Annotated in this window: 51 protein-coding genes; 31 read left to right on the plus strand and 20 right to left on the minus strand. The window is 44.9% G+C overall.

The window, feature by feature from the left end; genetic code table 11:
- On the plus strand, positions 1-227 hold a 227-nt coding region (locus tag ABL924_RS05620; protein ID WP_349026092.1), incomplete at its 5' end, for a hypothetical protein.
- 240 nt (positions 228-467) lie between these two features.
- Here the strand turns inward: ABL924_RS05620 and ABL924_RS05625 are convergent.
- The gene (locus tag ABL924_RS05625; protein ID WP_349026093.1) at positions 468-944 is read right to left on the minus strand and encodes a hypothetical protein; all 477 of its coding nucleotides are present in this window, start codon (positions 942-944) and stop codon (positions 468-470) included.
- 269 nt (positions 945-1,213) lie between these two features.
- On the opposite strand from ABL924_RS05625, the gene ABL924_RS05630 reads away from it, so the two are divergent.
- On the plus strand, positions 1,214-1,339 hold the full coding sequence (locus tag ABL924_RS05630) for a hypothetical protein (RefSeq protein WP_349026094.1): 126 nt from the start codon (positions 1,214-1,216) through the stop codon (positions 1,337-1,339).
- Between the two features lie 17 nt (positions 1,340-1,356).
- On the opposite strand, the gene ABL924_RS05635 is transcribed toward ABL924_RS05630, so the two are convergent.
- Complete coding sequence (locus tag ABL924_RS05635; RefSeq protein WP_349026095.1) at positions 1,357-2,178, minus strand: hypothetical protein; 822 nt, start codon at positions 2,176-2,178, stop codon at positions 1,357-1,359.
- A 98-nt stretch (positions 2,179-2,276) separates the two neighbouring features.
- On the minus strand, positions 2,277-3,452 hold the full coding sequence (locus tag ABL924_RS05640; RefSeq protein ID WP_349026096.1) for a M12 family metallopeptidase: 1,176 nt from the start codon (positions 3,450-3,452) through the stop codon (positions 2,277-2,279).
- Positions 3,453-3,691: 239 nt separating this feature from the next.
- Between ABL924_RS05640 and ampD the strand changes: the two genes are divergently transcribed.
- From ampD to ABL924_RS05670, 6 genes are all read left to right on the plus strand, one after another.
- On the plus strand, positions 3,692-4,234 hold the full coding sequence (ampD, locus tag ABL924_RS05645; protein ID WP_349026097.1) for a 1,6-anhydro-N-acetylmuramyl-L-alanine amidase AmpD: 543 nt from the start codon (positions 3,692-3,694) through the stop codon (positions 4,232-4,234).
- A gap of 111 nt (positions 4,235-4,345) precedes the next feature.
- The gene (gene nhaD / locus ABL924_RS05650) at positions 4,346-5,887 is read left to right on the plus strand and encodes a sodium:proton antiporter NhaD (protein WP_349026142.1); all 1,542 of its coding nucleotides are present in this window, start codon (positions 4,346-4,348) and stop codon (positions 5,885-5,887) included.
- Positions 5,888-5,968: 81 nt separating this feature from the next.
- Complete coding sequence (locus ABL924_RS05655) at positions 5,969-6,373, plus strand: hypothetical protein (protein WP_349026098.1); 405 nt, start codon at positions 5,969-5,971, stop codon at positions 6,371-6,373.
- Between the two features lie 304 nt (positions 6,374-6,677).
- Positions 6,678-7,985, plus strand: a complete 1,308-nt coding sequence (locus ABL924_RS05660; protein ID WP_349026099.1) for a hypothetical protein — start codon at positions 6,678-6,680, stop codon at positions 7,983-7,985.
- Between the two features lie 3 nt (positions 7,986-7,988).
- The gene (locus ABL924_RS05665; RefSeq protein WP_349026100.1) at positions 7,989-9,398 is read left to right on the plus strand and encodes a hypothetical protein; all 1,410 of its coding nucleotides are present in this window, start codon (positions 7,989-7,991) and stop codon (positions 9,396-9,398) included.
- A gap of 536 nt (positions 9,399-9,934) precedes the next feature.
- Positions 9,935-10,471, plus strand: coding sequence for a hypothetical protein (locus ABL924_RS05670; protein ID WP_349026101.1), 537 nt, complete (start codon positions 9,935-9,937; stop codon positions 10,469-10,471).
- Between the two features lie 174 nt (positions 10,472-10,645).
- Here the strand turns inward: ABL924_RS05670 and ABL924_RS05675 are convergent, their stop codons facing one another.
- A complete protein-coding gene (locus tag ABL924_RS05675; RefSeq protein WP_349026102.1) occupies positions 10,646-11,431 on the minus strand; it encodes a response regulator transcription factor in 786 nt (261 codons plus the stop codon).
- Entirely contained in the window at positions 11,425-12,744 is a 1,320-nt protein-coding gene (locus ABL924_RS05680; protein ID WP_349026103.1) for a LytS/YhcK type 5TM receptor domain-containing protein, read from the minus strand. The genes ABL924_RS05675 and ABL924_RS05680 overlap by 7 nt, the downstream gene beginning before the upstream one ends.
- 406 nt (positions 12,745-13,150) lie before the next feature.
- Here ABL924_RS05680 and ABL924_RS05685 point away from each other — a divergent pair, with 406 nt between their 5' ends.
- The 4 genes from ABL924_RS05685 (at position 13,151) to ABL924_RS05700 (ending at position 17,039) form a co-directional block, all read left to right on the plus strand.
- On the plus strand, positions 13,151-14,149 hold the full coding sequence (locus ABL924_RS05685; protein WP_349026104.1) for a hypothetical protein: 999 nt from the start codon (positions 13,151-13,153) through the stop codon (positions 14,147-14,149).
- Positions 14,150-14,162: 13 nt separating this feature from the next.
- Positions 14,163-14,678 carry a hypothetical protein gene (locus tag ABL924_RS05690; protein ID WP_349026105.1) on the plus strand — a complete coding sequence of 172 codons (516 nt, stop codon included), beginning with the start codon at positions 14,163-14,165 and terminating at the stop codon, positions 14,676-14,678.
- Positions 14,679-14,890: 212 nt separating this feature from the next.
- Positions 14,891-15,898, plus strand: a complete 1,008-nt coding sequence (locus ABL924_RS05695; RefSeq protein ID WP_349026106.1) for a DUF1566 domain-containing protein — start codon at positions 14,891-14,893, stop codon at positions 15,896-15,898.
- Between the two features lie 130 nt (positions 15,899-16,028).
- The gene (locus tag ABL924_RS05700) at positions 16,029-17,039 is read left to right on the plus strand and encodes an FAD:protein FMN transferase (RefSeq protein WP_349026107.1); all 1,011 of its coding nucleotides are present in this window, start codon (positions 16,029-16,031) and stop codon (positions 17,037-17,039) included.
- A gap of 108 nt (positions 17,040-17,147) precedes the next feature.
- On the opposite strand, the gene ABL924_RS05705 is transcribed toward ABL924_RS05700, so the two are convergent.
- From ABL924_RS05705 to ABL924_RS05715, 3 genes are all read right to left on the minus strand, one after another.
- Positions 17,148-18,359 carry a hypothetical protein gene (locus ABL924_RS05705; RefSeq protein ID WP_349026108.1) on the minus strand — a complete coding sequence of 404 codons (1,212 nt, stop codon included), beginning with the start codon at positions 18,357-18,359 and terminating at the stop codon, positions 17,148-17,150.
- Positions 18,360-18,444: 85 nt separating this feature from the next.
- On the minus strand, positions 18,445-19,398 hold the full coding sequence (gene corA, locus ABL924_RS05710) for a magnesium/cobalt transporter CorA (RefSeq protein WP_349026109.1): 954 nt from the start codon (positions 19,396-19,398) through the stop codon (positions 18,445-18,447).
- A 503-nt stretch (positions 19,399-19,901) separates the two neighbouring features.
- On the minus strand, positions 19,902-21,788 hold the full coding sequence (locus tag ABL924_RS05715) for a potassium transporter Kup (protein WP_349026110.1): 1,887 nt from the start codon (positions 21,786-21,788) through the stop codon (positions 19,902-19,904).
- 519 nt (positions 21,789-22,307) lie between these two features.
- On the opposite strand from ABL924_RS05715, the gene ABL924_RS05720 reads away from it, so the two are divergent.
- The 5 genes from ABL924_RS05720 (at position 22,308) to ABL924_RS05740 (ending at position 25,779) form a co-directional block, all read left to right on the plus strand.
- Positions 22,308-23,390, plus strand: a complete 1,083-nt coding sequence (locus tag ABL924_RS05720) for a sterol desaturase family protein (protein WP_349026111.1) — start codon at positions 22,308-22,310, stop codon at positions 23,388-23,390.
- Positions 23,391-23,566: 176 nt separating this feature from the next.
- Positions 23,567-23,905 carry a DUF2782 domain-containing protein gene (locus tag ABL924_RS05725; RefSeq protein ID WP_349026112.1) on the plus strand — a complete coding sequence of 113 codons (339 nt, stop codon included), beginning with the start codon at positions 23,567-23,569 and terminating at the stop codon, positions 23,903-23,905.
- A gap of 512 nt (positions 23,906-24,417) precedes the next feature.
- Positions 24,418-24,858, plus strand: a complete 441-nt coding sequence (locus tag ABL924_RS05730) for a YidB family protein (protein WP_349026113.1) — start codon at positions 24,418-24,420, stop codon at positions 24,856-24,858.
- 98 nt (positions 24,859-24,956) lie between these two features.
- Positions 24,957-25,193, plus strand: coding sequence for a CDGSH iron-sulfur domain-containing protein (locus tag ABL924_RS05735; RefSeq protein WP_349026114.1), 237 nt, complete (start codon positions 24,957-24,959; stop codon positions 25,191-25,193).
- 85 nt (positions 25,194-25,278) lie between these two features.
- The gene (locus ABL924_RS05740; protein ID WP_349026115.1) at positions 25,279-25,779 is read left to right on the plus strand and encodes an RNA-binding protein; all 501 of its coding nucleotides are present in this window, start codon (positions 25,279-25,281) and stop codon (positions 25,777-25,779) included.
- A gap of 331 nt (positions 25,780-26,110) precedes the next feature.
- On the opposite strand, the gene ABL924_RS05745 is transcribed toward ABL924_RS05740, so the two are convergent.
- Positions 26,111-26,875, minus strand: a complete 765-nt coding sequence (locus tag ABL924_RS05745) for an AraC family transcriptional regulator (protein WP_349026116.1) — start codon at positions 26,873-26,875, stop codon at positions 26,111-26,113.
- Positions 26,876-27,043: 168 nt separating this feature from the next.
- On the opposite strand from ABL924_RS05745, the gene ABL924_RS05750 reads away from it, so the two are divergent.
- Complete coding sequence (locus ABL924_RS05750; protein ID WP_349026117.1) at positions 27,044-28,126, plus strand: DUF3047 domain-containing protein; 1,083 nt, start codon at positions 27,044-27,046, stop codon at positions 28,124-28,126.
- Between the two features lie 70 nt (positions 28,127-28,196).
- Here ABL924_RS05750 and ABL924_RS05755 read toward each other — a convergent pair whose 3' ends face one another.
- From ABL924_RS05755 to ABL924_RS05790, 8 genes are all read right to left on the minus strand, one after another.
- Positions 28,197-28,367 carry a hypothetical protein gene (locus ABL924_RS05755; protein WP_349026118.1) on the minus strand — a complete coding sequence of 57 codons (171 nt, stop codon included), beginning with the start codon at positions 28,365-28,367 and terminating at the stop codon, positions 28,197-28,199.
- A gap of 278 nt (positions 28,368-28,645) precedes the next feature.
- Positions 28,646-29,830 carry an acetate/propionate family kinase gene (locus ABL924_RS05760; RefSeq protein WP_349026119.1) on the minus strand — a complete coding sequence of 395 codons (1,185 nt, stop codon included), beginning with the start codon at positions 29,828-29,830 and terminating at the stop codon, positions 28,646-28,648.
- 27 nt (positions 29,831-29,857) lie between these two features.
- Positions 29,858-30,496: a histidine phosphatase family protein gene (locus ABL924_RS05765; RefSeq protein ID WP_349026120.1), complete on the minus strand. Its 639-nt coding sequence runs from the start codon at positions 30,494-30,496 to the stop codon at positions 29,858-29,860.
- A gap of 24 nt (positions 30,497-30,520) precedes the next feature.
- Positions 30,521-32,920 (minus strand): phosphoketolase family protein, encoded by a 2,400-nt coding sequence (locus ABL924_RS05770; RefSeq protein WP_349026121.1) that lies wholly within the window; start codon positions 32,918-32,920, stop codon positions 30,521-30,523.
- Positions 32,921-33,065: 145 nt separating this feature from the next.
- Positions 33,066-34,520, minus strand: coding sequence for a sorbosone dehydrogenase family protein (locus tag ABL924_RS05775; RefSeq protein ID WP_349026122.1), 1,455 nt, complete (start codon positions 34,518-34,520; stop codon positions 33,066-33,068).
- A complete protein-coding gene (locus tag ABL924_RS05780) occupies positions 34,450-34,803 on the minus strand; it encodes a four-helix bundle copper-binding protein (protein ID WP_349026123.1) in 354 nt (117 codons plus the stop codon). Before ABL924_RS05780 ends, ABL924_RS05775 begins: the two co-directional genes overlap by 71 nt.
- Positions 34,804-34,878: 75 nt before the next feature.
- Positions 34,879-35,370 carry a septal ring lytic transglycosylase RlpA family protein gene (locus tag ABL924_RS05785; protein ID WP_349026124.1) on the minus strand — a complete coding sequence of 164 codons (492 nt, stop codon included), beginning with the start codon at positions 35,368-35,370 and terminating at the stop codon, positions 34,879-34,881.
- 270 nt (positions 35,371-35,640) lie between these two features.
- Positions 35,641-36,348 carry a Crp/Fnr family transcriptional regulator gene (locus tag ABL924_RS05790; RefSeq protein ID WP_349026125.1) on the minus strand — a complete coding sequence of 236 codons (708 nt, stop codon included), beginning with the start codon at positions 36,346-36,348 and terminating at the stop codon, positions 35,641-35,643.
- Between the two features lie 369 nt (positions 36,349-36,717).
- On the opposite strand from ABL924_RS05790, the gene ABL924_RS05795 reads away from it, so the two are divergent.
- From ABL924_RS05795 to ABL924_RS05825, 7 genes are all read left to right on the plus strand, one after another.
- Entirely contained in the window at positions 36,718-36,933 is a 216-nt protein-coding gene (locus ABL924_RS05795; protein WP_349026126.1) for a hypothetical protein, read from the plus strand.
- Positions 36,934-37,108: 175 nt separating this feature from the next.
- Positions 37,109-37,834, plus strand: a complete 726-nt coding sequence (locus ABL924_RS05800) for a superoxide dismutase (protein WP_349026127.1) — start codon at positions 37,109-37,111, stop codon at positions 37,832-37,834.
- Positions 37,835-37,979: 145 nt separating this feature from the next.
- A complete protein-coding gene (locus ABL924_RS05805; RefSeq protein WP_349026128.1) occupies positions 37,980-38,561 on the plus strand; it encodes a hypothetical protein in 582 nt (193 codons plus the stop codon).
- Positions 38,562-38,694: 133 nt separating this feature from the next.
- Positions 38,695-39,255, plus strand: a complete 561-nt coding sequence (locus tag ABL924_RS05810; protein ID WP_349026129.1) for a ferritin-like domain-containing protein — start codon at positions 38,695-38,697, stop codon at positions 39,253-39,255.
- A 421-nt stretch (positions 39,256-39,676) separates the two neighbouring features.
- Positions 39,677-41,641 (plus strand): squalene--hopene cyclase, encoded by a 1,965-nt coding sequence (shc, locus tag ABL924_RS05815; RefSeq protein WP_349026130.1) that lies wholly within the window; start codon positions 39,677-39,679, stop codon positions 41,639-41,641.
- Between the two features lie 768 nt (positions 41,642-42,409).
- The gene (locus ABL924_RS05820; RefSeq protein WP_349026131.1) at positions 42,410-42,892 is read left to right on the plus strand and encodes a hypothetical protein; all 483 of its coding nucleotides are present in this window, start codon (positions 42,410-42,412) and stop codon (positions 42,890-42,892) included.
- 48 nt (positions 42,893-42,940) lie between these two features.
- The gene (locus tag ABL924_RS05825) at positions 42,941-43,993 is read left to right on the plus strand and encodes a polymorphic toxin type 44 domain-containing protein (RefSeq protein WP_349026132.1); all 1,053 of its coding nucleotides are present in this window, start codon (positions 42,941-42,943) and stop codon (positions 43,991-43,993) included.
- On the opposite strand, the gene ABL924_RS05830 is transcribed toward ABL924_RS05825, so the two are convergent.
- The 3 genes from ABL924_RS05830 to ABL924_RS05840 all read right to left on the minus strand — a co-directional run bounded on the left by ABL924_RS05830 (position 43,902) and on the right by ABL924_RS05840 (position 45,268).
- A complete protein-coding gene (locus tag ABL924_RS05830) occupies positions 43,902-44,420 on the minus strand; it encodes a hypothetical protein (protein WP_349026133.1) in 519 nt (172 codons plus the stop codon). The genes ABL924_RS05825 and ABL924_RS05830 overlap by 92 nt on opposite strands.
- 17 nt (positions 44,421-44,437) lie before the next feature.
- Positions 44,438-44,845: a BON domain-containing protein gene (locus tag ABL924_RS05835; RefSeq protein ID WP_349026134.1), complete on the minus strand. Its 408-nt coding sequence runs from the start codon at positions 44,843-44,845 to the stop codon at positions 44,438-44,440.
- A gap of 162 nt (positions 44,846-45,007) precedes the next feature.
- A complete protein-coding gene (locus ABL924_RS05840) occupies positions 45,008-45,268 on the minus strand; it encodes a DUF883 domain-containing protein (protein ID WP_349026135.1) in 261 nt (86 codons plus the stop codon).
- Between the two features lie 614 nt (positions 45,269-45,882).
- Here ABL924_RS05840 and ABL924_RS05845 point away from each other — a divergent pair.
- From ABL924_RS05845 to ABL924_RS05870, 6 genes are all read left to right on the plus strand, one after another.
- Positions 45,883-46,275 (plus strand): DUF4398 domain-containing protein, encoded by a 393-nt coding sequence (locus ABL924_RS05845; protein WP_349026136.1) that lies wholly within the window; start codon positions 45,883-45,885, stop codon positions 46,273-46,275.
- Between the two features lie 19 nt (positions 46,276-46,294).
- On the plus strand, positions 46,295-47,086 hold the full coding sequence (locus tag ABL924_RS05850; protein WP_349026137.1) for an OmpA family protein: 792 nt from the start codon (positions 46,295-46,297) through the stop codon (positions 47,084-47,086).
- A gap of 225 nt (positions 47,087-47,311) precedes the next feature.
- Positions 47,312-47,596, plus strand: coding sequence for a hypothetical protein (locus tag ABL924_RS05855; protein WP_349026138.1), 285 nt, complete (start codon positions 47,312-47,314; stop codon positions 47,594-47,596).
- A gap of 139 nt (positions 47,597-47,735) precedes the next feature.
- The gene (locus ABL924_RS05860) at positions 47,736-48,788 is read left to right on the plus strand and encodes an NAD(P)-dependent alcohol dehydrogenase (protein WP_349026139.1); all 1,053 of its coding nucleotides are present in this window, start codon (positions 47,736-47,738) and stop codon (positions 48,786-48,788) included.
- A 67-nt stretch (positions 48,789-48,855) separates the two neighbouring features.
- Positions 48,856-49,623: a DUF3313 domain-containing protein gene (locus ABL924_RS05865; protein ID WP_349026140.1), complete on the plus strand. Its 768-nt coding sequence runs from the start codon at positions 48,856-48,858 to the stop codon at positions 49,621-49,623.
- 187 nt (positions 49,624-49,810) lie between these two features.
- Positions 49,811-50,079, plus strand: a 269-nt coding sequence (locus ABL924_RS05870) for a cytochrome b/b6 domain-containing protein (protein WP_349026141.1), incomplete at its 3' end; no start/stop codon positions are given.

A 50,079-nucleotide genomic window follows, 5' to 3' on the forward strand; every position in this document is an offset into this window, starting at 1 on the left:
ATTTCAGCCGAATACCGCCCATTAAGGTGAATGCCAATTCAAAAAAATCGGCTTTTGACCAGTCAGCCGGAGTTTCTGCTGTTTGTGCAAAGGTCTCGTCTTATAGATTCACAACGAAAAAATACTCACATGAGAGCAATTTTTGCTGCCCCAAGCCGGACTGGGCATGTTGCCCCGTTCGTAGCGTTTCCGTGTGGTTCAAAAATGTCACCGTCGGCAAAGCGTGAGTAATGGGGTAACATACCCCGTCACGCGTTAACGCCGCGTCCAATGTTTTTTGAGGGTAGCTCAGGGCATGCTCCATTGTTTTTTTGTTGGCAATGCCAAAATCACTTGGTTTAGGCTAAAATAGCGGCTTCGAATTCTTTCGTTACTTATGCACATAGGACAGTATCAGACAGCGTCAGGGATTTTGGGCGTTAGTGTAACGCACTCCATCACGCATCGGATTTCAACCCCCGTCCTTGCTAACTATATAGGCTATGTAGTGCCCCGATAAATAATAACGGGGCGATTACGGTCAACCCAACCGCAAAGTAAAATAGCAGGTCTTTGATGGCTCGCTTCAACGGCTTTAAGTAACCTAAGGCTAGTGTTACCAAAAAGGCGAACAAGGTAACGGCTACAGCGTAAGCCAATAACAGAGCTGCATCGTCTGTCGGTAAACTGAGATAAAACAGGATGTAAAGTAAGCCACAACAGTCCGCCAAAAACAGCGCTATTCCGTCCAAGCCCACTTCAGAACGGTTTTGACGGATAGCCGGGCCAAACGTGGCGGTCAATATCAACAGCACCCATAACGCCGTTTTATGCCAAAAGGCTTTATAAGAGGGTGCTATACGATGAATTTCGCCGGAATCATCATAAACTTCATAACCAATATAATCATTCTTATCTTCGTAAAAGAACGTGATATCCGAGCCACAACATAAACGCGTGAGCATTAACAACACCGGTTGAAAAGCAATAAACAACCAGAAGAGGCGATAGCATAAATAAAAAGTGTCATCCTTCTCAAACCAGCCTTTTTTGTAACAATAAAAAGCTATGGCTGTTGCGATTCCAATAAGTAAACAGAAAAAAAACCATATATATAATTCAGCCAGAAGTCCTTCTGTATATTCGCCGCCCATAGTCAAAAAATATTGGTTGAAATTTTCGGGAAATGGAGTCGAATCGAAGCTTCTAAAAATGCTGCCCCGATCCCACTCGAATGAGCAATACCAACTTTGCCTTGCGTAATCAACAATTAAACCTTGCTAAAGCAGAGCCATGCGTTTTATGCCACTTGCCTGCCGGTACTGTAGAGATTAACCTGACCTTATTGTTCGAGCGATAACATTTAAAATTAGTATTCTAAAAAAAAACGAAAACCAGCACCAAGCTAATGAAATTTAACCAGAAGGCAAGTTCAAATAACATATTTCTGGCAAGTTGTTTTACGCGCTGAAAAGAAGATAATTTTACCAAAATCATTATGGCAATTACGGTAAAACTGATTGCGCCAATAAACAAAATGACCGGACTGACTGCTGGTAAGGTGAAATAGAAAAACAAATAGACCAAGCCGCAACCATCCGCCATAAGCAACAAGACACCGCTAATACCGGCATCCGAACGATGTTGGTGAATCGCAGGTGCACATGTTGCCGTCAGGATAAACAGGACCCACATCGCCGTTTTGTGCCAATAGCCTATTTTGAAAGGGAATTCATCAAAGTAGTCTATATCTTCGCCTTCAAAAAAACCGTATTCATATAAATTTTCAACATGCCCGTAACTGTCTAAATTTCCGAAAATAGTTAACAAAACGAAATTGGTTTGCACAACTACTAAAGGGAGTAAAGCGATAAACAACCAGAAGCACCGCTGCCGAGAATAACCCCTATCTTCTACAAATTGGCTGCGCTTGTATTGGTAACGTGTAGCTATGACAGCGACGACATAAACAAGAATAGTACTGATTTTTTGTTCATATCCTGAAGAATAAACCACATACTCCATGCCAAATTCGCGTGGGCAAAACAAAGCGCAATCAGTAAAAAACAGTGCCAAAGCAAAAAATAAATACAGGTTTGGATCTGTGTAGGTTTTGGGTTTATCTGGCGCGACATGATGCTTGATGTGGTTTGGCATGTTAAACACAACTGAATTTTTACTGATCAAAAGGATTGGCATCAAGGTGCAGAAAGCGTTGTCTTGATGCCATTGGAAATGGGCAAGGACTTAAAAATTAAGGAGATAAAATAAACTAGCCTTCAACGTAAATGCATATTTTATTGTCCCTGTGCAGTATAAAGGTCTGTTAAAGAGGTATTACGAAACTTATTGATAATATAACTTAGGGTCATTGTTCTCTTTTGTATGCCGATGACCTTGCCAAAGCTGGTCTTCTTAAGAAATGGAATTGTTAAAACACCGTTCAGATAGGTCGCTGCGACACTTGACTTAGTAGCTGTCGACGCAAGCGAAAAAACATACGTGTACTTTCCGGTATTTGTTGGGTCGGACAAGGTCATGGATTTTGGGGCTCTAGTTGACCCCGTTAACACCACTGGAATAGTAATCACTGGATAACCAAGATCAAAACTTACACTGGGCATTCTTGCATAAAAAACTCGCAAAGCTACTTTATCAATGACGCTCAATACAGGGCTTTTAAGGCGATTGGGGTTGCAATACGCCATAATCGACTGATTATCATAGGCACCAATACGTAAATTACCGAAGATGAGCTGACCCAATACAGGGGAAGGGTCATTGGCTCCGCATGACAATCTTTGATAAACAAGTGGTTCATCAGTCCTATTTTGCTCGTGCGACATACCAAGAACGTGACCGAATTCATGAATGACGACAGCTTTGAAGCAATTTTCTTCACTAATTGATTGAGCTTTGCATCCTATAAATTTAGCATCATTTCTAGTATAAATTTGATTTTTAATCATATCAAAATCTAGAACGACACCGTAAACTAAGTTGGTTAAATTTTTACCCAATGCTTTAGTGTAGGGCGGTGGTAAATTTCCTATTGGTGTTTGAAGTGTAGCAGTTGAACTAACCAAAATTCTGATACCGGAAAAACTAACGCTAGCAAGAGGACACGTTCCCTTATCCGCGAAATATATCAAGGAAGCCGACCCGTTCCCCGTTGGGTTAGTGGTGAAATTTGTCACATCGCCCCAGGCCGTATTGGCGTAGTTTAGGGTATTTATTCGGCGCTGTTTCCAGGTTGGGTGATGAACGGTATCGCTGATGGTAGCCAAGTTTTCCCAACATACTGGAAGTTCATATTTATGGGTCTTCGTATTTAAAGTCAGCGTCCAAAGTTGGTTATCCCGAAAAAACGCCTTCGCCTTCGGCGTTGCAACAATGGGCTGGTTAACCGCCGCCTGGACGGAAACCGTTATTAACACAATGAGCAGGGTACAAACGGTGAGTTTTATTTTCATGTTAAGTAGCCTCGTATATGAGTTGCGTGGTTGGAGAACAGAACAAAAACAGCTCTACCGTACGGAGAAATTTTATTTATATCAACCTAAATATAACGTTAGTCTAGTGTCCCGACCCTTAGCAAATGCGAGGCTGCGGGATGAGGTTTGTAAAACGCCGCGTCCATTGTTTTTTTGTTGGCAATGCCAAAATCACTTGGTTTAGGCTAAAATAGCGGTTTCGAATTCTTTCGTCATTTATGCGCATAGACCACCATTGGCTTAGTGAAGCCAGCCACGTTCCTTCACCTAACGTTGATGACCGCGCAGATCCAGACGATATTTCTTTACTTGTTATCCACTGCATCAGCCTTCCGCCGGGCGAATTTGGTAATAACTGCATAGAACAGCTATTTTGTAATCAGCTTAACCCAGATGCGCATCCTTATTTTAAAGAAATTCATCAGCTTACGGTATCATCCCATCTAGTCATCAAAAGATCAGGAGAGATCGTGCAATATGTACCGTTTGACAAACGCGCTTGGCATGCTGGACAGTCTAGCTATGATGGGCGTGAGCAATGTAATGATTTTTCTATTGGGATAGAACTTGAAGGCACTGAGACTGTAGCTTATGCAGAAGCGCAATACCTTGAACTTGCCGCCATTGTTAAGACTCTACTGAACACTTACCCGAAGTTGACTGCCGAACGAATTGCTGGCCATAGTGACATTGCCCCCGGACGCAAAACAGACCCAGGCGAGTCATTTGACTGGCGGAAGTTTTATTGTTTATTGGCGTAGTGATGTCAGAAAGGTAAGATGAACAGGAATCCACTGAAATTAACTGTTGATAAAGAACTGATCCCCCCCATCAAACATATAGTCATAATTATGTTAGCGATTATCAAAAAAATGTTCTGTCAAAAACTTAGCCTGATATTTTTTGCGCTGATTTTGCCGTCCCTGTCATTTGCTGCTGATGGCACAAGTGTGCAACCTTTGGATTTGACTAAACATTGGGTGGGCTATCTGGCATTAGTGTTATTTGCTATCGCATACATTCTCGCAATGACCGAGGAAATAACTGACCTGCGTAAATCGAAGCCTATGGTGTTTGCGGCGAGCATGATTTGGGTGTTTATTGCCTCTGTTTATGCTTACGGCGGCATGAGCGAACAAGCTGGCGTTGCCTTTCGATCCTTCCTGACGGGTTATGCCGAATTATTTTTGTTTATTATGGTTTCAATGACTTACTTGAATGCCATGGAAGACCGTAGCGTATTTGAACGGCTTAGGGCTTGGTTGTTAAGCAAGAAATTCAGTTATCGGCAATTGTTCTGGATTACGGGTTTCCAAGCCTTTTTTATTTCATCAGCCTGTAACAACCTAACAACCGCCTTGTTGATGGGTTCGGTAATTGTGGCCTTGGGGAAGGGTAGCCCGCGTTTTGTCACGCTGTCATGTATTAACGTGGTCGTGGCGACCAATGCCGGTGGCTCGTTCAGTCCTTTTGGTGACATTACGACGCTATTGGCGTGGCAAAAAGGCGTTGTACCATTTGGTGATTTCTTTTCACTGTTGATTCCAGCACTTGTCAACTTGATTGTGCCAGCTTCTATTATGCACTTCTTTATTCCAAAGAATAGCCCCGAAGCATTGCTCGAATCGCAACCCATGAAACGGGGCGGATGGATTATCATCGGTCTATTCGTGTTGACCATTATTACTTCTGCCTGTTTCGAGAATTTCCTCAGTTTACCGCCCGCCGCAGGCATGATGTTGGGACTGACCTACCTGAAGTTTTTTAGCTATTACTTACAAAAAACATCTGCTATTCAAGATGATTCTGAAGCTGAAGAAGCTCAACCTGTAGCAATATCGGGGCAACGAACGAACAATTTGGCCGCATCGACAAGCAAGAATGCTGTTGGAGAAAAATCCAGTTACATTGACTATTTTGCCCCCATGAAAGTCATGAATACAGCACGATACAAAGCGGAAATGATAGATCAACCCTTTGATGTGTTTAATAAAGTCGCCAACCTGGAATGGGATACCTTGCTGTTTTTCTACGGCGTAATGATAGCTGTCGGCGGATTGAGTTTTATCGGTTATCTGACCGTAGCATCACAGATTTTATACGTAGGGCTTGATCCGACGGTGGCAAATGTTTTGGTCGGCATTGCCTCGGCTTTTGTTGATAACGGCACCATCATGCTGGCAGTTTTGACTATGGCACCCGATATTTCTCAGGGACAATGGTTATTGGTAACGTTGACAGCAGGTGTTGGCGGTAGTTTGTTGGCGGTCGGTTCCGCTGCGGGTGTCGGTTTAATGGGGCAAGCAAAAGGAATTTACACGTTTACCAGTCATTTAAAATGGACTCCCGCCATTGCTTTGGGGTATTTCGCCAGCATTGCCGCGCATTTTCTTTTGAATGGGCGTTATTTCTAAAAATAAATATTCCTGATTCATGTAGCATTCAGCCTACTGTTGATATTATTCAGCCAAGAATTTTAACCAATGGAGAAAAACATGAATATGCTGGCTAAAAAAATCGTTTCGTCGGTTCTGGTGATGTTGCTGTCTGCTTGTGCCTATCACCCAAATCATTACAATTCTTATCCAGGAAATGGCTCCTATTACCCCAGTTCCGGCTATGGTAATTATCAACAACAGTATCCTCACCACCACAGAGGGCATACTTCTCCTGGATACTGGGGTCAAGGTAGGCCGCAAGGCGGTCATCATTCTAATAATTATTACAACCGTCCCCAGCCAAACCAAGGCGGTGGTTGGTCAGGCCATCATGGGGATCACAACAACTACTCTAATCAAGGCGGCTGGCAAGGTCACAATAACCAACAAAGGTATGGGCATGGTGGTCATGGCTACAACCAAAACAACGGTGAACACCAACAACATTTCTCTGGCAGATAAGTTTTTCTTAAAAAACACTATCCCGCATTTCCCTCGCCAACTTATCATTACTCTGTGAAAAGACCTGCTTTCAGCGGGTCTTTTCTTATCTGATCGTGCTTTGATCATCATGCCATGAAACACAAAGCTGAGGTGAGTTTTTAGTCGCCAACGCTATCAAACCCAGCTTTTTTTATATACGTTCTACCTAAGCTATTGTTCTGCAATTGCTTTCAATAACATCGCCAAGGTGATTGCATTTGCCGGATGTATCGCCTAAACTTCCGGTCTGGTTTAATTGTCATTGTGATTTCGAGTGACCCCAATGCCTGATTTATCAGATCGCTTTAATAACAACTATAAAAAACATGCGATGGAAAATCGACTTATAACTCAACTAAAAAGCGGCGGCATTGGCCGTTTAATCAATATTGTCCAGACGCTGTTCGTCAGTTTCCTGCGAATCTGGTCTATCCCCATCGTGCTTCTGCTCAGCTTGGCATCAGGATTTACTACGTTTTATGGGATGTCCTACTTTATTACGCCCTGGATTGCGCTGATCATTACCGTTGCGATTCAATCCATTATCGTCATTTGCTCATTTGAACTCGCGGGCATACACCTAAAAGCCAATCGGCTGCGCTATTTTAGCGTACTGACTTCGCTAATCATTGCTTTTGTGGCTTCGATGGCGTTTTCTTATTTCAAATTCTACGAAATTTCAGAACATGGCAGTATCCGCATCGAACGCATTAATGAAGTCGGCAATCAAGTCGATGAATATTTAAAAAAACTGGTCGTGGTAAAAAGCAGTTTGTTAGCGCAACAGAAGCAGGAACTGGAAAAACTGGCTAAGGAAATGTCCCAAGCTTATTTCGGCAACCATCCTGATATTCCATCACAATACAAAAACCAAGTGGGTGAAGGTCCTGTCTGGCGGCATATTAAGGCAGTCCATCAGGAAAAACAGGTGCAGTTAACGCAACTCGAACAACAATTCAGCCTGATTGACCAGTCCACTGCTACGCTCCAGGCTAGCCTTAACAAACTGGATAGTGACCTTACCCATAGCGAGCAAGCTTATCAGGAGGTATCCCAGAGCTTACATAAGGTGCAACTGGAGTTTAACCAGCTAACCGCCAAGTACCGCACCGATTTGCCCTCTGCGCCAGTGTTGATGACGTATTCGCAGTTTACGGAAACCGTCAAACCTTCCGTTAATAACCTGCCAAAATTCACCTTGTTTCCCTTGATTATCGCGGGGATGGTGGATTTTTTTACCGTATTGTTATCTTATCGACTGGAGTTTTCAGCGCCTGGCCCATTGACTGAACGAGAGGAAGAGCTAGTTTTTGAATGCCTCAAACAATTTAGCGAATTCCGCATTAATGAAAATGATGCCGTGGAAATTATCATTGAAAAAACCGACATCGAACGCGCCCGACATTATGTCGATTGGCCGCGCATGTTCGCCGTCGGCCTACTGTTAAGCCGTGGTTTTTTGCGTAAGGTAGATGATCGACGTGTGGAATTTGCACCGAATCTTTACCCGTTAATCGCCGAGAAAATGGGCGATAAATTGCAACAAATCAAAGCTCAGACCGCCATGAAAAACAGCGCACGTAACGGTTAAGGCATGAACACTGATAATCCACCAATTGAAAAATCACCATTAGAGCAATGGTTGGCCGAAATCAGCACGGAAGCCGATGCGCTCAGCCAAACTTGGGATCCTGGCTTTGACGGTGGCCGGCAAATCGTCATCGCGCGCTTGGGGCCGTTTCAAAAATCCTACCTGCGTCCACCGCTGTTTAACGCGCGGTTTTATCATCGCACCTTTCCTCTCCCTGTTGATGAATGGCGATTTAACACTCAAATTAAGCTCTATGGCGATTTTTGCATTGTCGATGCGCTGCTGACCATCCGCTATCAGGCTTCGATAAAATACGCCCAAACCAATAGCGATGCCTTACCCAACATCAATCAGCACATAAAGGCGCGTTGCGAGGGCTTGATAAGAGATGCCGTCGATCAAGAACTTCGTAAATTGGCCAATGGCGACTGGGTAGAACAAGGCTTATCGTCCGTGGAACGGCGCGTAGAAACCGCAATCAACGAAACCCTGACCCTGCAAAGCGTCCAGTGCCGTGCCTTATGTGAAATGCTGACCACTTTTTCCGAAACACCGGATCCCAACAAATTAGACAGTCGCTTTGCCCATGACGATATTTATCTAAAAATATTAAAGAAGAACTTTGAAACCCAGGAGCATCAAAACAAGGAACGCTTGCGCCAAGAACTGGTCCTGGAGCAACAACGGTTGGAACGCCAGCAACGCCTGATCGACCAGTATAATCAAGAACAAGCGTTGCACCGCATCGAACAAGAACAGGCCTCGCTTAACCTTAAGCGTCGCTTGGAAGAGCAGGAACGGCAACTGAATGAGCAATTTCTTATCGAGGAACGACTCCACAGGGAGCAGGTTTACCACGAACAGAACTTAAAACGGTTGGAGCAAGAGGCTTCAGCACTAGCAAAACTGGAAATTCAGACCAGCCAGCTTGAAAATGAGCAACAATTACTGCAAGAACGACTGCAACACCAACATCGTATTAAGGAAATTCAACTCGCTGCTGAAATAACCGACTTTGAAAAAAACCAGGAAGCCTGGAATACCAGTCACGAACGGCTAAGAATTGAAAAAATAGAACAAGAAAAACGGCTTAAACAATTGGAAAATGAAGCCTCATTGGCCTTACTCGATACCCACCAAAGTGAGGAGCAAAAATTACAAGAACGCCTACTCATGGAAAAAATGCTGCATGAAAGCCGCCTCAAAGACATGGAGCTGGAAATGCAAATCCAGGAACACGAAAAACGCTACACCGCCACCCAACAACTGGACAATTACCTGCGCCGCGATATTGAGCTATTAGTCCTGGAAAAACACCGCGGCGAATTGCTGCAAGAAGTTAAAAAAACCAAACACGATGAGTTTCCTGCCCTCAATTCGCCTGCACATCCAGAAGATAACAGCGATTTGTAATCGGCTGAATTTTACTAGCTAGGCTCTTGAACCTTGGCGTAAGGCATATTTGTATTAAAATCTATCAAATGTCACCGTTGATTTAGAGCACATTCACTATCGGTTCGCCAACTCAAACACTAGTTTTTTACCTTGATTTGAGTAAAGCTCTAATTGTGTTACCGACACCTTATATCGCCAGATATTTGTAAGCATCTCAAAAAGTTATTCTAAGAGTCCCCTCAATCTAGCCCTCTCTCTTTGGAGAAGGTAACAATGAAAACTTATTGAGATAATTGTCGATCATTTTTTGAATTGGCATCAATAGCTTTATCCAAAGCAACCAAATCTTGCTCGCTTAAATTATCGGAAACGTGCTTGCTCGACACAGAGAAGAAACGGCCAACCTGTTTTCAACCGCATAATAATACCTTTTAATCCCACAAAACGGTGATTTCGCCCTACCTCCATTGCGGCTATGCAGTGGATTTGCCATAGTAGCAGTAAGGCTCGTTGAAGTCAGACCCTTATTTCAAACAATAGTCCTCGAGGAAGCTATGTTCTACTGCCATTTCGCACAAATAATTTACGTTCAAGTATCAGCTAATCAGCTAACAGTACGAGACCCAAAAACGGGTGAATCATTTACTGATACTCCAGAAATCGCAATCACCAACGACCACCCTAATTACCTGTCTATGGGCAACGACGCACGTGCACATGAATCGTTAGTGTCCGTCAAAATTATTAAGCCATTCGCGCATCCTCGATCCATGGCATCGAGCTGTACCCTTGGTGAGGCGGTGCTAAAAGCATTTATTCTACGTATAAAACGTAGGTCGGTTTTGAGCTTAGGCTTAGCACCCGCAATCATCATGCATCTAATGGACATTCCCATTGGGGGCTTCACTGAAGTTGAGGCACGCGTGTTCTATGAAATGGCTATAAGTGCAGGGGAAACTTATAAAAGTAAGGTGACTGTCTGGCAAGGCCAAAACCTCAGCGATCAAGAGCTTCTTTCTGGAAAATTCCCAAGCAGTAGCTTTGGTAAGGTACTGATGTCACGTCGTGACTATGTTGATATGCTGTCATAATGCGCGGTGTATCAACTCACCCATATTCAATACTGAAACTAAGGGCATTGTTAAAACAATATAGTATCCACTTTTATGTACTTGGAAAGATTGATCTAAAAAATAATTTCTATGCTTATTTAGCAATACCTTAGTTCCTACGAGGAAAGCTGTAGTTTGATTACCCACTGTATTTCACATAGCTCCACTATTTTTAATAGCTTCTTTAAATTTACCAAAAAAAATGCCCCCAATAGGCAATTCAGTCGAATTATTTTTAAATTGAAGGATGTAATTATCTTCTTTATCAGGATCAAGCTTAAATCCACTAACATATTTTAGATTAACGATAGTTTTCTTGTGGGTTTGTACAAAATAAGGTAGCTCGTGTTCTAACCAGCTTTTGAGTGTGATATTGACACCCTTTAGCACCTCACCATTAACCAAGTGCACTGTCGCTTCATCGGAACAAACATACAAGATTTCATCGGGTGTTAAAAATTTAGTCGGTTTTGTTTTTTCAACATGTCCATCCGCAGCTAATCCAACCTTTTTGTATCTAATCTCAATAAGTGTATTTCTTTTGTTAACAGGGCGATCTTTGCGTATCCTATCCAATAGCATATCTACATCAACCTGTCCAAACGGCTTAAGTAAATAACCAACTGGCTTAATCCTATTGATTGCTTCAATAGCATGTTCCTTCTTACCTGTCGCAAAAATGATCCACGGTGGATTAAGCATATTATTTAACGCAAAACCAAAATCTAAACCGGCGCGATTACTTTCAGTTTCAATATCGATGTCCAAAAATACCCCGTCTATACTGTCGTCTTGCTGGATAAGTTGTTTGGCTTGCGAAATGTTTTCTGCTTCACCGACAATCTCAAAATCAAAATGTCTCGATGTAAGGCAATTCCTTAAACCTAACCGCGCTAACGGTTCATCATCCACCAAAATCACCCGCCATTTATTTACCATGCTTTACTCCGCTTAGGTAATGTTAAAAGTACTTCCGTATTTATTCCCAACTGGCTACGTATCTCCAGGGTTGCCCGACCATCAAATGCCAGATTAAGGCTTTCACGCATTTGATACAGCGCACTACCACCACCACGATCAGATTGTACTATCTGTTTGCCAAGTTGTTCCAAGCGTTCTGGAGAAATACCGCAGCCATTATCTTGCACCGATAATTGCAAGCTATCGCCGTGATCGGTAGCTTTAAGCGTGATTTCCAACAGTCCTTCCTTGCCTCGCCTGCCATGAAACAATGCATTTTCTGCCAGCGTTTGCAGGCTGCGTGGCAAAATATAACACGTCATCAAATTATCAGGAATTTCTACCATTAAACGGAATTTGCCAGGAAAACGTAGGTTTTGGAAATCCAAATAGTATTTCAATTGCGCTAATTCTTCTGCTAAGGAAATGGAGTTGGCGCAGGCCGTTTGCCGCGTGCTATCCATAAATCGCGCCAGTTTTGCCACGTATTCGGTTGCTGTTTTGGGATCAATACTGATCAGCGTCTTAATGGCATTGAAGGTATTATTGAGAAAATGCGGCTCTATCTGTGCGTGTAAAGCACGTAACTCAGCTTGTTGCGCTTGCAATTTTAAGCGGTCACTGTCTAAGTCTTTTATCACCATAAAAAACAACAAGCAACCTAAGCTGTTGACGGGCAATATCAGCGGGAAGAGATTTTTTACCAGCGCGACCGCATTGGCATGAGGCTCAATCAGACAGAGCAGCACTACCTGTTGCAAACAGGTACTCAGTATAGAAACAATTAATACTCCTTTAATTGTGACCGTCCATTCAGGCCAAAACCGCCTAACTAATCCTGCACTTAGTCCCTGTAGTACGGTTGCTGCGCCACCGCCTATACCGGCAAAACCACCCACATCATAACGCTCCCAGCCAGCCAATAAACCGGCACCTAAACCTACCCATGGGCCACCAAACAAACCTGCGGCTTGTATCAAAAGATCTCGAAAACCAAAAATGGCATACGAATCCTCTATCGCTTTAAAGCCAGAGACCCATTCAATGATTTTGCCACCCTGGTTAATATCCACTATAAGACCACTGTGAGTGCCGATAATAGCCAGTACGCCAAAAAACACTGCCGTACATAATTGGTATTGCCAACACTCGTTTACGTTGCTTAAGGCTCGTCTTAAAAAAGTGACCCGCATGGAGACAAAGGCTACCATCAGCACTACGCACACTCGTTCCAGCAACTCAAGCGCATTGTTTAACAAATCCACAAAATATCCGTCATTCAAAAAATCCATCGCTTCTATTCTGTTGTTAGTAATGGGCTTATCTTAGCAGGGCGGAGATTATTTAGCGTGGAGTTTAATCACGCAAAACCGTCCATACGAAAGGGGAATCCCCCCATTTGAGCAGGGAGACAAAACGTGATGATTTATTTAGTCGATAATTAAAGTTAGTTGATGCACTGAAAAAACGGATGACTGCAATATGAACAACAAATCCAAAATAGCCTTGGTTGTTTGGGATTTGTTTTTGCTTATTGATTCGGCTTTTTAATATTTGAACCGTTCGTGCTGAGTACGTCGAAGCACAATTAGCCTTTCGACAAGCCCAAGGCGGGCGGGAATTGTAGAGATCTTCAGCGGCAAGCCGCAAGACAGACTACATAAATCACACTGACTTATTTTTTCTTTGGAGACATAAATGGCTGATTTTGCTTATTTCGACGGTTGGTCTGTACTTATCTATCGGTTTGCCATAAATAATGCCGTGAAGAACAATCAGGTTGATGACTTTTTGGATGATTTGGCAACCTTGTGCAATTATCAACTGATTAATTCATTTGATAATAACCCTACCCTGCATCAACCCAAAACCGTGCTACTGTTTTTGGTCACATCGCTTTCGGACTTTGAAGCCTTGCGGGATATTAACTACCCAGAATTTATACCGAAGATAGTCAGCTATTTTTTCACACCAGCAGAATTTCACGCGATAGATTCGATAGATTTTCGGCGACCTTTCAAGGCACGTTTGTTTTACTTGGTTTACCCAGACCAGGAAATCACAGGCGATTTGATCTATGCCAGCCCTATCAAAGTATTCGATGCCATTTATGTTAGGACTATCCGAAATAAATTATGTGGAACAGTATTAGCCCACGACATAGAAGCTTACACTCAAATAAACCCGCAATCAGCCATCGCCGAGATGAGGGAAATAGGCTGGTATCTTAGAGATAAAGGCTTAAATCACTCGGATAGTTTTGCCGGTGCCTTAGCCATTCGGTTTGGCAAAGGGGCGATTATCAATGCATCAAAGACCGATAAATATCAAATTAGTAATAACAATATTTGTTATGTTGAAAATTATCGTCCTGAGACCAACGAAATTGAATACATCGGCCATTGTATGCCGTCATCAGAAAGTTTAGTGGCGAATTTAATTTTCCAGGAGTTTCCGGCTATAAATTTACTGCTTCATTTCCACCATAAGAAGATGACAAACTCACCTAAACTTGATTTTTATAAAACCAGCAAATATGTCTCTTACAGCATCGTTGAGGAAGCAAAAACCATAGTCGAAAAGCTACGCGAAACCGGCAATTTTGTCATCGCCTTCGGGCATGGCGAATTCTGTTTTACAGAAAATTTTGCCGAAGCACGGAAGGTGATCAGTAAAATTCAAAACTTAATAATTTAAGGGAAATACTGAGATGGCAAATACTAATGCACCCACCGTGTTATTTAGCTTTCAGCAAGACTTAGCGGAGCTGACACATAGGCGTGCTATTAAAACGGCATTTATCTTAGCCTTTGGCATTATATTGCTGAGCGTTTTAGGTTACCACGACCTGCTCCCCGATCCGCTCTTCTCTGGGCTTACTGTAATGGTACTATTGGTAGTAGGGTTATTCACTTTTTTCAATGTGGCTGATATTTACAGCGCATCAAAAGGCACTGGCGAGTGGTTAATACAAATCACTCCAGAAGAGTTTTTATGGCAATCGCCTGTTGGCATTGGGCAACAAAACTTTAGCGTAAAAGTGTCAGAAATATTAAAGTTGGTTGTAATTTATAACTCCAACAGAGAAGATGGCGCAGTTAATAATCACGGATATTACCTCATCAAGCATTGTGGCGAAGAGATTAAGCTCCAAGAAGTACAAAATCTCGATTTAGATGAGGTTTTTCTCGCCCTAGAAAAAGCAGGTGTTAAATGTCTGCGATGACAAGCCCTATTCCCTCAACCCTATTATTTAGTGCCTAAATTTATTTAACTATCAGCCAAAATTTTTATCGGGAAACGCAAATCCATGAAAATACTATCCTATTTAAACCCTATATTTGCCATGTCAGCGCATCCAGAAACCTTAACGGAAGAGGGTCAAAAACAGCCTTTGCTCAACATTTTACTTTTTATTATTTAATGGGAAAACACAAAATGAACAACAATAAAACAAGCAGGTTATCGGCGATTTTTGGCATTCTGCTAAGCGTTTTCGCCTTACAGGCGCAATCTGACTGCGGCTCTTTTGAGGATTTTGTCGATAATAAAGATGGCACAGTTACCGACCCTCGCTTTGGCACAATCTGGAAGCGCTGCGCAGAAGGTGCGGAATTTGATGGCAAGTCATGTAGCGGTAAAGCCTTATCAACAAATTGGTATGAAGCTGCTGAGGCTGCAAAAGCTAGCCGCTTTTTAGGCAAAGATGATTGGCGCATTCCTACTTTAATAGAATTTTATGGTATCACAGGACATAAACCTGGTTTATTTGAAGACTGTAAAATGGGTTATTACAACGAGCCCAATGACATTGCTGTGAGTAAAATGCTATCGGCGGGATCTTATTGGTCCACTTCGCGCTCAAAAAATCAAGAAAACGGTAATTTAATAAAAGGCATCAACTTTAACGTTATCGATTTTGTAACTGGCGACTTTAGCCCCGTTGCGGCTGGTTACGATATACCTTATCGCTTAGTACGTGCTGGTGTGCCATCACCAACATCGGCTGGCAAACTCGAAAAGCAATTTGAGTTTGATCATGAATACGAAATCACTATTTTACCAGCTTTAAAAAAAATGCAGGCCACGGATAAAGCTTTACAAAAAATTCTTGTTAGTAAAGACCCTGAAGCCATGTACTCTTATACTCTCAGGGGATCCCAAGGTAGTTCGTTAGTTTTAGAGGCAATCATTTCACGCTTTCCCAACAGCCCATTTGCAGTGAAAGCGAGAGATAAAATGAATGATTTTGAAGCTTCATCTGCTAGTGCTCAACATACACTAACTGAAGATGCAGAAAGAGGAGCTCAGAAAGTGCGCGGCGAGATGGATGATTTCCATCGCCAACGGGCAGCTCAAGAAAATCAAACCAACCAAGATGAAGCCAATAGGCGTTGGGCGAATGACCCTATGAACCCAGCCAATGGGCATATGAGAGGCCAATAACAGTAGCTAACGTAGCTCACAGCAGTGGATTGCGCCAACAGGGGTTGCACGTCGTGTCGTCATTGGCAGCCCAACATCCGGCGCAATACGCCTAAAGGCTATTGCGCCTTACGGCCTTAGAATAGACACAATGAAAATAAATAGGCTTACCCTATTACTAGTCATCTTCGCATTGTCGGGATGTCAGGAGATACCCCGTGAATCCGATGTGTCGGGAGAAGCACAGGGAACTACTTACCACATCAAACTGGTTTTGGATGGTAAATCAACGTCGTTGAAGGAAATTCGGGGGCAAGTCTCAGCGACATTGGACGGAATCGATTCTAAATTATCGAACTACCGGAATGACTCCGAAATATCCCTTATCAACCAACAAGAGAACACTAATTGGCTCACAGTATCTCAAGAGATTACCGAGTTGTTGGTCATCGCGCATACAGTTTATGAGCGATCAAACGGCTGCTATGACCTCACCGTAAAGCCCTTGTTTGATCTGTGGGGTTTTTCTCGTCACGAAAACCGGATTCCTAGCCAGGATGAAATCAACGCTCTCCTGCCCCATCTGGGCATGTCGCTTCTGGAGGTGGATGAGGTCAACCAACGCATCAAAAAGAAAGATCCTAAGCTAAAAATTGATTTATCTTCCATTGCACAAGGTTACAGCGTGGGTAGGGTTGCTCGCCGCCTAGAGGAGATGGGCATAAAAAGCTATATGGTGGAAATAGGCGGAGAAATGATGGTTAAAGGCCGCAAAGCCAACGGCGATAATTGGCGGGTAGGCATTGAAACTCCCACGCCTTTTATCCGAAAGCTCCATAAGGTCATTAATGTCAAAGAACATGATGGTATGGCTATCATGACGGCTGGAACCTACAGGAATTTCTTCGAGGAAAACGGGCAAGCCTATTCCCACATACTGAATCCCAAGACCGGGCGACCAGTGACCCACCACCTACATTCGGTCACTGTGATGCACGACGATCCGACTTGGGCTGACGCTTGGGATACCGCCCTGCTCTGCGTGGGTGAGAAGGAGGCTGCTCGAATCGCGGAAGCGGAGAAGCTCAAGGTACTCCTGATCTATGACAAAGATAAAAAATTAAAGGAGCACATGAGTAAAGCCTTTACGGCTTCACAGTGACCTGCTTTTCTAGCAGATCAGCGATACTTTTTATACCAGAGGTTTTCAAATCGCCTGATAAGCCTGATTAACGTAATTTACCCCGACCTTTGTTGTCAGGTTCTTTCGTTACTTTGAAATGGTAATGGCGGGTGCACCCTGCCTCGCCAGATCGGTCATGGTCATTTGAAATATTTGGCACAAAAGCCTGAATCCCTCACGATTCCATTGATAACCCACTTCCGGTTTGAGTGTGTAATAGTGATCGTCAAACTGTACACTAATATTGTCACCCGATGGTTCATCCTCGCTAACCAGCAACGCCATAGTTTGAACCGGATTCTCGCTAACATTGGGAGTTTGCGGATACTTGCCAACGGCGTATTCTGGATCGTCGCTGATGGACTGACCAATAAAATTCAGCACATTATGAAAACTGCGTAAGCGAAAAACCCCATGTATCGGCCACTCTCCGCCAGGATAGCCGCGTCGGATATCGACACTGAGATCGTTAACCGCATATTGTTCGGCTTCTTCCTGTAAGCGGATACGCTCTTCATTAGTCAGTGAGGCCGGATCGTAATTAGTCAATAAAAATCGCCCAATCACCCTTTTAGTCAGTACGACTTGCTTGCGTTCAGCCTGATACACAACCTTGTACTCTTTCTGCAATGCTGACAATTGTTCCGCCGACAAGGATTCAGTAGGTAATGTCGATTGCTGGTCAAACATGAGCGGTTCTACGAAAAGTTTATTTTTATCCTGGATGGACGACAAATGCAGTACCGCTTGACGGAACAATTGATAACCTTTTGCATCGCGGGGTTTATTGAGATAAATGCCACTTTGTTTCCCATCGGAAAGCCGCAATTCGCTGGCAAGAAGACGTAAGATCAAATCGACATCGGCACCTTGCCGCAGCAGCATGGTCAGCTTGTTTTCCTGAAACGGAGCCAGCAAACGGCGGGTAAATTCCTCGCCTTCTATTGGGACGATGCTGATGGTTGGGTTTTCTGAGACAGTACCCCCAAATACCGGTGTCAATAACGAGCCGCTATTGCCGGTAAACGCCGGAGTTGCCCCAGCATTAAATTGAAAATTAAAGGTCGCAGCAATATTGGAAACACCGGTAAAATGCAGTGGTTGATGCTGGTGAGAACGGGCAATGTTCAACAGTATCAGTTTGGACAGAATGTCTGTTGTTGTCTTGTCGTATTCGATGACCGCGTGATCCAGTGCCATCGGTGAAAAACAACCTTGCAGACTGCATAAAACCAACATCGTAAGACATGTTGTAGTGGCCTTTGCTAACACAAAAAATTGATGGAATTTAAAAACCATGTGTTTCCTTTGAATGTAGTGACCTTAACGAATTTTAAGCACGTCTGATAGCATCAATAATTGCAGTGATAGGCGCAGCGACAACTCACAACCATCCTTTTCGCTTAAAAAACCAATAAGGAGCAATCCCCGCCAAAACGATTAATACCAGTGCGCCTGGATAACCCAACTTTAGATCGAGTTCCGGCATGTGTTGGAAATTCATGCCATAAATACTGGCCACTAGGGTAGGAGGCAAAAATACTACAGCAGCAATAGAAAAGATTTTAATGATTTTGTTCTGGGCAATATTGATAAAACCCTGAGTCGAGTCCATCAAGAAATTGATCTTATCAAACAAAAAGGTCGTATGTGACATCAGTGTATCCACGTCGCGCATGATCTCCCGTGCTGTTTCCTGTAGATCAGGATCATGGCGCAGATGCCTTTGCAGAAAGGAGATGGAGCGTTGCGTGTCCATCAGACATAGGCGAATCTTGCCATTACTGTCTTCCAGTTTGGCTAGTTGATCGATCGCGTCTTCAAGATCGGAGTTCACAACTTCCAGTACTAAATAGCCAACATCTTCCAGCTTACGATGAATGTCTTCCAAGGCATCAGCGAGATTTTCAACTTTCTGCTCAAACATTATAACCAGTAACTCTTGGGGTGAATTAGCTCTTACTTGTCCGTGCCGAGCGCGCATACGAAGCAAGCGAAAATCGGCCAGATTACCTTCACGCAACGTTATTAAGCGCTCTTTTTGCAAAATAAAAGCGACCGTAACGGTATTGTGCCGTCCCTCGCTTTGTGCAATAAACAATGAACGTACATGAATACCGATGTTGTCAGTAAAGTAGCGTGCAGAAGACTCAATTTCCTCCACATCTTCCGATTCGGGCAATGTGGTACGTAGAAAGGCTTGTAGTTGGGAGCGTTCATTATCGCTGGGATCGTGGGCATCAATCCAGCCGGCTGTAGCCACCGAAAGTTTGAGCGGGTCTTCTGGAAGGGCTTGCTCTTTAAGCATCCCGTTGTCGAAATTGAATAGTCTTAACATTAGCGCTTTTTCTTAGTATTAGGCGGTTAAGGAGCGGTAGTAATTGAACTTAATAACGGGCTAGGTACTTGCCAAATTACCTTTAGCGTATTTCATGTAAACCAAAAACACGGGCATTAATCCACAAATTCACGGCAATGCTGATTACATAACTAATCAAAAAACCCTATGTGCAACTCATTTGGTAGCCAAAGATATAGTCCTCTTTAGCTTGCCGATGCAGCGCATAGTAATTATAAATCGTAAACCAGACGATAGCCGATCTAAAGGATCGGTTTTGACTTCCGCAGGTCGATAACGTCTTCAACCATGTCCGTTAGTAGGGCCGAAAAATAACCGCCAATGTAATAGGATATATCCAAGGGGATCTGTACATCTCACAGGATTCCTCGAATGAGGATCAAGTCGAAAAAATGAATTCTTAAGAATTATCACCAAAAGACTGTAATAGCACTGCATTTTTCGAAGTGCTATCTAAGCTTTAGTTCAGCTCCAATTTGTCGTTACAATTCAACCCGAATCCCAAGCTCAATAACCCGATCCACCGGGATTTTGAAGAATTCTATTGCGCTGGACGAGTTCTGGAACAGGAAGCGGGACAAAGGCCTGCGCCAGACAGGCATCAAGCTGCTGCGCCGGAACGAGATAAATTCCCTACCTACAAAAAACGATACCTTTTTGGGGTCGGTATCCAGCCCTTGCTGCATACATAATTCCAACGCCCGCCGCACGTCTTGCGGCTGCTTAAAACCAAAATAAAGTTTTACGCGGTAAAACTGGCTGTTTTCTCCATACGAACGGATTTTTACCCGATGCGCTTCATCAACATAAGGCTCGTCTTTGGTGACGATAGTGAGCACAATGATCTGTTTATGCAAAACATGGTTATGTTCAAAGTTATGCAAGAAGACTTGCGGCACACCATGTAAGCTTCGGGTCAAATAAATGGCGGTGCCTGGTACAGTCGCTGGCGGATTTTTTTGCAATGCTGCTTCAAAATCCTCAAACAGTACGCGTTTTTCGTTCTGACGTTCTGTTAACAGTTCACGGCCTTTAATCCAGGTTGTCATCGTAAGGAACAACACCGTGGCAATCGCCAATGGCAGCCAGCCACCGGTCGGGATTTTTAAGCTATTGGAGGAAAAAAACAGCACATCAATAACTAAAAAGCTCGACAAAAAAATCACGCTAGCGGTTGTTTTCCATTTCCACAAAGCGTTCATGACGATAAAGGCTAAGATGGTATCGATAATCATGGTGCCGGTAACCGCAATACCGTAAGCGGAAGCGAGTGCGGACGACGATTGAAAGCTTAACACCAGCACAAATACCGAAAACATCAACAGCCAATTGACGGCGGGGACATAGACTTGACCCATTTCATCACCGGAAGTATGGAAAATATCCATGCGTGGACAGTATCCCAGTTGAATCGCTTGCCGTGTAATCGAAAACGCCCCTGAAATGACCGCTTGCGAGGCAATGACGGTCGCCAGTGTCGATAAGATCAACAATGGATATAACGCCCAGGTCGGTGCGAGTAAATAGAATGGATTTTGTATCGCTTCAGGATGACCAATCAACAACGCGCCCTGTCCGAAATAATTCAACAACAACGCCGGAAATACAAAACCGAACCAGGCGTAACGGATCGGTATTAGGCCGAAATGCCCCATATCAGCATACAGCGCTTCAGCGCCGGTGATCGCAAGCACCACCGCACCCATAATCAAAAATCCCTGCCAACCCAATTCCCACAGCAAATGTACCGCATAATAAGGGTTGATAGCCATCAGCACTCCCGGTTCGTGGATAATATTGACTACGCCCATCACCGCCAGCGTCACGAACCAGAAGCACATCACGGGTGCGAATATCTTACCGACCGCGCCAGTTCCCCGGGCTTGAATAATAAACAACACGCTCAATACCGCTATTGTTATAGGTATCACGTAATGTTCCAGTTTGGGGGCGACGATTTGTAAACCTTCCACCGCACTAAGTACAGAAATTGCCGGAGTGATAATACTGTCACCGTAAAACAGAGCCGCACCGAGTAAGCCAATGGTAACAATAAAGCGCATCTTGCCGGGATTGTCGTGCGAGCCGTGCAATGCCAACGTCATTAGCGCCATGATACCGCCTTCGCCTTTGTTGTCGGCACGCATGATGAAGGTCGCGTATTTGATAGTCACCACCAACGTCAACGACCAAAAAACCAGTGATAACACACCCAACACATGGTCTTTATCAATCGGCAAGCCGCCGTGGAAGACTTCTTTGAGTGCATATAACGGACTGGTGCCAATATCCCCGAAGACGACACCAATTGCGCCTAGGGCAAGCGTGGTCAGTTGTTGCTTGGAATGATTTTGTGTATTTGCGGACATTTTAAAATACTTGTTAAAACGTTAAAAAAATGAGTAACCGTCTGCGATTATAGGCTAACAGGGTGTCTTAATGATAGGGAAGCAAATACGTAAATGAAAAGCTACACGCTATTTATAGTGCAAAATAAGCATAGTATTGCACCACCTCGAAGCAATTCTGTTGTTTTTAAGTACATTTTTTTAAACAAAAAACAACACGTCAAAAGCGTTTTGAAGCTTTTAACATACTATAACTCCTTTATAATCAATCACTATTAAGGTTATTCTTCCATTTACAACATGGCTTCTGAGTTATTGGCACATTACGTGCTTAATCTCTTGTTAAGAGTAACTGTCTCTAATAGGACACGCTTTACTGAAAAAGCTGTGGCAAAAACTGACTATTTATCGATGACCGAGAATTTTTTAAAACAGTATTTTTCATGATTAATGGCCGAGGTTGTCATACTTCCGTCATTAACATTCAGTAAGCTAACCCCGTAATCATCGACAACCCTATCGAATCTGGAGGATAAGTAAATGTTAAATGAATTAATTGCAAAAACTACGTTGACTTTATCCAACGTATCCTGGTCTTCATGGTCTGCTGAGCTAAGTGGCGAGTTGGTGGCCTCTGTCCTGTTGATATGTTTTGTCGGTTTATCAAACCTGGAGAATCGCTTTCCAAAGATAAGCCGTCCAGTAAGGCAAACCAGCCTCTCTTATCAAACTAATATTAGTTTGTTTGTTTTTAACAGTCTCTTGATATCGGTATTTTCGGTTTCAACGCTGTTTATAATCGCCGAACATTATTCAAGCAACGGCTTGCTTAATGGCATTTCAAACCCAGCACTAAAAGCAATATTGGCTTTTTTGGCAGTTGATCTGTTGCTGTATTTTTGGCACAAAGCCTGTCATCGTGTGGATTGTTTGTGGATATTTCACCGTGTCCATCATAACGATCCTTACCTGAATGTATCAACGGCATTCCGGTTACATTTTATGGAAATTATTGCCACTAATACCTTGAAAGCACTATTGATTGTTATTTTAGGCATCGATAAGATGCTAGTACTGTCGATTGAAACGGCTGTTACGTTGTTCATCATGTTCCATCACACGAACATCAGCTTTAAATATGAACGTATGTTGGGATACGTGATGATTGTTCCCTTTTTACACAGAGTGCATCACTCAACCGAACGCAGTGAGCATGATAGTAACTATGGCGCGATGCTTTCAGTTTGGGACAGGCTGTTTGGGACGCTATTAGAAGTCGAACCTAAACGCATAGGCATTAAAGGCAACTCGCCGCAGGATGTATATAATCTGATCAAGTTTGGATTTAACCTTGAAAGACCTGCCCACGTTCAATCAGTAAATTTGGACATGATGATCGCCGAGGCCGCTTATTACAAAGCCGAAAAACGCAATTTTTATCCAGGTAACGACCTACGTGACTGGTTGGAAGCAAAAGCGGATATTGTAAGGATCTATGAAAAAAAAACCCATCCAGGGCAAACTGTAGCGGATTATTTTAAAGTTATGCCCCTTAATTTCCAGCAGATATTTAGGCAGCAATCTCTGAAAGGCTTTATGCCAGCGAACTTTCTGTGGCACTAAAGAGGATAGACGGTAAGCTTATGTTTTGTAGAAAATAATATGCTATTCTTTCTTAAATACGAGCCGTTGAACTTAGCCAAGGAAGGCTTCCTTAAAACTACCCATTAGTTATTTATCGGGTAAATTGACCAGAATGTAATAAGATAGGGCTGGTTATTATTTTAGGTGAGCCTGTCATGCGCCGTTTTTTATTGCTATACCTTCTTGCTTTTCCCGTGTTCGCTGTTGACGAACAACCGCCCACGCTTGATCCTGTTCCCGAAGTGCCTGAACCGCCCTTGCCAGTACAGAGCGGGGAAGACATGGAGCCGGACATCACCATTATCCGCAAAGGCAAAAAAACCATTCAGGAGTATCGCAGAGGCGGTAGGTTGTATATGGTGAAAATCATCCCCGATATAGGCCCCCCTTATTACTTTATTGACTCGGACGGCGACGGCAAAATGGATGTCCGTGGCAATGACATGGATAAGGGCAGCCGTGTTAATATGTGGAAAATACTGGAATGGAACTGAGCTTGTGCGCTACCTACTTTTCCTTATAATCCTACGCAATTTAGGTCTCTTACATTTGGGAATATCATCTATAGGAAACCTCTGAAAGCCCCTCTCCCTTGGGGGAGAGCTAGGGTGATGGATATAACTGCTTGATTTTAAATGCTTCACCCAAAACTTCTCCCAGAGGGGGGGTATAGAGATTCCTTATACGTTATTCGGCTATGGTTCGACAAGATGCCCCTCAGTCTTTCGAAGGTCTATGCAGAGGGCTATGTAACCGTTAATTATTGAAAATTTTCAATTTTACGCAAAAGACCTTATTTCATGAAGGTTTAGGAATCTACTCAAAGACGCGCGATATAAGGATCCCACATTTAACGGTTACATAGCTATGCACAAACTCCGTTAGGTAATATACACCTAAATTTTGACCGCAATAGCTGAAAGCAGTATGATACTTCGCGCTAAAAGAAGTAACGAAAACAGTACTTTTGCCAAGTTCATCAATCACCTAACAATAGGAAATCAACATGAGTATTTTAGATGCAGTATTAGGCGTTGTGAAAAGCCAAATCACCAACAACGCAGCACCCGGAGCAGCAGGTGCTGATCACGGCCTGTTGGAATCCGTCATCGGCATGATTAGCGACCCGCAATCAGGTGGTCTATCAGGATTGATAGAAAAAATTTCTGCGGGTGGCTTAGGCGACCAAGTCGCCTCTTGGGTAGGAAAAGGGGAAAACCTGCCTATTTCTGCCGAACAACTCCAGGCCGTATTAGGCTCTTCCTTCGTACAAGGCCTTGCTGAAAAATTTGGCATCAATACCGCTGATGTAGCAGGAAGTTTGACCAGTTTACTGCCCCAAGTCATTGATAAACTGACTCCAGATGGCCAGGTTCCTGGAGATAATAAATTGCTGGAAGCTGGTTTGGCTGGGCTTACCAGTTTGTTTGCTAATAAGTCCGCTTAATCGAAGTAGACCCAAGGCTTGCAGAAATGCAAGCCTTATCGCTCGGATTAGATAATAACTGGGCAATCTTATCGTAAACCGTTCGAGAGGATACAAACATGGAAAAACCCAAAATAGCCGCCGACCATCCCAATGTCTCCGAATTAGCACTAGGCACTCATTACTGGTGTGCATGCGGACACAGCGCAAACGGCAGCTTTTGCGATGGCTCGCATAAAACCACGCCCTTTACACCACTAAAATTTGAAATGACCGAAACTAAAACGGTCGCCATTTGCCAATGCAAACAAACTAAGAATCCACCGTATTGCGACGGTAGTCATAAGACGTTATAAGTAGAGATGGTGTCGCTGCAAACAAGTAATTAAACACTCATGAGAGTACGGGGAAAGAAATATAGCCACCAAAACCGGACAGATTGTGGGTTTTACGGCGTTTGCATTCTCGGCAACCACCGATCGTCAATTCTTACTGCTCTTCACACAATTAAATAGTTTTTGTTCAATAAAAGGCTCTGTTTATATGATTATATTTTTTAGACATATTCCAGACGACTCGGATCCTAGCGAGATTACCGCTTTTATTCAACCCGTCATTAAAGGCGGCTTATTTAAAGCGAAAGGGGATATAAAAAACGTCGAAGTTATAGCACTAAGAGAGGGCAATACGAAATTAGTTGAATTTCACGCCCTGGCTCATATTGAACCGGACGCTGCGGCTTTGCGGGTAATAAAATCACTGCATGGAATGTATTTTAGAGGTATGCGAATTACGGTGCGGCAATACTTTTTACGAAATCATAAAAATGACAAAAGAGATGAGGAAAGACAAGCGATTTGGCAACTTAAAGAAATGCGTACAAATCCCTGTAGACGCAGGGAGTTAGAGATTTATAAAATTGCTACGCCCGAATATTTTTAACCGTCGCTTTTAACGGCGATAAGGTTACTAACCGGAGGGTGTCGAGCTTTGATGGTAAATTTTTTTAGGTGTGGCGATACAACTAATGGGAACCTCTAAAAATTCAAAAAACTCCTTCTCCCTCTGGGATGCCTACATGGATGTAGGTAGTAGGGCAATGCAGGAGCTATTGCCGAGAAGGTTGGGATGAGGGCTTTAAAAACAAGCATTTACAACCCTCACCCTAGCCCTCTCCCAGAGGGAGAGGGGATTTTTAGAGATCCCCTAATGTAGTTTATTGATTGTAAGATGCGATTCGCGGGTATACCTCAGAGCCTGCTCCCACTGGTTTTTAAACCTCAAAGCGATTAATTCCCCGAAATACATAAGCCGGATTTACGCCAAAGGTATCGCGAAAGCTGTGGCTGAAGTGGGTCGAATCTGCAAATCCTGCATTTAATGCGGCAATCGTCATATTATCGGTGGCGTTTAAATTTTCTAATGCCAAAAGCAAGCGCTTCCATGCCCTGAAGCGTCGATAGGGGACATCGGTATGCTGTTTAAATAAATGCAGAAATCGGGATGGCGAAAGATTAGCCCTATCGGCTAAATATTCTTGTGAGAAATTGTGATCCGGTTCATCACAAATTAAGTCGATAGCGGTCTGTACGCGTGGATCGATCACTAAATTCAATGCTCCATCACATCGTAACAAGCTGTCCAAACAGCTTTCAATCACGGTTTTATCGGGATCCAGTTCATAAATCCAGCGCAATTGATTGACCAGCTCATCATCCTGAAAAACTGACAGCGTTTGCTCCGGGCAAGCAAACCGGCGCTTAAAATACAGGAAATCGGAACTGTCCCGTTCAATAAATAGCTTGCCATGTATGCCGCCTTCAAAATCAAGCTCATGCTTGATACCGGCGGGAACAATCGCACAGCGACAGCTTTGCCATGCACTGTCAGCAATTTTTATTCTAAACGGTCGGTAAATTCCTACATGCAGGGCTACGGTTGCATAGGCGTGCGCATCCAGTTGTACTGACGGGCCGAAATAAAGCGATCGGCCCGGCCAGATAAATAAGCGCATATAAGCAGGATAAAGTTTTAGCATAGCCAGTTCATACAAGATTTTAGTGTGATGATCTGATTATAATCCGTCCAGCTGATTTTACTCAGCTTTACCCGCCATAAACGATACCGCCTACAGTTAAGGAAATCCCCTATTTTGCTGGAGCCGTTCTCTTAACGGTGGAAAGAGACTCTAAACAAGGAACCTACTATGAATGTTATTGAATTTAAGTCACGCTTTGCTGAATTACTGGCTAATGTTGCGAAGGATGTTATTAATGATCATCACTTATTTGATCTGCCATCCAACCAAAAACCCTGGTTTGATACCGGTCTTGATGTTGCAGCCGGTACTAACTTAACCTCTTTTGCTGCGGGTAAAACCCAATTTAAAGACCTGCCCATCACGCTGGAGCCCAACTTTCAGCTGTGGTTTCGTATCGGCCAGGACGGCGAGATATTTCGTGGCACTCGCGATAGCCATAGTTTTACCGTAGAGCAATCGGGACGGCTTTATCTGGCCAGTTATTTTCCGGGGGAATGGTGCAGCAAAACAGGCGAACTGGCAACCCCGGATGAAGTGTACGATATGGTGACAGGTAACTTGGCCGTGCTACTTATAAACTGGCAAGGCAATATGCTGGATGGTTTACAAAATATCGCCAAGCACGGTGACGTGAATAATCTGATCGCTATGGAAATTGACCGGTTGGTTGCGCCGATTGTTACGCCGGAAGGCTGGGATTATCTGTGGTTTACAGGGCCTGCCGAAATTTACCAAGCCCGTGCAGTCCCGATAAAAAAATCGGCAATCTGTTGCCATACGCACAATGATGGTGGCTTGTTGCAAAAGCCGGTTTTCCTGCCATTTAAACCGAACACCCGCTTGCGTTGGTCGTGGAAAATAGATGCGCTGCCTTCCTCGGTACGTGAAGATACCCTGCCAACCCACGACTATTTAAGCATCGCGGTCGAATTCGATAACGGGCAGGACATTACCTATTACTGGAGCGCCGAACTGCCGCCAGAAACCGTATATCGCTGCCCAATACCGACTTGGACAGCCCGCGAGACTCATGTTGTCATCCGTTCCGGTTTGCAAGGCTTGGGTGTATGGCTAAATGAAGAGCGGGATGTTTATCAGGACTACAGTGACGCAATCGGTGGCGTAATCCCGGGTAATATTGTTAAAGTCTGGCTGATTGCGGTCAGTCTTTTTCAGCATGAAGAAGGCGTGTGTCAATACGCAGACATCAGTTTCTTGAGCGATGCTCGGATAGTGCCTGTGCAATAAATGTGTCAACAGGAATGAATGAAATTTATTGCCCTAATACTGGTTGTTTATCTGAGTTTTAGTCATCCGGTTAATGCGGAACTCCGCAGCTCCCATTTTTGACATCGTGACCTGTCGCCCGTCCGCCCGAACGTTGTGCTTGCAGCCTAAGCACCGCCTCCTTAAACTGGGCTTCCTGGCTGGACTCCAGCTTCTGTTTTGCGCCGCTGCGCCTTTGTTTGTGCAAAGGCATGAAAATCATGCGATTGCAGTGCTTCAGGTAATCGTCTTCGGTATGCGATGGTTACCTCCTATCTTTAAGCTTTACTTGAAAATTGGATTATAACCCCATGCTATCAATATGAAAACTTATTAGGATTGGTATAACTCGACGCAGACTGCGTCCCGCCTGTTGTGTGTTTTATTTTTGCACATGTCACAGCCTTCTGAGTAGCTTGGTTCTTAGAGAGCTGGAAACCTGTAAAATTGCGGAAGCTTATGGGTAATCAGGTAGTTTTAAGGGTATTGAATAACTGGCATTTAAGTTACCTGCTTTAGCGTATGCTGTGCGATCATCAGGTTTTCATCGGTTGCCAGAACCCAAGCGGATACTTTTGAGTTTAGCGTTGATATTTGCTTAACCTCGGTTTCATTGGCAGATTGGTCAAGTTCTAGCCCCAGCCATGCCGTTTGCTGGCAGATTTTTGCGCGAATTACGGCGGAGTGCTCACCAATTCCACCAGTGAATACCAGAGCATCAAGGCCACCGAGTGCTGAGGTCAAAGAGCCTATTTCGCGTCCGATGCTATAGACGAACAATTCAATCGCCTCCCAAGCGCACGGGTCGTTGCTGGAAAGCAGCGTACGCATATCGCTAGAAATGCCGGAAACGCCTAGCAAACCGGATTGATGGTAAAGCAATTGCTCCATAGCGCGTGCATCCATGCCGTAATGATCCATGAGATAAAGCAACACGCCAGGGTCAATATGGCCACAACGGGTACCCATGACGAGGCCATCGAGAGGAGTAAATCCCATCGTGGTGGCGATACTGCGACCATTTTGTAGCGCACACAAACTAGCACCGTTACCCAAGTGGGCGACGATGATACGTGCAGATGTAATTGATGGATCGAGCGTGGGCAATATAGAGACAATATATTCGTAAGACAGTCCGTGGAATCCGTAATGGCGCACACCTTCATCGAAATAACGCCGAGGTAGCGCAAAACGTTGGGCGACATCGGGCTGTGTTCGGTGGAATGCGGTATCAAAACAGGCTACTTGCGGCAAGTTTGGCATGATTTCCTGGAACGCACGGATCGCCGCGAGATTATGTGGTTGATGGAGGGGAGCCAACGGAACAAGTGCTTCCAGATCATTTAAAACTTTTGCATCAATCAGGACAGGCGCTGAGTAGTATTGTCCACCGTGGACGACGCGATGCCCTACTGCCAGTAATGTGACATCTGCGAAATAATCCCGTAACCAGGCGCGGATGCTAGTGATTGAGCTCGTGTGATCGTGAACTTCGTCAACAGAAAGCTTACGTTCAACCAATACGACATCATTAGGATTCATTACCGTGAAGTTCGGCTGGTTGCCGATGCCTTCAATTTGCCCAGTGACAACTACAACAAGCTGGTTTGATGACGCATCCTTTTGGTAAACAGCGAACTTGATGCTTGATGAGCCAGCGTTGATGACTAGTAAATAGTTATTCATGCGCTCTTGTATTTATCTTTGCAACGATTACGTCCCAGCACGTTCGCGTAACTCACGCAGCATATAATTGCGATCGCCCAAGACTTCCAACATTGGCCCATGGACATCGAACTTAATAATACTTACTGAGGCAGCTGGTGCGTCAATGCGATCCCGGTAACGCCCTAGATCGATGCCCATCAGGCTACACAGGATTATTCTAATCGTAGCCTTATGGGACACCACCAAAACGTTGCCATCCTTATGGCTGGATTCGATTTCGGCAACGATTGGAAGTGCGCGGCTAGCAACTTGAACGGCGGTTTCACCATTGGTCGGTGGATTCCACGCCGGTTCAGTCAGCCAGCGGATATAATCTTGTTCGTAATGAAGTTTAACCTCTTCCTGTTCTCGGTCTTCCCAGTCGCCGTAAGCAATTTCTCTTAGTCCATCCCTGATCTGCATAGTTAGACCCAAGACATCGCACAAAGGCTGTGCTGTTGCGATTGCCCTTTTCATCGGGCTGACATAGACATCTTCCCAAGCTATGGAGCGATACGAGCCGGCAAAAGCCTCTGCCATCTGGCTACCTTCGGCTGTCAATTCTGGATCAATTGCACCACAAAAAGCGCCCTGTTTACTGTATTCCGTCTCACCATGACGGAGAAAATAAATTTTTAGGCTCATAATAATTAATCCCGCGACATTATCTTAGTAAGGCCAGTGCCACTTATCTTCTTCCGGCCTGTCAATGCCATGCTCATAGGCATAGTTGCGACACTCGATTTGCAGGTCGCGTAACTTCTGTTTTACATGTGCGCCGGACACCAGTAATGACGGAATGCGGTTGATCGCATCAATCGCCAAACTAAAGCGGTCGGTTTCGTTCTGGATAGCTAGTTCCAGCGGCGTGTTGATACTGCCTTTTTCCTTGTAACCGCGCACATGCAGATTATCGTGATTATTACGGCGATAAGCCATCCGGTGGATCAGCCAAGGATAACCATGAAAGTTGAAAATAATGGGCTTATCTAACGTAAACAGGCTGTCGAAATCACGATCCGAAAGGCCGTGGGGATGCTCAGTGCTGGGTACTAATTTGTATAAATCCACCACATTGATAAATCGAATCTTGAGTTGCGGAAAGTGTTCCCGCAACAAAACAATGGCTGCCAAAGCTTCTTTGGTCGGAATATCGCCCGCACTCGCCATGACTAAATCTGGTTCATGGCCATTATCATTGCTTGCCCATTCCCAAATGCCGATACCCTTGGTGCAGTGTTTAATTGCTGCGTCCATACTCAGGTATTGCAGGTGCTTCTGCTTGTCGCAGACAATCACATTGATATAGTCGGTGCTGTTTAGGCAATGGTTAGCAACGGACAGCAGGCAATTCACGTCCGGCGGCAGATAGATACGGGTCACTGACGGGCTTTTGTTGACAACGACATCAAGAAAGCCCGGATCCTGATGGGTAAAGCCATTGTGATCCTGCCGCCAAACGGTCGAGGTAATCAGTAGGTTGAGCGATGAAACCGGAGCACGCCAAGGCACTTTCTTGGACATGGCAAGCCATTTGGCATGCTGGTTAAACATAGAATCAATGATATGCACAAAGGCTTCATAAGTTGAAAAGAAGCCGTGGCGGCCTGTTAGCAAATAGCCTTCCAGCCAACCTTCCAGTGTATGTTCGGACAGCATTTCCATCACGCGACCATCCGGCGACAGTTCGCCGCCATCAGCATCCTCGGGTAGATAATCCGCCAGCCAAGTTTTCTTGCTGACTTTGTAAATATCATCCAGCTTATTGGAGGCGTTTTCATCAGGCCCGAACACGCGGAAATTGTTCATATTGTCGCGCATAATGTCGCGCAAGAACTTACCCAGCGGACGCGTGTTTTCCGCCGTGACTTTGCCAGGGCCCTCCAATGCCAAGGCATAATCTTGAAAATCCGGCATCCGCAACGCTTTTCGGAGCAGGCCGCCGTTAGCATGGGGATTTGCGCTCATACGCCTTGTGCCTTTAGGTGCAAGTGCCTTAAGTTCAGGAATTAATCGACCCGTTGTATCGAATAATTCTTCCGGTTTATAACTGCGTAGCCAGTCTTCAAGCATCTTTAAGTGAGCTGGATTTTCTTTCATGCCAGCAAGCGGCACTTGATGTGAACGCCAAAAGCCTTCTACTTTGTGACCATCGACCTCTTTGGGGCCTGTCCAGCCTTTTGGGCTTCGGAATACAATCATCGGCCAACGAGGTCGGGTTGGGATGCCGGTTCGGCGTGCTTCTTCCTGGATTCGCCGGATTTCCAGCACGCAGGTTTCAAGCACACTTGCCATGAGTTGGTGCATCGTCTCAGGATCGCTGCCTTCAACAAAATAAGGTGTATAACCGTAGCCTTGAAATAGCTTTTCAAGTTCTTCGTGGGAAATGCGCGATAATAGGGTCGGATTACTAATCTTGTAACCGTTCAGATGCAAGATCGGCAGCACGGCACCATCGCGTATCGGGTTAAGGAATTTGTTGGAATGCCATGACGTTGCCAAAGGCCCAGTCTCGGCCTCGCCATCACCTACCACTACCGTTACCAGCAAGTCGGGATTATCGAATGCCGCGCCGTAAGCATGGGAAATGCTATAGCCTAGCTCCCCACCTTCATGGACAGAGCCTGGCGTTTCTGGAGTACAGTGGCTACCGATACCGCCAGGGAAAGAAAATTCCTTGAAAAATTGCAGCAAGCCCTCTTTATCTTCGCTTTTATTCGAATAAATTTCCGAATAAGTGCCTTCAAGATAAACCGGGGCCAAAACGCCAGGCGCACCGTGGCCTGGACCTGCCAGAAAAATGGCATTCAGATCGTACTTGGTAATAAGGCGGTTCATGTGGATGTAGATAAAACTCAAACCAGGGCTTGACCCCCAATGCCCTAAGAGCCTGTTCTTGATATGTTCCGGTTTGAGCGGCTCCCTCAGCAACGCATTGTCTTGGAGATAAATCATACAGGCCGCCAGATAAGTACAGGCGCGCCAATAGGCGTTAATGCTGTTTATCTCATCTGAACTCAGTGGTGTGAAAACTGGCGTTACAGTTATCGATTTATCCGGTGTGGTCATAAGGCAACTCTCTTGAGGATTTCATGGGGTCACAAACTGTTCATCGTTAACAAAGGTGTGTTTAGCTATTCATTAGGCAGTCTACTTGTTGTTTCACGTCAGTTGCAAACTTAATATCTATACGTCGCAAATACTGTTCACCGACTTAACGCCTCACTGGAGACTCCCTAATCGTTCCTGAGCCAGTGGATAACACCGTCACGCGCCAAATCGTATTGCCCACATCATCGGCGACCAGCAACGCCGCTTGCTTATCGAGTGCCACCCCTACAGGTCTCCCGTAGGCTTCGTCATCTTCTTTAACAAAGCCAGTCAGTACATTGATCGGTTTTCCGAAAGGCTTGCCAGCTTTGAAAGGCACAAAAATTACTCGGTAACCGCTGTGTGGTTCTCGATTCCATGAACCGTGTTGACCAATGAAAACTCCGTTATTGAATGGGGCTGGCCATGCAGCACTTTTGGAATACACTAGCCCTAATGACGCGGTATGCGGTCCAAGTGCATAGTCCGGCATCCTTGCCTTAGCAACCAAGTCAGGTCGTTGGGGCTGCACACGTTCATCCAGGTGCTGGCCATAGTAACTATAAGGCCAGCCGAAAAAGCTCCCATAAGGCACTGATGTCAGGTAATCGGGAACCAGATCACTACCAATTTCATCACGCTCATTGACCACAGTCAAAAGTGTTCCGCTATCTGGTTCCCAGGCTAATCCATTAGGATTGCGCAGGCCGGACGCGTAGATACGGTAACTTCCGCGCTTAGGATCAACTTCCCAGATGGCGGCTCGGTCAACTTCTTGATCCATGCCGTTCTCAGCAACATTGCTATTCGATCCCACTGTTACATAGAGCCGTGACCCGTCCCTGCTGGCGATAAGATTCTTAGTCCAGTGGTGATTGATTAGTCCGGCTGGTAGGTCTATTACCATCACCCCAGGTTCAGTAATCTGGGTTTCGCCTTCGGTGCAGGGAAACCTTACTATCGCATCTGTATCCGCCACATAAAAATCATTGCCTATCAATGCCATGCCGAAAGGCGAGTTTAATCCTTCGATAAACACTGTCCGCAATTCCGCTACGCCGTCACTATCAGCATCGCGTAACAAAGTGATGCGGTTGGCACTAGGTAAACCTGCGCCAGCTTTGTTCATTGTCCAGTTCATGATCCAGCCTTTGATGCCTTGGCTGTCTTCGGACTTGGGTGGCGCATTGGTTTCGGCGACTAATACGTCACCGTTAGGCAATACATAAAGCCAGCGCGGGTGATCCAGTCCGTTGGCAAAGGCATTAACGGTCATTCCAAACGCAGCTGTTGGCTTTGTATCCATAGGCCAACCCACAGCTTGTGCAATATTTATAGTGGGTATCAATGTCGTTTTGGGCGGCGGCAATTCGGGATTGGCGCCGCTACCTGCTGATACCGACAACTGTGCAACATCGCCACACGCCGTTAGCGCTAACGCAACCAACGCTAACAACAAATGTTTTGGGTACATGGACATAGAGTTTGAATAGGACACGATTAAATGCTTAGTGCTGGCTGCCCGCCATTTTCCGGCAACTTTCGGCGCAGGCTTTACAGGCTTTAATAACGCATTCATCCATACCGCCAATTTTCTCGCAATTCACCGCGCATGCGTCGCAAACTTCAGCGCAGACTTCACAAACACGACCGTGAAAAGGCGAGCTACTGAGCTGGAAATTAGCCGATGTTTGGCAGATCTCGGCGCAGTTCACCATAAGGCGAAAGTGTTCTGCTTCAACATGTTTTCCACCCGCCTCAAGGCAGTGGTTCATGGCGGTTTGCAGGCAGACTTGATGGCAATGGTTACATGCTTCTATACAAGCTTGCATGGACTGTTCATTGTGGGTTGATTGATGCATGGGACTCTCCTAAAGTAACGTGAAAAAGCTTGTTAAAAGTTAGAGGGCTGATCTCAGCCGATTTGATTTGCTAGATTAGTCGGTGGAAACCTTGTTCTTAGTGGCTTTAGTCTCAATTTTGACTTGAGCCGTGCCATCTCCTTTCATATCGATTTTGTTAGCTGCCGCGCCGGAAAGGTCGATGACACGACCATCGGCATAGGGGCCGCGGTCATTAATCCTGACATCGACTTTCTTGCCATTCTCAAGATTGGTCACTTTCGCTTTAGTCCCCATCGGCAAAGTCGGATGGGCGGCCGTCATCTCTTTTTGGTCGTAAGTCTCACCATTGGCGGTCTCCTTACCTTGAAATCCGGGGCCATACCAAGATGCCTCACCGACCTCTTTTTTAGCAGGTTTGGTTTCCATGCTCCCTGACTGTTGCTGCGGTTGCTTGCCTTGCTCGCCCGAATCTTTGGAGCCGCAGCCGGAAACGACCAAGGCACTAACCAGGGTAACTTGTAAGACACCGGCAAGCCATTTGCGTGGGGTTATGGCATCGTAGTGTTTAACTATTTGATTTAACATATTCTCTCCTATCGGGGAATTTTGATGCCTAGGTCGCCAGACACACAACCCAAGTATCATTGGGTATTTCCGGCGCTCATTTCATGCCGTAGCACCACGTTACGCCTAATCCATCGGGTAGGTCTGTACGATAGCGTACAAATAGCGGAGATTTGTTAGGTTATAGGGGTTAACGTCTTAGTGCCCGATATAGCTTATGGAAAAAGTAGCATGTTCGTGTAAGCGGCATCAAAAATCGGCATCCACTCCTGCGTATTTTTAGCCGCTACTTCAGGCCAAAATACGCTCGTAAATTTCTTTATCAACCCGATAACACTCACATGAAGCGGCTTCCAAACCGGCGCGATCAAGAATTGTGATGTCTCCGCGTTTGTAGCTGATGAGCTTTTTCTTCAGTAGCGAATTTGCCGCTTTGGTGATTCCAACTCGCCGCACACCCAAAATATAAGCCAGGAATACGTGGGTAACATGGAAGCGGTCGGAGTGCGCTCGGTCTTGCGTCATTAACAGCCAACGGGCAAGACGCGCCTCCACCAGATGGTAGCGTGTACAGATAGCTGTTTGTGCAAGTTGCCTCATAGTGATATAAAGGTAGTGCTTCAATTCCAACTGTAATGCAGGGCTTCTTTCGAGTTCATAGAGAAACGATGATGCAGTCATTCGCAGTGCCGAACCTGCTCCCTGAACCAAAGAGTAGAATGGTGCGACATTAACACCCAACATAAGGCTAACTCCAAGTATACCTTCATTACCGACTAGCCCCACTTCGAGATTGGCGCTGCTATCGACAGATGTCACCAAGGAAATGAAGCCTCCGGTCGGGAAGTAAACGTGCAAAACAGGTTCATTGGCACGATAGAGCACTTCGCCAAAAATGAGTTCGATGGCTTCACAATTCGCTAGCAATTGTTCACGATCCTTAAAGGGTAAGGCATCCAACAGACGATTTGTAATCTGGTTAACTTGAGTGGTCGTCATGGGTGATCTCTTATAATATTCAGGTAGCTCGACAGCTTACCCAGAAGATGGCAATCCCCTATCTAAGCTTGCAAGGGAAAACACCTCCGATGTCGGACTCAACCTTACCCCATCTGCATTTTGCCGTCTGTACGTTAACGCACTTACATTTGTTTAACTGAAACAGCGCGACAAACATTGTCAATCCCGTTATGTACGGTAGCAGACGGACATTAACTAAAAATAGCCGTATCCTCCAAACCACGGTACAAACATCGCAAGCCATTTTGTCGATACTAAATGGCATCGAACCAGAACCAATAATCGTTTGCTTATGTCCGTATATGACGACATTAATCGCCATACAACCATCGAATGAGAGGTATATACATGATCTGGAATCATATTAAAGTTAACTTGAAAGACTCAATAAATAATATCAAGGAACAATGGATTTGGTTTGTAGACGATCAAATAGATGTGATCGAAGGGAAGCGCAATCACTTTTGCGGTAAGACGCAGATAATCTACGCGATTGACAATGACGAAGCAGAAAAACGCTTGGCAGAATGGCAGAAGCTCCAAAGGGAAAAGTTTCTGAGCTAATAAGTGCATTAGCGACTTGGAGTTTACGAACTTTCGTAAAACTACGTTTTCCCAAAAATGATTGAATAGCCCAAGGATGGGCTTTTCAATATGCACTCCACTTAGCCATTATGAATTAGTAATCTCGCCCTGAACGATTACTTGCTTACTCGACTTTATTCATTTGGGACGAACCATGAATGATCTTACCAATAAGAACCTATACTCAGCCGAAACTAACCTGATGGTGCATCAACTGCCCCCTATGATGTACGACTATGATGCGCTAGAACCCTACATCGATGGTCGTACCATGATGTTGCATTACGGTATCCACCATGCGGCCTATGTTGAAAAACTTAACCAAACTTTAGAGGAGTTCCCAGAATTTAGGGGGCGCTCGGCGTATTGGCTGCTGTCCAATTTGAATAATCTCCCAAAAGAAATCAGAACCGTAGTTCACCATAATGCAGGCGGGCATATCAATCACAGTTTATTTTGGCGTGCCATGAAGCCGAATGGTGCTAGCGGACCCAGTGGGCTGCTTCGGGAGGCAATTATCCGCAGCTTTGGCAGTGTAGCTAAGTTCAAAACCAAGTTCGAGGAAGAAGGAGCAAAATTATTCGGTTCCGGCTGGGTGTGGTTGGTGCGGACGCCGAAAGATGGCGGCAAACTCGAAGTGACCTCCACCTTCGGTCACGACAACCCGATTATGCAAGGCAACTTACCGATATTGTTAAATGATGTCTGGGAACATGCTTACTACCTGCACTATGAAAACCGTCGTCCCGATTACTTAAAAGCCTGGTGGTCAGTTGTTGATTGGGCGGAGGCATCTCATCGCTTTGAGCTTTCGGACGAGAACTCCATAGCGGAACTTTGGGAATCTGAGGCCGAATGCCTATTGGCTTACGAAGACTAATGTCCATAGTTAAAACCACTATGTACGGTAGCAGACAGAGATCATAAGGGTTTAGGCGTAATTTATAAACTCACGGGACAAACAGTTACTATGCTTTCCGGCTTACCGACACAACATAACTGAATCTTTTAACACAGGAAATATCATGAAAAATCTTAACACCAGCGTACTCGCAATTGCAATCGGACTTGTCTTGAGTACTGGCGCATTGGCCGATGCTATGTCAAAAAAACAATATAAGTCGCTTGATAAAAGTATTGACGCACAATACAAGGCGGCTAAGAAAAGCTGCGATTCCCTTTCAGGAAACGCAGAAGATATCTGTGAAGCAGAAGCAAAAGGCACTAGAAACACCGCCAAGGCCGAGCTTAAATACAATTACAATCCCACCAATAAGGCATTGTACAAAGCCCGTACTGCCAAAGCCGAAGCCACTTATGCAGTTGCTAACCAAAAATGCGATGACCAAGAGGGTAATGCCGAAGATGTTTGTGAGCAGGAAGCTAAAGCCGCCAAAGTCCAAGAAGTAGCCGCCGCCGAGGCTCAGATGAAGACATCGAAAGCTGATACTGTCGCGATTGAGAAATCGTCTGATGCGCGTAAGGATGCAGAGTCGGATATGCGCGATGCCAACTATGCTGTAGCTAAGCAGAAGTGTGAAGCATTGGAAGGTAAAGCTGAGGATTTGTGTATGAGCGATGCAAAGGCACGCTTCCACAGAGAATAAACGACATCGAACGAAACCGGTTTAGCACCTTAGGTTAGACATTGAGGGGATAAGCAATTCGTGGCGAGCTTGCCGAACCATTCATGTAGAGCCTGAATGGTTCGGCAATTGATAAAATATAAAGGAGACGAAAATGAAACAAGCGACAAATAAGGTTTCCGCAGCCAACGCTGCGGTACTGTCCGACATACAGACTCTGCGTAAGCGCGCCCGAAAAAATATCGAGGAAGGTGCAGTCACCACAGGCTATGGGGCTGACCGCAAGGAAGTGATCAGGTTATTGAATGAGGCACTTGCCACTGAGCTGGTCTGCGTTTTGCGTTACAAGCGGCATTACTTTATGGCTAAGGGTATCAATTCTGATTCAGTCAAAGCAGAGTTTCAGGCTCACGCAACTGAGGAAATGGGGCATGCTGACCGCCTTGCAAAGCGCATTACCGAATTGGGTGGAGAGCCTAACTTCTCGCCTGACGGACTAAGCGAACGCAGCCATGCCGAATATGTCGAAGGTGATACGCTCGAATCGATGATTAAAGAAAACTTGATCGCCGAACGAATTGCTATCGAAAGTTATCGTGAAATGGTCATTTACCTGGCTGAGCATGACCCAACTACTCAGCGTATGCTCAAAGAGATTCTCGCCATGGAAGAAGAACATGCCGATGATCTTGCTTCGCTATTAGTGGGCATGTAGCCTTAAAACGGAAACCAGAAAAAGAGCATTTTCCTAGTGGTGTTAACCCCACTAGGTCACCAAATTTTGATAAACCTAAAAAATCAGGTGAGTCTTCCATATCCCGTTGAGCCTACATCTCAACTGATTTTTTAGGATAAATCACAGCTCCTGACACCAAAAGACTTTATGTGCCTTACCGTACAGATAAAAATCAATTCCACAATTAGACTAGTGTTAAAGAGTTATAGGCAAAAGTAAATAGTTTGCCAAAAAGTAGCTTATTTCCTGAATATAGTATATAAGATACTGATTTATAGATTATTTCTTTCCTTGTCAAATTTTCCTACACCGACAGAAAAAATTTAGCCATCAATCCTTCTCTTATTGATAGGTTGATTTCATCAGATATTCCTAAAGTAAAATCAGAGAACACGAAACTATGCTAACAGAGACTTCCTCGCCTTCTGGCCTGAATAATGGCTTTACTGAGTCCGCCTATTCTCCACCATCACTAGACAGCGCTATTGCCTTAGCCACCAAGCAATTACTCAGCCTACAAAACGAAGCCGGTTATTGGGTATTTGAACTTGAAGCAGATTGCACCATACCTTCCGAATACATCCTGATGATGCACTTCATGGATGAAATCGACGAAGGGCTCCAGATCAAGATCGCCAATTTTCTCCGGACACAACAAAGTGCAGACGGCAGTTTTCCCCTTTATAAGGGCGGCACAGGTGACATTAGCTGCACCATCAAAGCCTATTACGCCATGAAAATGGCTGGTGATGCTATCCATGCAGCACACATGGAGATAGCACGTCAATGGATATTAGCCAAAGGCGGTGCGGCTAAGGGCAATGTCTTCACCCGTATTATGATGGCGATGTTCGAACAGATCCCTTGGCGCGGCGTGCCTTACATGCCAGTGGAAATCATGTTGTTACCCAAATGGTTTCCGTTCCATCTGGACAAAGTATCTTACTGGTCACGTACCGTGATGATTCCAATGTTCATTCTTTGCACTTACAAGGTCAAGGCTCGCAATCCTAATAAAATTGGTATTGCTGAACTGTTTGTTACTCCACCGGATCAGGAAAGAAATTATTTCGCCCACGTCAAAACGCCGCTAGGTAAGACTATTCTTGTTGTCGAACGCATGGGGCGACTGATGGATTCGCTGATTCCCGGCTTTGTCCGCCGTAAGGCAACCGCCAAAGCACGGGATTGGTTCATGGAAAGATTGAACGGCTACGATGGTTTAGGGGCGATTTTTACGGCTATGGTAAACGCCTATGAAGCCATGGACTTACTAGGCATCCCTGCCGACAATGAACAGCGTCGAGTTGCCAGAGCAGCCATTGATCGCTTGCTGGTCATCAAGGATGATATGGCCTATTGCCAACCCTGTGTTTCCCCTATCTGGGATACTGGCCTGACATCATTAGTCCTACAAGAAGTAGATCGCTATGAACGCAATCCACAAACCCAAGAGGCACTTAAATCTGCTTTGCACTGGCTAGCAAGCAAACAGTTGCGGGATGAGCCAGGTGACTGGCAAATTCAGCGGCCTAACCTCCCAGGTGGCGGCTGGGCTTTCCAGTTTGGCAACAGCTATTACCCCGACGTAGACGATACGGCGGTGGTTGCCCTTGCACTAGTTCAGGCTGATAAAAGAGAGTTCACCGAAAATATTGGACGGGCAGCTATTTGGATAGCCGGTATGCAATCCCGCAATGGCGGCTATGGCGCATTTGATGCTGATAACGATCATTATTATCTCAACCATATTCCATTTGCCGACCACGGTGCTTTACTCGACCCGCCAACCGCCGATGTTAGCGGTCGTTGCATCATGTTACTGGGTAGGCTTGTTCACCAACATCCGGAATATCAGGCGGTTATTGACAACTGCATAGCTTACTTACGTACCGAACAAGAAAAAGATGGCTCCTGGTTTGGTCGCTGGGGGACTAATTACATATATGGCACGTGGTCTGTACTGGCTGGTTTTGAAACCGCAGGCGTATCCAAGGACGACCCCAGTATTCGTAAAGCTGTAATGTGGCTGAAATCCAAGCAGCGCACGGACGGTGGTTGGGGCGAGGATAATTTCAGCTATCATGGCAACAATATCCGTGGCGTATTCCATACCAGCACAGCATTTCATACCTCGCTTGCGCTCCTGGCTTTGTTGTCGGCTGGCGAAGCAGGCTGCCGAGAAGTTGAATCTGGGGTGAATTATTTATTGAAAAACCAACAACTCAACGGATTCTGGAACGACAAAAGCTTTAATGCACCGGGTTTTCCCAAAGTTTTTTACCTGAAATACCATGGTTATGATAAGTTCTTTCCGCTCTGGGCATTAGGACGCTACCGTAACGAGCAGCTAGCCGCATTATGAAAAACTTAGTCATCGTACATTTCCGGTATTATTGACGTTGAGTTAAGCCGTTCATGGCAAGTTCTTCGACTGCTTTCATTAGTTTGTTGTCGAACAATGAATAGCTTAACTTCTTAGGTTCAGATTTTTCCATTCATCCTTCGACAAGCTCAGGGCGAACGGAAAAACCCCTAACTCAATGGCAGTGATAATCCAATCTGAATTTAGCCACCGGTTCGTGCTTCTTCAAAATCTATCATAGACATAGTGTAAACCCGCTCGCCTTTTTACTTTGGTGCAAAACTCCCACCATTTAAGCTCATCTGCCTGCCGAAAAACCGTCTCGTAACTATTTATTGCAGGCGTACCTTTCAGTTAACCTATGTTTCCGACACGGCATGGTTAGGCAAAATGGGTATTCACATGAAAACATCCCTTCACCCTGCACCCCGAAATCTTGCCTCGAATCTAAATTAAATGGATGATGCCATTTACATAGGCAGTACTGACTGAATGCCATATCCTGGCAAAAGTGAATAATAGGTAAAAAACCAAACATGAAATGAAAATGGCATAGGGGTTTCAGTAGGTAACCGAATGACCGGATTGTCCCGGTAGGCGACGGTTATGGGGCGTTTGCAGGTGGTGGCAGCATTTGATGAGTTTAAAAAGATTACAAAGGTGAGGCATGAACAAGAGATTAAATTTAATATTTGATAGCAGTAGCCTAAAAACGATACGGCGCAATGCCCTATGGTTAGTGTACGTTACCGGGTTACGGAGTTAAAAATGAACTGGAAAATTATATTGCTCATCATAGTTGCCCTTTTGCTGTACTGGATATGGCATGCCCCGTGGGAATGGCGTATGCGCCATAACTTTAACCAGCACTTTGCCGCCTTCCAAAAGCTTGAGCAAATGCAGCGCGAAAATATAGAAGTGTATTACATCGGCCATGAAAACGAGCACTATGAAAATTCACGATTAGGCGAAGAAAGATATAGCGAATACAAAAAGTTACTGGGTAAAGCTAACCTCGATCACATCATTTATATAAACGATGAACCCAAAAAAAGGATGGTTCGTTTCCAAGAAGTAAGAAGCTTAGATGCTGGTGGTTACGTTTATATGGAATATCCGCCTCCTAAAATTTTTAATTCTTTCAAAGAATGTAAGCCCATTATGCCGAGTGAGTCATGTTTTATTTTGCTACAAAAAAATTGGTACTTGTACAGCGAAAAATTCAGAATGGAACAACCCGACGCAAAGTAGTTTTGATTTATTAACCGTAGCCATTTCACATTTATATTAGGAGCAACAATGAGTTCGCAAGCCCCATATAGCCTTCCTCCAGTACCCCAAACTAACGGGTTATCTGTCACGGTCGAGGACAACATTGCAAAAGCCTTAGCGCAAACTGCCGGAATGACCTTGGCGCAAAAATTTGAATGGTTTTTTGCCCAGGTAATGCCATTTGGCTCCATGGATTATAAAAACTACGCTGATTATAAGAACAGCCAAGCCGCACAGAACTTCGGTAATTTCAATTATGGTGTCGTTGGCACGGCCTTGGGCATCCCCATAGAGATATTGGATCGCTTCGCAGGCTATGCACAAGTCGGAGCAGATATATTTCTTGATCTTAAACTTCCAAATGCTCCTTGGGGCTCTGACTTTGGTGACAACCCGGGAGATCAAGCGAAAATTAATGAAGGTATCGCATGGGCTGAAAGCAATGGTTATGTCGACATCACCAATCTTTCTAATAATGCCCTTGGTACGGAAGGCGACGATGTGCTTTGGGTTAGCGATGGCGCACTAGGGTTATTGAATTTACTTAATGGCGTTACCCTTAATGGGGGCAGCGGAAACGATTTTGTTGTCGGCAGCAAGGGTTCTGACGAATTGCAGGGCGGAACAGGCAAAGACACTTTATACGGCGGTGGCAACGATGACTTTATGTTCGGAGACCAAGGCGACGATATTTTGCATGGTGGCACGGGAACTGATTGGCTGGAAGGTGGCGAAGGTAATGACACCTTGGAAGGGGGTGAGCTAGTCGGTGTCAACGCTGATAGCAGTGCCGACACGCTAATAGGCGGTAAAGGCAATGATTTCTTAGCAGGCGGAGACGGCAACGACACTTACATCTACAATTCGGGCGACGGCTTTGACGCCATTGCAGACCTTAAGGCTGTAAGAAGCAATGCCCCATGGTTATTGCGCCCAGTCCTATTTCTTGATGACGCAGAATTGCATCTTGCATCATCAAGGTTAAGCGTTAGCCGACTGATGCTTCTTCAGTCGATGAAATATCTTCGGCATTGGCCTGTTCAAAGATCTCTTTTACCTGGTCAATGGTTTCGCTATTAGTCGTATGGACAGAAATTAACGCACTTCCGCCAATGATTTTTCCTTCATAGCGCTTGGCTTCATACTCGGGAATGCCGAGTCCTATTAAAGCGCCGCTCAAACTACCGGCAGCAGCGCCGACTGCCGCGCCGCTCAATGCACCCATAATAGGGCCTGCGGCGACAAACGGGCCAACACCTGGGATAGCTAAACTGCCAATCCCAGCCAACCAGCCAAGTACGGCACCCGTGCCTATCCCCACTGCACCACCAATAGCAGCGCCTTCAGGCGCTTTAGTGTGCTTTTCATAGGCAAAATCCCGGGTACTCTCTTTATCTGGAAACAACACCGAAATATCGTTGTTTAAAAATCCGGCGGTCTTCAAGTTGCTGACGATAAGTTCTGCCTGCTCGGTACTTTTTGCGATACAAAATACTGCTTTAGTCATGACATTCTCCTGTGCCTTTATGGCGCTTTAATTTCAAGTTGATTATCTACACGAACTACACCACGAGTTTTCTTGGCAATATTTTCCAGTTTCATGCTTTCATCTGCATTTTCAACCGGCCCACGCAAGGTTACTATCCTATTGCTGGTGATGATTTTTGCATTCTGGGCATTGATTGATAGTGACTTATCTTTGACCAAGGCTTTGCGTATCTTGGTCGTAATCTTGATGTCTTTTGTACCCCCTTTTTGTTCATCCGGGGTTAAGGTTGTGCCATCTTTATCCCTGACGTTGCGCTGAGTGTTTTCCAATGCCGATGCTGCTGCCATATAGATGGCGCTATCGTGTTCGGCTTGAATGGGCTTAGCCATTAGTAGTAAGCTAGCAGTTAAGGTGAACATAACTAACCATAATTTTGTAACCATTTTGATCTCCTTATTTGTGAGTTTTTTCAAGATAATTGAACGGTGTTCATGCCCACTTTAGCTTTCTAATTCCACGAATCATCAACCATTTATCCACGATGGAAGTAATCCGTTGTTGTTTGGTAAAATTTGTTACCGCAAAGGCAACAAGGATATTAGAGTCTAACGGCCACTCAATAGACGACTTAATAAAAAGCCAACACCGACTGCTATTCCTAAAGAAGCGACGGGGTTTTCATGGATGTAACCTCGGCAGTCTTCAACAAATTGCTGCTCCGCATTTTTCAATTGTTCACCTTTTCTACTTAGCGCATCTGCAGCTTGACTGGTTGCATTGGCTGCTTTGTCAACTGCCTCGTGAGCGCTTGATTTAACTCGGTCAATGGTTTCATCGACCCTGTTAGTATTGTCTGTTGTTTCCATAATGGTTTCCTTAAAAAGTAAGATTTAACATCTGGTTTTTGATAGTCTCAACCGAAGATGAACACCCTATTATTTGGTGTCTTTTTTAAATGACTGCGCGTGGATTGCTTAATACTTAGGGGTCAATGGTTAAAAATTAAATATGGATCCATCAAAACAACCACGGGTATTTCCAAGAGCCAGCCTATAAAATTCTAGCTAAATCCCTAACGATTCTCCGTCGAAAGACATAACATTGCAGACCGGTAAGAAGTCTAATGGAAAATTCTCATGGAGTCGGTGCGGTGACGCACATATGGCTGATATTGAATGTCTACTATCCCTATTGAGGATTGAAAATTATCCCCTTGGTCGAGAGCCCTACGATTCCACTCTTTAAAATAGCGCTTATGTACGCTAGCGAACGGTGTGCGCCTATGAAAAAGCATTTAATTGCCCCTGAGGATTTTCGGTATCGGAAATCAATTCTGATGGCTAGTAACTCGGCTTGTTAGAAGTAGTAGTGCCGAAATGCGCGCCAAGCCAATGCTCCAGAAAAATTGCGAATCGTTGTGATCGCAATACCTTCTCAAGACAACGACTGTGTTCTGTATTTAATTCAATGGAGAGAGACTATGAAATTTTTTTACTGCCCCAAATCAAAACAGATGATGCAGAAACTCGGCGTGACCGCAACTTCTGCATTTCTTATATTCGGTTGTGCAAGCATTCCTGCACCGACAGAACAAATGGCCGTTTCTAAGGTTGCAGTAACTAATGCAACCAGTGCAGGGGGCAACGAATTTGCGCCGTTACTGCTTAAATCGGCAATGGATAAGATGGATGCCGCTGAACGAGCCATGACTGCAGAAGATTATCTGAAAGCGCGGCAACTGGCAGAACAAGCACAAGTCGATGCCCAACTAGCCGCAACTAAAGCGCGTTCAGCCAAGGCACAGAAAGCAGCGACCGCATTACAGGAAGGCAATCGCGTACTACGCCAAGAAATTGACCGTAACGCCCACTAAACCCCAACAGGAATTCATCATGCAAAAATATCAATACATTCCCATGGCCTTAATCGCTATAGCGATTATTACTGGTTGTAGTACCGTAACACAAACCCCACCACTAGCAGAAGCGCATAGCAGTTACAACAGCGCGCGGACTAATCCTGATGTCACCAATCTGGCGGCGGTAGAATTAAAAGATGCTGGCGACACTTTGAACAAGGCGGACTATGCCCTAAATAATAGCGAAGACACTGAAACTGTCGATCATCTAGCCTATTTAGCGAAGCAAAAAGTGGGGATAGCGGAAGAAACCGCCAAACGGAAAACGGATGAATTAGCCGTCACCAACGCGGGCGCCAAACGCAACGAAGTCCGCTTGGAAGCACGGACGGCTGAAGCCGATGCAGCTAAAGCACAAGTGGCAGAACTGTTAGCTTTGAACGCCCAGAAAACCGATCGTGGCATGGTGATTACTTTAGGCGACATTTTGTTCAGTACCGGCAAATCACAGCTAAAACCGGACGGCGTACGTAACGTACAAAAGCTAGGTGATTTTCTTATCAAATATCCACAAACCAAGGTATCGGTTGAAGGCCACACGGATAGTGTCGGCAGTAATAGCTACAATCAGGACTTATCTGACCGTCGTGCCTATTCCGTACGGTCGGCTTTGACCGATATGGGGATCAGTAATGACCGCGTCGCTACCCACGGTTATGGCGAAGAATTTCCCGTTGCGAGCAACAACAATGCCGAAAGCCGTCAATTAAATCGGCGCGTGGAGATTATCCTCTCCGATGCCAACGGCAACATCACACCAAGGTAGGCTTAGTCAATATCGGCGGCGAACGACTGAACTTTGGTAACCTGATCGGACTCACAATTGTCGTTACGACCAGCAGGATTCAATCTGTCATCCCTGTTAGTACGCTAACGCAGACAAGGATGACAGAACCTGTATGCAGTCTATTGGGTCACTATCCCTTACGATCAAAAAGAGAGATTATTATAAAACAACGTGAAAATGCCAATTACCAGAAGACAGAAGCTAATGAAGACGAAAAACGAATATACAGAAAGTCGGGCATCAGAACTTAAAGAATGGAGTGCACAGATTGATCTCTTGGTTACCAAGGCTGAAAAATCAGCAGGGGTGGTTAAGCTAAAATATGATCCACTACTCGATGATTTACGTGCCAAACAACATGCAGCCGCTGAAATGATGAAAAAGTTGGAAGGTGCCAGTGATGATGCGTGGGGGCTTAAAGAGGCCGCGGATAAGCTGTGGGATGAGCTTAGGTCTGGTTTAGCTAACGCCTCTTTAACGTTTAAGTAAGCTAACGCAAGAATAATTTGTTTGGTATGCCGGCCAAGGCTCTATGTGAAATACCCTAGGGACTGCGTCTGGACTTGCTGTAGCGACTTTAAATTACCTTTTTACTCAAGATTTTTTCGACAACATGGGTACTAATTTTATGAAAATCCTTTCTTACGCAGCACAAAACGCAACAGCGCCCCTCGCGCCTTTCAAAATTGACCGTCGTGATCTTGGCGCGGAAGATGTGCAAATACAGATTTTATATTGCGGTGTCTGTCACTCTGACTTACATACCGTCCGCAACGAATGGCAGGGCACAACCTATCCTTGCGTACCTGGCCACGAAATTATCGGACGCGTCACGAAAGTGGGTGCGAACGTCAAGAAATTCAAGGAAAACGACATTGTCGGCGTGGGTTGCTTGGTGGATTCCTGCCATAGTTGCGAAAACTGTAAAGATGACCTCGAACAATTTTGCACAAAAGGCCCAATCTTTACCTACAACTCACCGGACAAACACACCGGCGGACTGACATACGGCGGTTATTCTAATAGCATAGTCGTGGATGAAGCTTTTGTATTACACATCCCAAACAACTTAGACCTCGCTGCAACTGCCCCGCTCCTTTGCGCAGGAATCACGACTTATTCACCATTAAGGCACAATAAAGTTACCGAAGGCCAGAAAGTGGGCATCGTGGGGTTAGGTGGGCTGGGCCATATGGGGGTAAAACTAGCTAAGGCTTTTGGCGCGCATGTCGTTGTCTTTACCACCTCGCCAAATAAAGTTAAAGATGCCTTGCGGCTCGGTGCGGACGAAGTAGTCAACTCCAAGAATGCAGGCGAGATGAAAAAACATCTTAATAGCTTCCATTTCATTCTTGACACTGTGGCCGTGCAACACGATATCAATGCCTATCTCGTTCTCTTGAAACGCGACGGCACGCTTACACAAGTGGGCGTACCTCCTGAACCACTTTCCGTTCACGTCGGCAGCCTTATCTTCGGACGGCGCAATTTCAGTGGTTCCCTCATTGGCGGCATTAAAGAAACTCAGGAGATGCTGGATTTTTGTGGCCAGCACAATATCACATCCGATATCGAGCTTATACCCATACAGAAAATCAATGAAGCTTACGACCGCCTGGTGAAAAGCGATGTTAAATACCGGTTTGTCATTGATATGGCAACTTTGAAAGAGGTGGTGTGAATGGATACCGATAATCAAACAACTGCATTGAAAGTACAGGTTAGCTCGCATCTTGTGGAGAATTTTTATGCACATTGAAAATCACCACAAAACAACTGTTTTGATTCTAGCCAGCGTGTTATTTGCAACATCCATTACTGGCTGTGGCCGTGCCAAGCAATATCGTCGGGTCGAACAATCCGGTTATCTTGGGGATTACTCGAAAATGAAAGAAGGCAAAGGTAATGAAGCTCTTTATATCTATGTGAATCCTCAAGCAAACTGCCATAAATACAGTAAGGTCATTATTGACCCAGTGGTTTTATGGGGAGAATCCGAAGATTCGCCACTTGCGTCCCTGGACCCTAAAGATCAAAAAATGTTGGCTACTCTAGGTTGGGGTACGCTTTATGATGCCATGAAGAAAGGCAAGTTTGAAATTGTCAACAAACCTGGCCCAGATGTGATGCGTGTAAAAGGTGTAATTACAGAAGCGGTTAAGGCAAAGGTGATATTAGCAGATGTCGTGGTGGTTGCCCCATACGTTTGGGAAGCAGCAACGTTATGGGGAATTGGCACAGGAAAATGGCCTTTTCTAGGTGAGCTTGCTGGGGAAATGGAAATAACTGATTCGTTGACAGGAGAACGTCTCTTCTCAGCCGTGGATAAGGTGGTCGGAACCTTGGGTTCTAATATTGATCCCTTAGCTAGATGGGACGATGTCCGTCAAGGATTCAATCTCTGGCGAGACAGGCATGGTGTCCGCATGGCTAGTTGTCACAATACAGGATCTTTCAAAATGCCCAATGATGACAGGAATTGGGTAACAAAAACCTATCAATATATATCGCCATAATGCGTTGTTGAATTTACTTTCATGGTAATCTCTAAAAATTCAAAAAACTCCTTCTCCCTTTGGGAGAAGGTTGGAATGAGGACTTTAGAATCAAGCATGTATTCCCCTCTGCCTAACCCTATCCCAAAGGGAGAGGAGATGATTAGGGATTCCCTCATTACTAAGCGTCACTTTTTGGAGAAAACAAATGCAATGGCGCAATAGCACAGAGCGTTACGGCTCACTTTCAATTGGACTCCACTGGTTAATGTTGCTGCTGCTCATAGCAGTGTATACCTGCATTGAGCTGCGCGGTTTTTTCCCCAAAGGCAGTGATCTTCGTGAGGCTTTAAAAACCTGGCACTACATGTTGGGGCCATCTGTTTTCGTTTTAGTCTGGCTGCGCTTGCTATTAGCATTAACAAGCCCTTTCCCTCAAATTAAATCTGAATCACCAAAATGGCAGAAGCTATCAGC

The organism is Methyloglobulus sp. (assembly GCF_040079455.1).
GTDB lineage: Bacteria > Pseudomonadota > Gammaproteobacteria > Methylococcales > Methylomonadaceae > Methyloglobulus.

Bases quoted from the DNA above. Each gene is read 5' to 3' on its own strand.
- ABL924_RS05625 (WP_349026093.1), bottom strand. From the start codon at position 944: ATGCTCACGCGTTTATGTTGTGGCTCGGATATCACGTTCTTTTACGAA.
- ABL924_RS05630 (WP_349026094.1), top strand. From the start codon at position 1,214: ATGAGCAATACCAACTTTGCCTTGCGTAATCAACAATTAAACCTTGCT.
- ABL924_RS05635 (WP_349026095.1), bottom strand. From the start codon at position 2,178: ATGCCAATCCTTTTGATCAGTAAAAATTCAGTTGTGTTTAACATGCCA.
- ABL924_RS05640 (WP_349026096.1), bottom strand. From the start codon at position 3,452: ATGAAAATAAAACTCACCGTTTGTACCCTGCTCATTGTGTTAATAACG.
- ampD (WP_349026097.1), top strand. From the start codon at position 3,692: ATGCGCATAGACCACCATTGGCTTAGTGAAGCCAGCCACGTTCCTTCA.
- nhaD (WP_349026142.1), top strand. From the start codon at position 4,346: ATGTTCTGTCAAAAACTTAGCCTGATATTTTTTGCGCTGATTTTGCCG.
- ABL924_RS05655 (WP_349026098.1), top strand. From the start codon at position 5,969: ATGAATATGCTGGCTAAAAAAATCGTTTCGTCGGTTCTGGTGATGTTG.
- ABL924_RS05660 (WP_349026099.1), top strand. From the start codon at position 6,678: ATGCCTGATTTATCAGATCGCTTTAATAACAACTATAAAAAACATGCG.
- ABL924_RS05665 (WP_349026100.1), top strand. From the start codon at position 7,989: ATGAACACTGATAATCCACCAATTGAAAAATCACCATTAGAGCAATGG.
- ABL924_RS05670 (WP_349026101.1), top strand. From the start codon at position 9,935: ATGTTCTACTGCCATTTCGCACAAATAATTTACGTTCAAGTATCAGCT.
- ABL924_RS05675 (WP_349026102.1), bottom strand. From the start codon at position 11,431: ATGGTAAATAAATGGCGGGTGATTTTGGTGGATGATGAACCGTTAGCG.
- ABL924_RS05680 (WP_349026103.1), bottom strand. From the start codon at position 12,744: ATGGATTTTTTGAATGACGGATATTTTGTGGATTTGTTAAACAATGCG.
- ABL924_RS05685 (WP_349026104.1), top strand. From the start codon at position 13,151: ATGGCTGATTTTGCTTATTTCGACGGTTGGTCTGTACTTATCTATCGG.
- ABL924_RS05690 (WP_349026105.1), top strand. From the start codon at position 14,163: ATGGCAAATACTAATGCACCCACCGTGTTATTTAGCTTTCAGCAAGAC.
- ABL924_RS05695 (WP_349026106.1), top strand. From the start codon at position 14,891: ATGAACAACAATAAAACAAGCAGGTTATCGGCGATTTTTGGCATTCTG.
- ABL924_RS05700 (WP_349026107.1), top strand. From the start codon at position 16,029: ATGAAAATAAATAGGCTTACCCTATTACTAGTCATCTTCGCATTGTCG.
- ABL924_RS05705 (WP_349026108.1), bottom strand. From the start codon at position 18,359: ATGGTTTTTAAATTCCATCAATTTTTTGTGTTAGCAAAGGCCACTACA.
- corA (WP_349026109.1), bottom strand. From the start codon at position 19,398: ATGTTAAGACTATTCAATTTCGACAACGGGATGCTTAAAGAGCAAGCC.
- ABL924_RS05715 (WP_349026110.1), bottom strand. From the start codon at position 21,788: ATGTCCGCAAATACACAAAATCATTCCAAGCAACAACTGACCACGCTT.
- ABL924_RS05720 (WP_349026111.1), top strand. From the start codon at position 22,308: ATGTTAAATGAATTAATTGCAAAAACTACGTTGACTTTATCCAACGTA.
- ABL924_RS05725 (WP_349026112.1), top strand. From the start codon at position 23,567: ATGCGCCGTTTTTTATTGCTATACCTTCTTGCTTTTCCCGTGTTCGCT.
- ABL924_RS05730 (WP_349026113.1), top strand. From the start codon at position 24,418: ATGAGTATTTTAGATGCAGTATTAGGCGTTGTGAAAAGCCAAATCACC.
- ABL924_RS05735 (WP_349026114.1), top strand. From the start codon at position 24,957: ATGGAAAAACCCAAAATAGCCGCCGACCATCCCAATGTCTCCGAATTA.
- ABL924_RS05745 (WP_349026116.1), bottom strand. From the start codon at position 26,875: ATGCTAAAACTTTATCCTGCTTATATGCGCTTATTTATCTGGCCGGGC.
- ABL924_RS05750 (WP_349026117.1), top strand. From the start codon at position 27,044: ATGAATGTTATTGAATTTAAGTCACGCTTTGCTGAATTACTGGCTAAT.
- ABL924_RS05755 (WP_349026118.1), bottom strand. From the start codon at position 28,367: ATGATTTTCATGCCTTTGCACAAACAAAGGCGCAGCGGCGCAAAACAG.
- ABL924_RS05760 (WP_349026119.1), bottom strand. From the start codon at position 29,830: ATGAATAACTATTTACTAGTCATCAACGCTGGCTCATCAAGCATCAAG.
- ABL924_RS05765 (WP_349026120.1), bottom strand. From the start codon at position 30,496: ATGAGCCTAAAAATTTATTTTCTCCGTCATGGTGAGACGGAATACAGT.
- ABL924_RS05770 (WP_349026121.1), bottom strand. From the start codon at position 32,920: ATGACCACACCGGATAAATCGATAACTGTAACGCCAGTTTTCACACCA.
- ABL924_RS05775 (WP_349026122.1), bottom strand. From the start codon at position 34,520: ATGAATGCGTTATTAAAGCCTGTAAAGCCTGCGCCGAAAGTTGCCGGA.
- ABL924_RS05780 (WP_349026123.1), bottom strand. From the start codon at position 34,803: ATGCATCAATCAACCCACAATGAACAGTCCATGCAAGCTTGTATAGAA.
- ABL924_RS05785 (WP_349026124.1), bottom strand. From the start codon at position 35,370: ATGTTAAATCAAATAGTTAAACACTACGATGCCATAACCCCACGCAAA.
- ABL924_RS05790 (WP_349026125.1), bottom strand. From the start codon at position 36,348: ATGACGACCACTCAAGTTAACCAGATTACAAATCGTCTGTTGGATGCC.
- ABL924_RS05795 (WP_349026126.1), top strand. From the start codon at position 36,718: ATGATCTGGAATCATATTAAAGTTAACTTGAAAGACTCAATAAATAAT.
- ABL924_RS05800 (WP_349026127.1), top strand. From the start codon at position 37,109: ATGAATGATCTTACCAATAAGAACCTATACTCAGCCGAAACTAACCTG.
- ABL924_RS05805 (WP_349026128.1), top strand. From the start codon at position 37,980: ATGAAAAATCTTAACACCAGCGTACTCGCAATTGCAATCGGACTTGTC.
- ABL924_RS05810 (WP_349026129.1), top strand. From the start codon at position 38,695: ATGAAACAAGCGACAAATAAGGTTTCCGCAGCCAACGCTGCGGTACTG.
- shc (WP_349026130.1), top strand. From the start codon at position 39,677: ATGCTAACAGAGACTTCCTCGCCTTCTGGCCTGAATAATGGCTTTACT.
- ABL924_RS05820 (WP_349026131.1), top strand. From the start codon at position 42,410: ATGAACTGGAAAATTATATTGCTCATCATAGTTGCCCTTTTGCTGTAC.
- ABL924_RS05825 (WP_349026132.1), top strand. From the start codon at position 42,941: ATGAGTTCGCAAGCCCCATATAGCCTTCCTCCAGTACCCCAAACTAAC.
- ABL924_RS05830 (WP_349026133.1), bottom strand. From the start codon at position 44,420: ATGACTAAAGCAGTATTTTGTATCGCAAAAAGTACCGAGCAGGCAGAA.
- ABL924_RS05835 (WP_349026134.1), bottom strand. From the start codon at position 44,845: ATGGTTACAAAATTATGGTTAGTTATGTTCACCTTAACTGCTAGCTTA.
- ABL924_RS05840 (WP_349026135.1), bottom strand. From the start codon at position 45,268: ATGGAAACAACAGACAATACTAACAGGGTCGATGAAACCATTGACCGA.
- ABL924_RS05845 (WP_349026136.1), top strand. From the start codon at position 45,883: ATGAAATTTTTTTACTGCCCCAAATCAAAACAGATGATGCAGAAACTC.
- ABL924_RS05850 (WP_349026137.1), top strand. From the start codon at position 46,295: ATGCAAAAATATCAATACATTCCCATGGCCTTAATCGCTATAGCGATT.
- ABL924_RS05855 (WP_349026138.1), top strand. From the start codon at position 47,312: ATGAAGACGAAAAACGAATATACAGAAAGTCGGGCATCAGAACTTAAA.
- ABL924_RS05860 (WP_349026139.1), top strand. From the start codon at position 47,736: ATGAAAATCCTTTCTTACGCAGCACAAAACGCAACAGCGCCCCTCGCG.
- ABL924_RS05865 (WP_349026140.1), top strand. From the start codon at position 48,856: ATGCACATTGAAAATCACCACAAAACAACTGTTTTGATTCTAGCCAGC.